Source organism: Rhodococcus sp. IEGM 1354 (genome assembly GCF_030056855.1).
Classification (GTDB): Bacteria; Actinomycetota; Actinomycetes; order Mycobacteriales; family Mycobacteriaceae; genus Rhodococcoides.
In genome coordinates this window covers 1-57,077 of the sequence record NZ_JASHKT010000005.1, presented here as the reverse complement: position 1 = coordinate 57,077, position 57,077 = coordinate 1, and the positions used below count along the sequence as shown (strand labels likewise).

The following is a 57,077-nucleotide window of genomic DNA, read 5'->3' as shown; positions in this document are numbered from 1 at the left end:
AACTGAGCATGCAGTTCGCCACACACGAAACCGAACGCGCCGGCGACGTGCTCGAGGCCTACGAGCGGTTGATCCTCGACGCCATGTACGGCGACCACACGCTCTTCACCACTGCCGAGGGTATCGAACGGCTGTGGCAGGTGTCGGAGCCGTTGCTTGCCGATCCACCGCCGGTGCGCCTGTACGCACCGGGATCGTGGGGCCCCAACTCCATCCATCAGCTCATCGCGCCGCATGCGTGGCGGCTGCCGTTCGAGCGACAATGGAGAGAGAAGAAGTAGGGGCGTGAGCGGAAACAGGGGAGAGCGTTCAGTTGTTCCAGCCGCGGTCCTTGCGCATCTGATCTCGTAGCGCGCCCTGAACCGCTTGGGAGAGCCACGAGTTCAGAGACACCCCGCTGTTGTTCGCTGCGTCTTCGGCTCGTTCCTTGATCTGCTCGACGAGTCGGAGCGTGACGCGTCGTACCTCGCCCGAGACATCGTCCATGGTCGGATACTCCTCGGCGACAGCCTCTTTCGGCTCGCCGTCGTGGTCCGATGTCGAGTCGTGGCGTCGAACGTCTGCGTGTGCCTGCCCACCGTCCAAGCGGACGACCACGGTCAGCTCGTCCAGTTCGTTCGACACCTCGGCCGCGAAGTCCGACAAGGCGGTCAGCAGCATCAACCGCGCCGACGCTTCCGCGGTCTTGCCGAGGGCCTCGGCTGTCTGCCGGGTGTGTTCGTCGCCCAAGGCCGCCGCGGCCATCAAGTCGGTGCGCAGAGTGGCGGTGTACTTGCTGAGTTCCATGATGTCAGTGTGACGTCAGAGCTGACGTCAGTCAAGGTGCATCATGATGTCAGCGCGACGTCATGAAGACATCTGTGGTGGCGTCGTGCGCGGCAGGGTGTGGTCGACGCCGTTTAGGGTTGGGCGGTGTCGTCAGAAATCAAAGGTCGAGCTGCGCCTCGAACAGTCGCGCTGAACGTGCAGTTGGTGGCTCGAACCGAGTTCGTGCCACCCGCCGACATTCCGTGGGAGACCGACGCCGACGGTGGGCAGGCGTTGGTGGAATTCGCCGGCAGAGCGTGCTATCAGAGTTGGTCGAAACCGAACCCTCGCACTGCGACCAATGCGTCGTACCTACGTCATCTGCTCGACGTCGGACACCTGTCCGTGCTCGAGCACGCGAGCGTGAGCTTCTACATCACCGGCATCTCTCGGTCGTGCACACACGAGTTGATTCGGCATCGACATTTCTCGTATTCACAGTTGTCGCAGCGCTTCGTGCCCGAGCACGATGCCAACGTGGTGCTTCCGCCGGCCGTGGAGGGCGACCCCGAGCTCGAGGCCCTGTTCGCATCGGCGACGGAGGCGAGTCGAGCGGCGTACAGCGAGTTGCTCGCCGCGCTCGACGGCAAACTGGAGTCGGTCACCAACGCTGCCTTGCGTGGCAAGCAGGCACGACAGGCGGCTCGTTCGGTTCTGCCGAACGCCACCGAAACTCGTGTGGTGGTGAGTGGGAACTATCGCGCATGGCGGCATTTCGTGTCGATGCGGGCCTCGGAGCACGCGGACGTCGAAATTCGACGCGTCGCCGTCGAATGTCTGCGTAAGCTCGTGAACGTGGCGCCCGACGTGTTCGGCGACTTCGAGATCACGACTCTGCCGGACGGAACGGAAGTCGCACGCAGCCCCTTCGTCACCGAGGTCTAGGAATCGCGTTCGAGGCTCGAACGGACCGGCGCGGACCACCGGTGTCAGCGGGGAGTCCCGCTGCGTAGGAGTGGGTAAAGCACCGGGTAATCTGCTGCCATGACCTACGGTGACGCCGCTCCTTCCGTTGCGCCTGTGTTCGGTACGGTGCTCACCGCAATGGTGACCCCGTTCACGGCCGACGGGAAGTTGGATATCGACGCAGGCGTTCGGCTCGCGCATCATCTCGTCGAACAGGGAAACGACGGGCTGGTGCTGGCCGGGACAACGGGTGAGTCGCCCACCACCACCGAGAACGAGAAGCTCGAACTGTTGCGTGCCGTGATCGCGGCCGTCGGACATCGGGCTCGGATCATCGCCGGGGCCGGAAGCAACGACACCGCGCACAGCGTCGAACTCGCCCGTGATGCCGCTCGCGCCGGTGCGCACGGCCTGCTCGTGGTCACCCCGTACTACTCCAGGCCGCCGCAAGCGGGCCTCTACGCCCACTTCACTGCGGTCGCCAGCGCGACCGATCTGCCTGTGATGCTGTACGACATTCCGCCTCGATCGGTCGTTCCCATCGAGACCGAGACACTGCGTCGGCTCGCCGAGCACCCCCGCATCCTTGCCGTCAAGGATGCCAAGGGCGATCTCAACGCCGGTGCCGAACTGATCGCATCGACCGGTCTGCAGTTCTACTCCGGAGACGACCCACTGAACCTGCCCTGGCTCTCCGTCGGTGCCACCGGGTTCGTCAGCGTCATCGGGCACCTCGTTCCGGCCCGTCTGCGCGAACTGCACACCGCATTCATGATGGGTGACATCGCCCGCGCCCAAGCGATCAACGTCAGCCTCATCCCGGTCATCCGTTCGGTGGCACGCCTCGGCGGCGTCAGCGCATCGAAGGCAGGCCTGCGCCTCATCGGACTCGATGTCGGCGAACCACGACTTCCCCAGGTGCCACCGAGCATCGATCACATCGAATTGCTCGCAGCCGAGCTGCGGGCGGCAGGAGTTCTTGTATGACACGACCCAACAGATCGCGCGGACGCGCAACCCGAAACGCCGGACCGCCGTCCGAGCGGCCGGCTGCGAAGCAGGGCCAACCTTCTGGTGCCCGCCAGGGCAAGCCGATGGTGCAGAATTCCGCTCGGACGCAGCGTCCCGACAAGCGTCGTGAGTTCGACCCGACAGAGCGTCTCGGCACACCGCCGAAGGCCCCGTTCAAGGGCCTCCGAGTGGTCGCTCTGGGCGGAATCGGCGAGATCGGTCGCAACATGACCGTCTTCGAGCATCAGGGCAAGATGCTGATCATCGACTGTGGCGTCCTGTTCCCCGAGGACCAGCAGCCGGGTGTCGACCTGATCCTGCCCGACTTCCGGCACATCGAGAACCGCATGGCCGACGTCGAGGCCGTGGTTCTGACACACGGTCACGAGGACCACATCGGCGCTATCCCGTTCCTGCTGCGCCTGCGTCCCGACCTGCCCGTCGTCGGATCCAAGTTCACCCTCGCGCTGGTTGCGGCCAAGTGCCGTGAGCACCGGCTGCGGCCGAACCTCGTCGAGGTGATCGAGGGCCAGCACACGCAGCACGGGCCGTTCGACTGCGAGTACTTCGCCGTCAACCACTCCATTCCCGACGCCCTTGCAATCGCCATCAGGACCGATGCCGGTCTGGTGCTGCACACCGGAGACATCAAGCTCGATCAGTTGCCGCTCGACGGGCGCCTCACCGACCTGGCCGGTTTCTCACGGCTCGGTGACGAGGGAGTGGACCTGTTTCTGGTCGACTCCACCAATGCCGAGGTGCCCGGATTCGTCACGCCGGAACGGGAGATCGGCGGTGTACTCGACACCGTCATCGGCAAAGCGAAGCAGCGCGTCATCGTCGCGTCGTTCGCCAGTCACGTGCACCGCATTCAGCAGGTCATCGACGTGGCCGAGCGATACAACCGTCGGGTGGCGTTCGTCGGTCGTTCGATGGTGCGCAACATGCAGATCGCCCAGGATCTGGGCTACCTGCGGGTGCCCGACGGACTCGAGGTCACTGTCGATACCGCCGCGACACTCCCGGACGACCGGTTGGTGCTCATCTCCACCGGCTCGCAGGGCGAACCACTGTCGGCGCTCTCGCGCATGGCCCGCGGCGAGCACCGTCAGATCAACGTCAAGGCCAACGATCTCGTGGTGTTGGCGTCGTCGCTGATTCCGGGCAACGAAAACTCCGTGTTCGCGGTGGTCAACGGCCTCGCCAAGCGTGGCGCGACCGTCGTGACGCAGCAGAACGCGAAGGTCCACGTCTCCGGTCACGCATCGGCAGGCGAATTGCTGTACCTCTACAACGCAGTCCGGCCTACCAACGCTATGCCGGTGCACGGCGAGTGGCGTCACCTGCGGGCCAACGCGGCGCTGGCGAAGGCGACCGGTGTGTCCGAGGACCGGATCGTGCTCGCCGAGGACGGCGTCGTTGTCGACATGGTCGACGGGCTCGCCGAGATCGTCGGGCAGGTCCCGGTCGGTCACGTGTACGTGGACGGCTTGTCGGTCGGCGATGTCGGAGATTCGACGCTGTCGGATCGTCTCGTGCTCGGCGAGGGCGGCTTCATCGCGATCAGCGTTGCCGTCGATTCGGCCACCGGCCGTGCAGTGACCGCACCCGAGGTGTCCGGTCGCGGCTTCTCCGACGACCCGGCGGCCCTGAAGGAAGCCGGGCAACTCGTGGAGGCCGAACTGCAGCGGCTGGCCTCGGACGGTGTGTCCGATACCCACCGGATCGCTCAGGCCGTCCGCCGCGTCGTGGGCCGATGGGTAGCGGACAAGTACCGGCGCAAGCCGATGATCGTTCCGACGATCATCGCGGTCAAGCCACAACCGCAGTCCTAGAGTTCAGACGAGCAGTCGCCAGAGGCCGATGAGGCCGAGGACGACGATGGCACCGCGCAGGGCCGCCGGCGACAGCCGGCGGCCGTAGCGTGCTCCCACCGCTCCGCCGATGAGGGAGCCGACCGCGATCAGACCGGCGGCCTGCCAGCTGATGTCGTCGAACCGAAAGATCGTGAAAGCAACTGCTGCAACGATATTGACGACGAGCGAGAGCAAGTTCTTGGCAGCGTTCATGCGCTGCATCGTTTCGGGGAGCAGCGCGCCCATCACTCCGATGAGCAGGATTCCTTGTGCTGCAGTGAAATAGCCGCCGTAGATGCCGACCAGCAGAGTACCGACGGTGACCAGCGCCATGCGGCCGCGGCCGATGTGGCCGGCCGCCTTACCTGCCGCCTCGGACCGACGTTTGGCCCAGGCCTGGATCTTCGGTTGTGCGACAACGAGAATCAACGCACCGATGAGCAACACCGGAACGACAGAGGCGAATACCTTCTCGGGCAGATGCAACAGCAGCCACGCGCCACCGAGTGCGCCGAAGAACGATGCAGGAAGCTGCCAACGCAGTCGGTGCCATTGCCCGCGAAGTTCCCGGCGATACCCCCAGGTGCCCGAGACGCTTCCCGCCACCAGTCCGATGGCGTTGGACATCGTGGCGACAACCGGGGGATAGCCGAACGCGACCAGGGTGGGGAACGTGATCAACGTGCCCGAACCGACGACGGCGTTGATTGCACCGGCCCCGAGGCCGGCGAGCAAGATGACGAGAATTTCCGATACCGGCACTGTTGGGAGGTTACCCAGACGAAGGAGTAGGTCTCGCGGCAGGATGCCGCTCATACGATGTAGCCGTAGCCTGGAGCAGGTGAGCCTTGCCCAGGATGAACGTTCCCAGCTTGTTCGGACCCTTCTCGACGTCGGCCCCGATGCCCCGACACTGTGCGGTGAGTGGACCGCTGCCGATCTGGCCGCGCACCTCGTCGTTCGTGAACGGCGACTCGATGCGTCGCCGGGTATCTTTCTCGGCCCCCTGTCCGGATACACGGAGCGGGTTCAGCGTTCCGTCGCGAATCGACCGTTCGCGTCGGTGGTCGAGGACGTTCGCACCGGGCCGCCGATGTGGTCGCCGTTCGCCCTGCTGGATCCGCTGATCAACCTCGGCGAGATGTTCGTCCATCACGAGGATCTTCGCCGCGCGGAAGGAAAGTGGACCCGGCGGGTTCTGCCCAGCGCGGTCGAGTCCCGACTGTGGCCCCAGGTTCGGTTCATCGGACGAGCAGGGCACCGCTCGGCATCGGTTCCGGTCCATGTTCGCACCCCGGACGGCCGACGGGCCACCTTCAAGGGTGGCTCGGGCCCGGGTGTGACAGTAGTGGGGGAGCCCTCCGAACTCCTTCTCTATGCGTTCGGTCGGGACGAGGTAGAGGTCGTGTACGAGGGTTCGGCGAACGATGTCGCCGCGGTGAAGGCGCTCGACCTGAGTTTCTGACGCACATCCCCTCGCTGTTACTGGTGTTGCGGATGGTTTCGACGGGGCTGTTGCGACTAGCCTGGGGGCATGGCAGGAAAGACCAGCACCTCCACCGCCAGGGCCGGATCCAGCGGATCCGGCTCCTCGCGCGCGTCCGGCACCTCTCGCAAGTCCGGTACCGGCCGCACGGCTCGAACCGTCACGACACCCAAGAAGCCCACCGCACCGCGCAACCCGGCGACCACGCGGGCGAGCGCATCGTCTCGCGGTAAGGCGCCCGCGCGAGGTGCCGCGTCGCGGCGACCCCCCGCAAAGAAGAAGTCCCGCGGTGCGCTGGACGCGATCGGTCGCGGAATCGCGTCCACGTGGTCGATGGCGGCTCGGGGTGTCGGTGCCACGACACGCACCGTCAGCAAGGCCGCGGACATCGAGCACGGTCACCGTCGTGACGGAATCGCCCTTGGGCTCATCGCCGTCAGCGTCGTCGTCGCCGCAAGCGTGTGGCTCAGTGCCGGCGGCCCGGTGGGTGATTGGATCGAGGTAGGGATCCGTGCCGTCATCGGCGACGCCGGCTACGTCGCACCTGTGCTGGGGGTAGCGATCGCCGTCGTGCTGATGCGTTCGGAGCCTCGCCCGGAAGTCAGACCACGCCTGGTTCTGGGTTCGATACTGCTGGGCTTGCCCATTCTCGGGCTGTGGCACATGGCGGCGGGGTCACCGACCGACGCGGCCGGTAGGTCCGAAGGAGCGGGCTTCGTCGGCTACGTTGCCGGCGGCCCCATCGCCGACGGCCTGACGGTGTGGCTCGCCGTGCCGTTGCTGCTGCTCGCCGGCCTGTTCGGCGTGCTGCTGCTCACCGGAACCACGGTACGAGACGTACCGGACCGGCTGCGCGCACTGTTCGGCACCGACAGTCGAGGCGACGAATACGACGACTACGACCCGGCGGACTTCGGTTCGGAATTCGGCGACGAGGGCTACGGAGACTACGACTCGAACCTCGACGCCGACGGATACCCGGTGCACGGCACCACCGACCCGTACGACAACTACCCGACCGAGGAGTACATCCCGGTCGTCAAGCCACCACGTGCTCGCAAGACCCCTGCTCCGGCACCGGAGGCCCCCACCGAGGTCATGACGCCTGCCGCGGCCGCGCCGGTCCCGGTGCCCGAGCCTGCCGCGCCCCCGCGGCCGAAGCCCAAGCCGATCGTCAAGGCCGCCGAACCCAAGCCCGCTGCCGACGACGACAAGATCGTCGTCGATCGCGTCGTCGACGGCGACTACACGCTCCCGTCGTTGTCGCTGCTCATCGACGGCGATCCGCCCAAGACGCGCAGCCAGGCGAACGACGCGATGATCGAGGCCATCTCCGAGGTACTCGAGCAGTTCAAGATCGACGCTGCGGTCACCGGATTCACCCGCGGACCGACGGTCACCCGCTACGAGGTGGAGCTCGGACCCGGCGTCAAGGTCGAGAAGATCACTGCGCTGGCCCGCAATATCGCCTACGCGGTCGCGACCGACAACGTGCGATTGCTCGCCCCGATCCCCGGCAAGTCCGCGGTCGGTATCGAGGTGCCGAACTCGGATCGCGAGATGGTCCGCCTGGCCGATGTGCTGACCGCTCCGTCGACCCGCAAGGATCACCACCCTCTCGTGATCGGCCTCGGCAAGGACATCGAAGGCGATTTCGTCAGTGCCAACCTGGCGAAGATGCCGCACCTGCTCGTGGCGGGATCCACCGGTTCGGGTAAATCGAGCTTCGTGAACTCGATGCTCGTGTCGCTGCTGGCACGTGCGACACCCGACGAGGTCCGAATGATCTTGATCGACCCGAAGATGGTGGAGCTGACGCCCTACGAGGGCATTCCGCACCTCATCACCCCGATCATCACGCAGCCGAAGAAAGCTGCTGCGGCGCTGGCCTGGCTCGTCGAGGAGATGGAGCAGCGCTACCAGGACATGCAGATCAACAAGGTCCGCCACATCGACGACTTCAACAAGAAGGTGCGGTCCGGCGAGATCACCGCGCCGTTGGGCAGCGAGCGCGTCTACCGGCCGTACCCCTACATCCTTGCCATCGTCGACGAGCTTGCCGACCTGATGATGACCGCTCCTCGCGACGTCGAGGAAGCGATTGTGCGCATCACCCAGAAGGCGCGCGCCGCAGGTATCCACCTGGTACTCGCCACGCAGCGTCCGTCCGTCGACGTCGTCACCGGTCTGATCAAGACGAACGTGCCCTCACGTCTGGCATTCGCCACGTCGTCGTTGACCGACTCGCGAGTCATCCTCGATCAGCCCGGAGCCGAAAAACTGATCGGCATGGGCGACGCGCTGTTCCTGCCGATGGGTGCGGGCAAGCCGACGCGTCTGCAGGGTGCGTTCATCACGGACGAGGAAATCTCGGCCGTCGTCGACTTCGCCAAGAATCAGGCCGAGCCCGAGTACAACGACACCGTCACCGCCGCGAAGGTCTCGGACAAGAAGGACGTCGACCCCGACATCGGTGACGACCTCGACGTGCTGCTGCAGGCCGTCGAGCTCGTCGTCACCAGCCAGTTCGGCTCGACGTCGATGCTGCAACGCAAGCTACGCGTCGGATTCGCCAAGGCAGGACGACTGATGGACCTCATGGAGAACCGCGGCGTCGTGGGTCCGAGCGAGGGATCGAAAGCCCGCGAGGTACTCGTCAAACCCGACGAACTCGACGGATTGCTGTGGTCCATCAAGGGTGGGGACCCGGACGAGCAGCCGGCGTCCGAGGAGTTCTGACGGGCCCTGCACCTGCGTGAATGGACCATTGCAGCCGTCTGGGCGGTGCAATGGTCCATTCACGGGAACGGGTGGGCAAGCAGACTCAGGCCGTGAACGCGCCCATCACCGGTGTCCATTCGCGGAAGTCGGCCGACTCGATGAGGTTCTCGACGGCGAACGGATCCTGCGCGAACAGTGATTCCACGGATGCAGCGTCGGTGCCCTCGACGAGCAGCAGAGCGCCGCTGTCGTCGGCGAACGGGCCACTGGAGACGAGCGTCTTCTTCTCCAACAAGTCGGCCAGCCACGCCCGGTGTGCCGCGCGATGGGTGTCGCGGCCCGCGGTGGTCGTGGGGGAGTACGTGTAGGTGACGGCGATCAAGGGCATGGAGCTCACTTCCGGATTCGAGGGGTGTCCGGAGAATTCTGTCAGAGCGAAAGCAGCATGCGCGTGTTGCCCAATGTGTTCGGCTTGACGTAGCTCAAGTCGAGGAACTCTGCGACGCCGGTGTCGTAGGACCGGCACATTTCCGCGTAGACCTCGGCAGTGACGGGCGTTCCCTCGATCTCGGAGAACCCGTGCCGGGCGAAGAAATCCACCTCGAAGGTCAACACGAACACCTTCTGCAGCGCCAGCTCGCGTGCCACCTCGATGAGTTTGGCAACGATCAGATGACCGGCTCCGTGCCCCTTGGCTGCGGGGTCGACCGCCACCGTGCGTACCTCACCCAGGTCCGCCCAGAGCACGTGCAGTGCTCCGCATCCGATGACCTCACCAGCGCGTTCGGCAATCCAGAATTCCTGCACTGCCTCGTACAGCGTCACCAGGTTCTTCTCGAGCAGGATTCGACCCGCGTAGATGTCGATCAGCCGCTTGATCTCGGGAATGTCGGAGGTTCGGGCTCGACGCACGACCAGGGTGGCGTCGCCGACGGACTTGCCGTCCACGGTGTCGAAATACTCGTCGGATTCGGGATCGGCGGTGTCGCGACTCGCCCGATTCGGCCCAGAAGTCATGTGGTGAACAGTAGTCACCGATGCAACCGATAAACTTTCCGTGTGTCGTTCAGCGAGCAGTGTCCCCGTCACGACGGGTCGGTGCTGCGCGAACGCCGACATGCCATCGAATGCCCGGTCCGCGACCGAAGAGGGTGTTCGTGACCGGGCCGACAGTGCCGGGCCGCGGTGTCCCGCCCGGCGGTGCTTCGCGCAGTGCAGGGCTGCCGCACGGTAACGCTGCTCCGGGCGGATCGGACGCCGTCCCGCTGCTCAACATCGCCAATGTGCTGACCGTGCTGCGCATCGCTCTGGTGCCCGTTTTCCTTGCGGCGCTCTTCGTCGGAGACGGTCAGGACACCTCGTGGCGGTTGGCGGCGACGGCGATCTTCGCCGCAGCGGCCATCACGGACCGGATCGACGGCCAACTCGCCCGCAAGTACGGACTCGTCACCGATTTCGGGAAGATGGCCGACCCCATCGCCGACAAGGCGCTGATCGGTGCCGCCCTCGTCGGACTGTCGATGCTGGGCGATCTGTCCTGGTGGGTGACGGCGATCATCGGGGTACGCGAGATAGGCATCACCGCGGTTCGTTTCGCTGTCATTCGTCACGGGGTCATTCCGGCCGGTCGTGGCGGCAAGGTCAAGACGCTGGTTCAGACTTTCGCGATCGGCGTGTACCTGTGTCCGCTGCCCAGCGCAGTCGATCCGGTGGCGATGGCGCTGATGGCGCTTGCGGTTCTGCTGACCGTGTACACCGGTATGGACTACGTGGTCCAGGCAATTCGGCTGCGCCGGGGTGTGTCCTCGGTGTGAGTGCATTCGACAAGCGACCACGAGGCGATGCGGGAAGTTACAGTTCTGACAGCCGTGTCGGAGCCCCTTCGGCGCGTGTCGGAGGCGACGGACATATAGGGTCGGGAACCAATCGGACCGGCTGGGACGTTGACCCTACGACGGCTTCGAACGAACGATACGAACGTGGTCGTCTCGACGGCACAGTCGTCGGCATCAGCACCAACGAGGAGGAGCGAGATGGCGCTGCTATTGCGTGAAGCACTCGGCGACAGTTTGCGGCGTACTCGCGTCGCACAGAGCCGCACCCTGCGTGAAGTCTCCAACACCGCGCGCGTGAGCCTCGGCTACCTCTCCGAGGTGGAACGTGGCCGCAAGGAAGCGTCGAGCGAACTTCTCGCTGCGATCTGCGATGCCCTGGCCGTGCCTCTTTCCGATGTGATGAGCGACGTGAGCGTCACGCTGTCGGATGCATCCACTGCCGCTGTGCGTTCCGACGAATCGGCTGTGGCCACCCGCATCGACGGTGATACGCGGGTCGTGATCCCGGCACCTGCTGCCAGAGCTCTTGCCGCCGCCTAAGATCGAACGAGTAGCCGATGTCGGCTGCCGGCCCCACCGAGTCACCCGTACTTCACTGCACTGACAGGTTCATTTCGGTCACTGCGAGAGCAGCCGACCCGCACGCGGCCACCGCGGCGCAACAGATGGAGGCAGGACCACCCCATGGCTAATCCTTTCGTCAAGGCCTGGAAATACATGATGGCCCTCTTCAATTCCAAGATCGACGAGAAGGCCGACCCGAAGGTTCAGATTCAGCAGGCGATCGAAGACGCGCAGCGGCAGCACCAGGCGCTGTCTCAGCAGGCGGCGTCCGTCATCGGCAATCAGCGTCAGCTCGAAATGAAGCTCAGCAGGCAGCTGGACGAGGTCGAGAAGCTCAACGCCAACGCGCGTCAGGCCGTGACGCTGGCCGATCAGGCCGCTACTGCAGGTGACGTCGAGAAAGCCACCCAGTACACCAACGCGGCCGAGGCGTTCGCGGCCCAGCTCGTGACCGCAGAGCAGAGCGTCGAGGATCTCAAGGTTCTGCACGACCAGTCTCTGCAGGCCGCCACGCAGGCCAAGAAGGCAGTCGAGCAGAACGCCATGGCCCTGCAGTCCAAGGTCGCCGAGCGCACCAAACTGCTCAGCCAGCTCGAGCAGGCGAAGATGCAGGAGAAGGTCAGCGAATCGCTGCGCTCGATGGACAGCACGTTGTCGGCACCTGGGAACACCCCCAGTCTCGATGCGGTACGCGACAAGATCGAGCGTCGTTACGCAGACGCGCTCGGTTCCGCCGAGCTCGCTCAGAACTCGGTGTCCGGACGCATGCTCGAGGTTCAGCAGGCATCTGTGCAGATGGCCGGTCACAGCCGGCTCGAGCAGATTCGTGCCTCCATGGCCGGTGACTCCCTGCCCACGGGTAATTCCGCCGCCAAGCCGTCGATCGCCAAGGCCCCGGACGCAACGCCCGAGCCGCCAGCACAGGCGTGATCGACCGAACGCGAAGTTCGTTCGAGTAGACAGTAGTTCCGACACATGAGCAACAAGAATCACGAACCCGGCCGGTCGCGTAAGCGGCCGGCCGTTTCGCTGGACAGGGAGACGGTCACAGCCGCCGTTGCCGAATCCGGAGCGGTGGTCCGGTCACTGGCCGAGACAGCGCGAGCCGCAGGAACCTCACTGCTCGATGCCGCCGGCCGTCGCAAGGACCCACGTGCCAAGCACCTGAAGAAGATTCGACGGGCTCGACGGCGAAGTATCAGATTCGGGGCCGCGTCGACGACCACTGCGGTCGGTACTGCGGGGATAGCTGCGTTGTCGGCACCGGAATGGACTCTGTTCGTCGGTGGTGGTTCTGCCGCGCTCCTGGCTGTTCCTGCAGTGTTCGCATTGGGTCGTTTGCGGCGACTGCGAGGTCAACCGGTTCCGGTGGGACTGCCCGGCAGGCGTTCGCTACCGCAGCGCGGATCTGCCGCATTCGAGCCGATGTCACGATTGGCGGGCGCAGAGCAGAGTCTGTTCGAGCTGCTCGGAATTCTGGCGCGATCGGGCACCATCGCCGCCGAAGACGTCGAAGAGATGATCGGCGTTGCCTCGGATGCGGTGAGGGGCTTGGAAGGTGTTGCCGTCGACATTGCGGCCCTCGAACGTGCGGGAGCGGTAAGCGCATCGACACGCACGCATCTACGGCCCGGAATCGAGGCTGCGGCAAGCGATCTCGCTTCCGGAGTGGATCAGTACGAGGATCTCGTCGCCGCTGCAGTCCGGATGACCGGACCGGCCGGGTCCACGTCGAAGAACGTGGTGGAATCACATCGCCGAGAATTGTTGTCTGCCACCGATCGACTGCAGGGGTGGGCCGACGCGCTCACCGAACTCGACGAAATCCGGTCACGACACCGGTGAGAAGATCAGGGTTCACCCCGATGTGTTCGCCGTGATCGGCTGCCAGTATCGACATAACGCGATACGACCCGGTGCGCGTCATACGGTAGGAGCCGTTCATGTTCTGGAAAATTCTCGGATTCATCGTCCTCGTCTGGATCGCACTTGCCTTGCTGGGCAGCATCATCAAGGGCTTGTTCTGGTTGGTCGTGGCCGGGGCGATCGTCTTCGGGCTGGTGTGGCTCTACAAGGCCATCTCCTCCGGGCACGACCGTTCGTCGCTCGAATACTGACTGCAGGCCGCGTTACGTGCGCAGTGCAGAATCCGCTCCGACGAACACTCGCAACGCGCGCGGCACGCATTCGACCGTGACGGGCAATTCGGCGATGCGTTCGCCGTCTGCGTACGCCACCATGTCGTCGCAGCGTACGGTCACGTTCCGGGCGCTGTAGACCTCGACCTCCGGAAGGTCGACGTGGGCACCCCGATACAACGTCGGCGACAGCGCAAGTAGCCGCGTTCGACTCACATCCCGCACCACAGTGACGGCGAACAGCCCGTCGTCCACTTGTGCGGTCGGGCAGATGGCCATGCCGCCGCCGTAGCTGCTGCCGTTTCCGACGGCGACGAGAACGGCATCCAGGTGCAGCTCGGCGTCGTCCAATTCTATTGTGTACGAGAGCGTTCGGAGAGCAGCCAACTGCAGTACCATGGCCGCGTTGTACCGCAGCGGACCGGCAAGCCACTGCAGGCGGCCGGCGCGCTCGGTGACGAGTGAATCGAAGCCGCTCGACAGGACCGTACCGAACCAACGTGTCCCGACCCTACCGAGATCTATCGACCTCACGACTCCGTCGACCACGAGATCCGCTGCGCGGGTGGGATCGTCGAGGGGGACCCCGAGCGTCCGGGCCAAATCGTTGCCTGTGCCCGCAGGAATCAGGCCGAGCGGAGTGTCGGTTCCCGCCATCACCTGTAGCGCGAGATTGACGACCCCGTCGCCGCCCACGGCAACGACGGCATCCGTTCCGCACCCGATGGCTCGCTTCAACAACTCCAGCGCATCACCCGCCGTCCGGCCCTCGACGGTCGAGACGTCGAGTTCGCGCTCGCGCAGGCGTGCCACGGCGCGCCGCGACGCGTGGACGGCGCGACCACCGCCGGCCGTCGGATTGGTCAGTACGGTCACCGATCGCGTCATGCAGGCTCGAATTCTTCGGTCACTCGATCAGCTTGCCAGGGTCGACGTTTCCTGCGCAGGTCGGCGGCGTGATCGGCACTCGGCAAGGTAAGCCGAAGGATACGGTCGGACGGGCTGACGGCGACTGTGCAACATGGTGTCGCTGTTACTGTGAGGTATAGTAACGATACGAAATGTTTCCGAGTGAAGTACTTTACTTCCGGCCGTTGTGCGAAGGGTGATCTGTGATCGAGCAGCAGGTGTCGAACCCCGCCTCGGTCGAGCCCTCCCCGGGCGCAGCACCCGAGAAGTCGGTGGAGGACACCGTTCTCGACGCCGCACGCTCGTGCATCCTCGAACGAGGAGTCAAGCGCACAACACTCGCCGAGATCGCACGGCGCGCCAAAGTCAGCAGGCCCACGGTGTACCGGCGCTGGGCCGATACCCGAGCAGTGGTGTCGAGCCTGCTCACCCGTGAGATCGCTGCGCTGATTCCGGACTTCGACGCCGCCGCGTCCGGACGCGAGCAGATCGTCGTGGCTGTGATTCAGGCCGGCGATCGAATCAGGCAGCACCCGTTGTTCGTCAAGATTCTGCGGTCCGACTCGGACGTGCTCGCGACTTACATTCTGCACCGCCTCGGTACCAGTCAATCGTTGATCATCGATGCGGTGGCGCGTCTTGTCGAAGCGGGACAACGTGATTCGTCGATCCGCGACGGGGATCCGAATACCCTGGCGACGCTCGTTCTGCTCATGGTCCAGTCCGCCGTCCAGTCCGCCGAGATGGTGTCCGAACGGGTTCCGGGTGGCGAGGTGGTACGTCAGATGGCGGACGCCGTCGACGCCTACCTTCGCCCCCAGCACGCCTGACCGTCGGCTCCGCTGCCCGGCACGATCGGTGATCGTCCAGTGCGGCGATGTGGCACGCTGGGCGCGTGCGAGTAGCAGTGGTGGCCGGCCCGGACCCAGGACATGCGTTTCCCGCTATCGCGTTGTCGCTGTTGTTCAGGCGGGCGGGTGACGATCCGGTCCTGTTCACCGGAAGCCGGTGGGTCGGCGACGCCAGAGCGGCCGGTCTCCGCACGCTGGAACTCGGTGGCCTGCTACCGCGACCGGAGGACGACGATCTCGATGCCGGGCAGCGAATTCATTCGCGCGCAGCCTTTGTCGCGACAGAACTGTTGCCGGACCTCGAGCGCGAGAACGTGGATCTGGTGGTGTCCGATATTCTCACTGCCGGAGGCGGAATGGCCGCCGAGCAACTGGGAATTCCCTGGGTCGAGCTCTCGCCCCACCCTTTGTATTCGCCATCGAAGGGGTTGCCGCCCATCGGAAGTGGGCTCGCGCCCGGTCGCGGTGTCAGAGGGCGTCTTCGCGATACGGTGATGCGCGCGTTGACGGCGCGCTCGATCGCGCAGGGACGTACTCAACGCTCCCTCGCCAGGACGAGTATCGGGCTACCTGCCCGGGATCCGGGCCCGAGTGCTCGACTTATTGCCACCATTCCCGCGTTGGAGGTAGAGCGTCCCGACTGGCCCGAGGACGCGCACGTGATCGGTCCGTTGCTGTGGGAGCCGACCGACGACCTACTCGAGCTGCCCGACGGCGAATCACCGTTGGTGATGGTTGCCCCGTCGACGGCGTTCACCGGTGCCGAGGGAATGCTCGAGATGGCACTGAAAGGGTTGGACGGCACAGGGGTTCGGGTAGTGGCGTCGGTTCTCGACGGGGCTCCCGACGTATTGCCGAACTGGGCGAATGCGGGCCTCGGTCGGCAGGACGAACTTCTGCGTCACGCCGATGTGGTGGTGTGCGGGGGTGGCCATGGCATGTTGGCCAAAGCGCTCATGCACGGAGTTCCGGTGGTGACCGTGCCCGGTGGCGGTGATCAGTGGGAGCTGGCGAATCGGGCTGCGCGGCAGGGGAGTGCCATTATCGTGCGACCCCCTACGGCAACTTCGATTGCCGGCGCGGTGGCCGACGTTCTGGCCGATCCGGGATTCGCCAGGGCTGCAGCCGTGGCCGCGGCCGGCGCGACGTCGGTCGGGGATCCGGTGGAGGTATGTCACGAGGTCCTCGCCCGCAGCGGGCGAGGGACGGGACGTTAGGGTTGACGATGTGCGTCTGACCGAATTTCGTGAACTGCTCACCGAGGAGTTCGGCTCCGTTCGTGGCAATTCCCTGCTGGCCGATCATGTGCTGTCCGGGATCGGACGAACCGGGGCTCAGGCCATCGAGGAGGGCGTCGACCCGAGGGAAGTATGGCGCTCGATCTGCTACGAGTTCGACGTTCCGAAAGAACGCTGGTAGCTCAGTAGTTCGGATCGAGTTTGCTCGGCGTGTCGAACGTCGTGGTAGTTGACTCGAACACGTGTTCCCCTATGCTGGTGTCAACGGTTGCTGAGCGGTCCAGAGAAACTTCTTGTCGGTACCCCGTTCTAGCGTTACCGACGACAAAGCTGATCGACACGACACAGCTGAACGACACGACACAGGGAGCTCACGATGGCTGCATACGATCGCGACAAAGCGCTCGATCTCGCACTCGCGCAGATCGACAAGAACTTCGGCAAGGGTTCGGTGATGCGCCTCGGTGACGAGGTCCGCCAGCCCATCGCCGTCATCCCTACGGGATCGATCGCGCTCGACGTGGCACTCGGCATCGGAGGGTTGCCGCGTGGACGTGTCATCGAGGTCTACGGCCCGGAGTCCTCGGGTAAGACCACCGTAGCCTTGCATGCCGTGGCCAGTGCTCAGCGGGCCGGCGGCATCGCCGCCTTCATCGACGCGGAGCACGCATTGGATCCGGACTACGCGAAGAAGCTCGGTGTCGACACCGATGCACTGCTGGTCTCGCAGCCCGATACCGGTGAGCAAGCCCTCGAAATCGCCGACATGCTGATCCGTTCGGGTGCGCTCGACATTCTCGTGATCGACTCGGTGGCGGCTCTCGTACCGCGCGCCGAGATCGAAGGCGAGATGGGCGACAGTCACGTGGGTCTGCAGGCTCGTCTGATGAGCCAGGCGCTGCGTAAGATCACCGGCGCGATGAGCAATTCCGGCACCACCGTCATCTTTATCAACCAGTTGCGCGAGAAGATCGGCGTCATGTTCGGCTCTCCCGAAACCACCACCGGTGGTAAGGCATTGAAGTTCTACGCCTCGGTTCGCCTCGACATCCGCCGCATCGAAACCCTGAAGGACGGAACCGACGCCATCGGTAACCGCACTCGGGTCAAGGTCGTCAAGAACAAGGTCGCGCCGCCGTTCAAGCAGGCCGAGTTCGACATCATCTACGGCAAGGGCATCAGCCGCGAGGGCTCGTTGATCGACATGGGCGTCGAGCACGGCTTCATTCGTAAGTCGGGTTCCTGGTTCACCTACGAAGGTGACCAGCTCGGCCAGGGCAAGGAGAATGCCCGCAAGTTCATGCTCGAGAACCCCGATGTGCGGGACGAGATCGAGAAGAAGATCATGGAGAAGCTGCAGATCGGCGCGGACGTCACAGCGGAGGATCCCGCAGCCGCTCCGGTCGACTTCTAACCCGTTGCTGCTGTGCAGCAGCGAGACGACGGCGGCGGCACCGAAGCGCAGGCGAAAGATGTCTGCCTCCGGTTGCTGACCGACCGAGCGCGCAGTAGGCACGAACTCGAAACGAATCTTGCCAAAAAGGGATTCACCGCCGAGATCGCGGACGCAGTTCTCGACCGTCTCGAAAAAGCGAAGCTCGTCGACGACGAATCTTTTGCGCAACAGTGGGTTCAATCCCGGCACAAATACTCGGGCAAGGGCAAACGCGCACTGAGCATGGAGTTACGGAACAAAGGCGTCAGCAACGAGTTGGCTGTGAACGCCCTCGATCTGATCGATTCCGAAGACGAACGGCAACGTGCTGCGGAGTTGGTGCGCAAGAGATTCCGAACGCTACATCTGCCGGATCCGGACGGGCCCGACGCGCGAGCCGAACGTGACAAAGTAGTGCGCAAGTTGGTCGGGATGCTGGCCCGCCGCGGCTATTCGCAGGGAATGGCATTCGCCGTGGTCAAGGAACAACTCGATCGCGCAGGAGCCGACACCGAAGACTTCGACGGCCCAGATTCGATGTGATCGTCCACCTCGAGTAGGAGCCGTCGAGAAACAGTATGGCCCGCAACACCATCGGTGTTGCGGGCCATACTTGTTCAGGATTTTCGAATGTTTCGGCCGAAGCGCGATCAGGCCGCCTGACCGCCGTCGAGAGCCGGAACCACTTCGGTCGCGCCGGCCTTGCGCTTACGAGAACGCAGACGCCGCTCGACCACGGTGGCCAGTTTCGTCAATGCCGAGTTGATGATGATCATGATGACGGCGACGATGATCAGCGACGGAAGGTAGTTGCTGTAGAACGCGCCGACCTGCTGACCGGAACGGACGACTTCGACGTACCCGATGATGTATCCCAGCGCCGAGTCCTTCAGTGCCACCACCATCTGCGAGATGATGGCGGGCAGCATCGCGGTCACGGCCTGGGGGAGCAGTACCAGGGTCATGACCTGGCTCTTGCGCATGCCCAGCGCCGAGGCGGCTTCGCGCTGACCCTTCGGCAGTGAATTGACTCCGGCACGTACGATCTCGGCGATCACCGATCCGTTGTACAGAGTCAGGCCGGTGACCACCGCGGCCAACGCCAGGTACTTGACCTTGAAGACCTCGTAATCGGCGTACACCGCGTACAGGAAGATCATCAGGATCAGCACGGGGACCGCACGGAACAATTCGACGATCGCACCGCTGACGATCCGTACAGCACGGTGATCCGAGAGGCGGCCGATGCCGAGGACGGCACCGAGAATCAGGGCGAACACGATCGACAATGCCGCCGCGACCAGAGTTCCCTGAATACCGGGCAGCAGATACGTCGTCCACGTTGTCGATTCGAGGAACGGATCCCACTTCTCGGCGGTGAGCTGCCCCTTCGAGTCGAGGGCACGGTAGATCAAAAATGCGATTCCGAGCGAGATCACCGCGACGACGACAGTCAGAATGCGGTATCGCAGTACCGCTTTCGGTCCGGGAACGTCGTACAGAACTGCTACTGCATCACTCATCATGACACCGCCAATCGCTTGCTGATGTAACCGAACAGCAACCCGGTCGGGAGCGTCAAGATCATGAAGACGAGCGCGAAGATTCCGCCGACGACGAAGATCGCGGCCTCGTTCTCGATCATGTTCTTCATCAGGAACGACGCCTCGGCGACGCCGATGACCGATGCGATGGTCGTGTTCTTCGTCAATGCGATCACGACGCTTCCCAGCGGGCCGACCACCGCGCGGAACGCCTGAGGAAGAACGACGATCGAGATGTTCTGGGTGAACGTCATTCCCAACGAGCGGCCAGCTTCGGCCTGCCCGACCGGGACGGTGTTGATGCCCGATCGCAGTGACTCGGCCACGAACGACGCGGTGTAGATGCTCAGCCCGAGGATTGCCAATCGAAAGTTGTTGTCGTCGAGTGAGGTCGGTGAGGACTCCGACGCCAGAGAAACGCCCATTGTCTGATACAGCCCGAACGAGGTGAACAGAATGATCAGGGTCAATGGGGTGTTACGAAAGATGGTGACGTACGTCGCCGCAATTCCGCGCGCAATCGGGATGGGTGACACGCGCATCGCGGCGATGATCGTTCCGATGACCAATGCACCGACGAGGGAAGCCAACGTCAGGTAGATGGTCGAGAGGAACGCGTCGATCAGTTGATCGCCGTACTTGCTCAATAGGTTCACGGTGCTTGTTGATCCTCACGGCTCGGCGAGATCGAGCCGTCGTGTCCCGCCCGCGACGAGCGGGACACGACGGCGTGGTCGATCAGTAGCAGTCGATCAGTAACGGTCGACGGTGGGCGGGCTCGGCAGCGGGTAGCCCGACGCGCCGACCGTGTCGTTGAATGCCTGCTCCCAGGCACCGCTGGTCACCATCTCTTCGATGGCGTCGTTGATCTTGTTGCGTCCGTCGGTGTCGTCCTTGTTCAGGCCGATGCCGTAGTTCTCCGTGGTGAAGGGCTCACCGACCACCTTGAACTGACCGGGGGACTGAGCGGCGTAACCGGCGAGGATGATGTCGTCGGTGGTGACGGCGTCCACGGTGCCGTTGCGCAGTGCTTCGACGCAGGCGGAGTAGGTGTCGAACGGCTGAAGCTGGACTCCCGGGTACTCGTCGGCGATGTTCTGTGCCGGGGTGGAACCGGTGACCGAGCACAGCTTCTTGCCCTCGAGTGAATCGGGACCGGTGATGTCGGTGTTGTCCTGCTTCACCAGGAGCGACTGACCTGCTACGAAGTACGGTCCGGCGAAGCCGACCTTCTCCTTGCGGGTGTCCGTGATGGAGTAGGTGGCGACGATGTAGTCGACCTCACCGTTCTGGATCAGCGTCTCGCGCTGCGCGGACGGGGATTCCTTGAATTCGATGTTCGCCTCGTCGACACCGAGCTTGTCTGCGACGTACTTGGCCACCTCGACGTCGAAGCCGCTGAACGAGCCGTCCGGATTGCGGAGGCCGAGGCCCGGCTGGTCGAACTTGATTCCGACGATGAGGCTGCCGTTCTCGGCGCTGCTCGAGATGGTGCGCGCTTCTTCGCCGCCGCCACAGGCGGTGGCGACGATGGACAGAGCGGCGATGGCGACACCGAGGCGAAGCGGTCGGGTGATTCTCACAGTGAATGTCCTTCGGATAGGTCTTGTGTGCGGGGACGAGCGGTGAATCTGATCAGTGACCGAGGATCTTGCCGAGGAAGTCCTTGGCGCGTTCGGACTTCGGGGACTTGAAGAAGGTTTCGGGATCGGTGTCCTCGACGACGGCACCGTCGGCCATGAAGATGACTCGGTCGCCTGCCTTGCGGGCGAAGCCCATCTCGTGGGTGACGACGAGCATGGTCATGCCCTCCTTGGCCAGCGAGGTCATGACGTCGAGTACCTCGTTGACCATCTCCGGATCCAGGGCCGAGGTGGGCTCGTCGAAGAGCATCACCTTGGGGTTCATGGCGAGTGAGCGGGCGATGGCCACGCGCTGTTGCTGACCTCCCGACAGCTGAGCCGGGTACTTGTCTGCCTGGTTGGCGATGCCCACGCGTTCGAGCAGAGCCAGTGCGCTCTTCTCGGCCTCGTCCTTCTTGAGCTTTCTCACCTTCATCGGTGCCAGCATGACGTTCTGCAGGATGGTCTTGTGTGCGAAGAGGTTGAACGACTGGAAGACCATGCCGACATCCGCACGCAGTGCAGCGAGGGCCTTGCCCTCGGCGGGGAGTAGATCCCCGTCGACCTCGATGGCACCGGAATCGATCGGCTCCAACCGGTTGATCGTCCGGCACAGCGTCGACTTACCGGATCCGGACGGACCCACGACGATGACGACCTGGCCGGCCGGCACTTCGAGATTGATGTCTTTGAGTACGTGCAGATCACCGAAGTGCTTGTCGACGGATTTGAGCGAGATCATCGAAGGGGCGCCCGGCGGTGGTGTCGCTGCCGGGGCGTCGGTGGCGTGCGTCATAGGTGGAAACCCTATGCGTAGTTTCCTCGCCGACCGGCGTTTTCGCCCGCAGTCTTCGATTATGTAATGGAAACTTTACTGTCGGCTCGCATAGCGCCTGCACAGTCCGCGGAGGGCCCCGTGACCCCGGCGTGTCCGCCCGTGCGATGGACGTACCCTGAAGAGGTGCAAACGAGTGTTTTTTCGACCGTGGACGTGACCGATCGCGGGAGCGTCGACCCCGAGACGGCCAGTGCCCCATCGGCGGCAGGTGCCCGCAGCTACGAGGTGCGCACACACGGCTGCCAGATGAACGTTCACGATTCCGAACGCCTGTCCGGGCTGCTCGAAGAGGCTGGTTACGTGCCCGCCGACGCCGGTACCGACGCAGATCTCGTGGTGTTCAACACGTGCGCTGTACGCGAGAACGCGGACAACAAGCTGTACGGAAACCTCGGCATGCTCCGGCCCGCGAAGACGCGAAACCCCAATATGCAGATTGCCGTCGGCGGTTGCCTGGCGCAGAAGGACCGCAACACCGTCGTGGACAGGGCTCCGTGGGTGGACGTGGTCTTCGGTACGCACAACATCGGGTCGCTGCCGGTACTGCTCGAGCGCGCCCGGCACAACGAGCAGGCTCAGGTCGAGATACTCGAGTCTCTCGACGCCTTCCCGTCCACCCTGCCGGCCAAGCGGGAGTCCGCGTACGCCGGCTGGGTATCGATTTCGGTGGGCTGCAACAACACTTGCACTTTCTGCATCGTTCCGGCGCTGCGCGGCAAGGAGATCGACCGCAGGCCGGGCGACATCCTCGCCGAGGTACAGGCTTTGGTGGACCAGGGCGTGCTCGAGGTGACGCTGCTGGGGCAGAACGTCAACGCCTACGGTGCCTCGTTTGCCGACCCCGATCTACCTCGCGACCGCGGGGCGTTCGCCGCGCTGCTGACCGCGTGCGGATCCATCGAAGGACTCGAGCGAGTGCGGTTCACGTCTCCGCATCCGGCCGAGTTCACCGACGACGTCATCGAGGCGATGGCATCGACCCCGAACATCTGTCCCACTCTGCACATGCCGCTGCAGTCCGGCTCGGACCGAATCCTCAAGGCGATGCGCAGGTCCTATCGACAGACGAAGTTCATGGGCATCATCGACAAGGTTCGCGCGGCCATGCCGCACGCGGCCATCACCACCGACATCATCGTCGGCTTCCCCGGCGAGACCGAAGAAGATTTCGAGCAGACGCTCGAGGTGGTGCGGCGCGCGAAGTTCGCCAACGCGTACACCTTCCAGTACTCCAAGCGCCCGGGCACCCCGGCAGCCGACATGCCCGATCAGGTACCGAAAGAGGTTGTACAGGAACGGTATCTGCGGTTGATCGCGTTGCAGGAGGAGATCGTCCTGGCCGCGAATCAGGCCCTGATCGGCACCGAGGTCGAATTGCTCGTCGCCACCGGTGAGGGGCGCAAGAACAACGCAACTCATCGGATGAGCGGACGCGCCAGGGACGGCCGACTGGTGCACTTCGCCGTCGACGCCGAGCGGGCGGGCGACATTCGCCCGGGCGACGTCGTCACGACGACCCTGACCGCCGCGGCCCCGTACCACCTGATCGCCGACGCCGGAGTGCTGACGCACCGACGGACCGCGGCAGGCGACGCCCACGAACGCGGCATCATGCCGAAGACGGCCCCGATCGGGGTCGGTCTCGGACTTCCCTCGATCGGTGCCCCGGCACCGCTTCCGGTTCAGACAGGATGCACCGTATGACAGACACAGATGGACCCGATCGCGTCGTACCCTCGCGAACCGCCGAGGAACTCGGACGAACCGAGCGAGCGGTGATGACCGAGCTGGATCCGGGAGCGCGAGCCATGGTGGTGGCCGGTCTCGTGCTGGTCCTGTTGGTCACGTTCGCGTTGCCGCACACCGGATCGGCCACAGGATTCGACGTGCTGACGGGCAGCGACGCAGCGGTCGCGGAATCGATTGCCCTGCCGTCGCGCGTTTTCGTCGTGCTGGTGCTGACGTTCGGTGTGGTGATGTCGGTGCTCGCGCTGGTCACCCGCGTCTGGGCGCTGGCCTGGGCCGCCCTCGCCGGGTGCGCGGTGTCGTCGGTGTACGGGATGCTCTCGATCTGGACGCGGCAGACCGTTCCGGACAACCTGCAAGGCGGCGGACCGGGAATCGGTCTCGTCATCGCGTGGATCGCGGTGATGGTGTTGACGTTCCACTGGCTCAAAGCGGTCTGGAACAAGACCAACTCTCAGCTCGCCGCACAAGAACAGCGCCGCATCGCAGCGGCGTCGGGTGAGCAGAAGCTGCGCCTGTGGGACGGCCACTCGAACCCCTGAGTCCGTGTGGCCGCCCGCACCCCAGGTCACAGCTCGTCGACGGCACTCTCCGCGGCATCGGCCCATTCACGCCACTGCTGGGCCTGAGCACGCGCCCGCTCGGCATCCTTGGTCTTGCCTGCCGCCGTCGCCTTGGCAGCTTGATCCTCGAACTGGGCCACTCGCTCACGGAACTGGGCCGCGCGGGCAACCGCCTCGGGATCGGACCGACGCCACTGAGACTCCACGGCGTCGTGGACGGACTTCTCGATCGCCCGGAGCTTGCCTTCGAGTTCCTGCATCTTCTCGCGCGGAACCTTCCCGATGGCATCCCACTTGTCCTGCAGATCACGCAACGCCGCACGAGCAGCGTCGAGGTCTTTGCTCGGATCGATATGTGTCTTCGCCAACAACGCTTCCTTGGCCTCGGCGTTGGCCTCGAACTCCGCGTCGCGCTCCGACGCCGCGGCATTGCGCGCCGCGAAGAACACGTCCTGAGCGGCCTTGAAGTTCTTCCACAACGCGTCATCGGCGTCCCGCGGAGCTCGGCCCGACGCTTTCCACTCCACCAGCAGGTCACGGAATGCCGCTGCAGTGGGACCCCAATCGGTGGATGAGGACAACGCCTTGGCGCGCTCGACCAGCTCCTCCTTGCGGGTCTTGGCTGCTCCTCTCTCCCGATCGAGATCGGCGAAATGCGCCCCACGCCGTCGGTTGAAGTTCTCCCGGGCTTTCGAGTACCGCTTCCACAGCGCATCGTCGATCTTTCGATCCACCCCGCGGATCGTCTTCCATTCGTCCAGAATCTCGCGCAACCGATCCCCGGCATGCTTCCACTGCGTCGATTCGCTGCCGATCTGCTCGGCCTCGGCGGCGAGGGCTTCCTTGCGAGCAGTGTGCTCGGCGCGTTCGAGCTCTTTCTCCTGCTTGGCGACGGCCGCTGCTGCGTCGGAATGCTCGACGACGGCGTGGAGTCGGCGAGCCAGCAGATCGAGGTCGCCGATCACCGCAGCCGTCGGCAGGCTCTCCAGCAGTGCAGAGGCGGCGGCCTTGGTTTTCTTGGCATCGCCGGTCCCCGACGTCAGTCGGGCCTCGAGCAGTCCGACCTCGGTGGCCAGATCGTCGTAGCGCCGCCCGAAATGTGCGAGGCCCTCGGCTGCGTCGCCCGCTTGCCAGGATCCGACCTGACGTTCGCCGTCCGAGGTGGTCACCCACGCAGTGCCGTCGTCGTCTACTCGGCCGTACTTGCTCGGATCGCTCGCCGGCGCGACCGCCGGGACGACGGTGGGCACATGCGCGGCCGTCGGGTGTGGCTTGGCTGCAGACGATCCGCCGGGGCGGGGTGCGCCGGGACGAGGAGAAGCAGAACTCGGTCCGCCGGGCTTCGGCCCGCCGCCCGGTTTGGGGCCGCCGCCTGGCTTGGGTCCACCGGTCGGGGCTGTACCGGTCGCGTCAGCGCCGGGTTGGTCGGCGGGTGCAACCGACGACGGGGCGTCGGGGGTGGCGGGGGTACCGGCGTTCGGGTCGGTCATTGTTCCTCATCTCTGCCGCGCGTCACGGCTGCCTACGATCGCGATCTGGACACCATTGAACTCGGTGACGACCGATCGGACCATTGAAACAGCTCAGACGGTTCGAGGTGGACTCGTCCGGCCATGTCGCGTCACCGACTAGCGTGATACGTGTGTTCTGTGCCGCGGCCCTGGTGCCCTCTCCGCCGTTACTGGTCCCCGAACTGATGGGCCGGGCAGCCGCCGAGGCAACCGAGCTTCGGGCCGCTGCTGTCTCTGCCGTCGAGCAGCTGTCCTCGGTGGCCGACCGGTGGCTGGCGGTCGGAGTCGACGACGGCGAGGGGCGGTACGACGAGACGACGGTCGGCACCATGCGTGGGTACGGTGTCGATGTCGAGGTGCGGCTGTCCGGCTCGCCGGCACGGTCCGGGCCGGACCCCGAGTTGCCGCTGGCGGTTCTCCTCGCCGGCTGGCTGCGCGGTGCGGCGGCGGCCGACGGGGCCATCGAGGTCCGCACGGTACCCGCGGACGCGAGCGCGCAATGGTGCTCGCAGGCCGGGGAGGAACTGCGCCGCGAACTCGACGTGTCGGACGGCAGGTGGGGAGTGCTGGTGCTGGCAGACGGCGCGAACACCCTCACCCCGAAGGCACCGGGGTCGTTCGACTCGCGCGCCGCGGACGTGCAGCGTCACATCGATGATGCTCTCGCCACCGCCGACGTCGACGCCCTCACGGAGCTCGACGAGGACCTGTGCGCAGCCATCGGTGTTCGGGGCCGGCCGGCCTGGCAGATGCTCGCAGCACTCGCGGGAACCGACGCCGTGTCGACGACCGAGCTGTATCGGGGCGCACCGTTCGGTGTCGGATACTTCGTCGGAGTCTGGTCCCGTGGCTGACGGAACCGACGCGACTGCCGGGGATTCGGCCACGACACCGGTGGCGGTGATCGGACCGACTGCTGCAGGCAAGTCGGATCTGGCGCTGGACCTGGCCGAGGATCTGGGCGGGGAGATCGTCAACATCGACGCGATGCAGCAGTACCGGGGGATGGACATCGGTACCGCGAAACTGGCCGTATCGGAGCGCCGGGGCATCGCGCACCATCAGCTCGATGTGCTCGAGGTCACCGACATCGCGACGGTGGCGCGTTACCAATCGGCTGCCGTCGCCGACGTCGAGAACATCCGATCGCGTGGCCGTCGGCCGATCATCGTGGGCGGTTCGATGATGTACGTCCAATCTCTGCTCGACGAATGGGCCTTTCCCGCCACGGACCCGGTAGTCCGAGCCAAATGGGAGGCGGTGCTCGAACGCGACGGAGTCGACGCGATCCACCGAGCTCTCACGGAGGTCGATCCGGACGCTGCCGCGTCGATCCTCCCCACGGACGGACGGCGAATGGTGCGGGCCTTGGAAGTGGTCGAATTGACCGGTCGGCCGTTCGCGGCCTCGGCCCCCGTCATCGGTGAACCACGTTGGGGCACGGTGGTGCTCGGCGTCGATCGTGACACTGCGGAATTGGACGAGCGGATCGATCTGCGTACTCGGCGCATGTTCGATTCCGGGTTGCTCGACGAGGTGGAAGGACTGTTGGATCTGGGTCTGCGCGACGGGGTGACGGCCTCACGGGCGATCGGATACGCCCAGGTGCTCGATGTGCTGGCCGGGGAGTACGACATCGACCATGCTCGGGAGCGGACGTTCATCGGTACGAGGCGCTATGTGCGCCGCCAGCGATCGTGGTTCCGACGTGACGAACGAGTGCGGTGGCTCGACGGCGCATCGCCCACCCTGCGGTCGGATGCGCTGTCCGCGATCGAACTCGCGTAGGTCGGTCCCCGTAGACTCGCCGACATGGAATTCGCCAAGGGCCACGGAACGCAGAACGATTTCGTCGTGCTGCCGGATCCCGGTGCCGAGCTCGAACTCACCAGGTCGGCGGTCGCGGTGCTGTGTGATCGACGGCAGGGGATCGGTGCCGACGGGATACTGCGCGTCGCGCGCGCCGGGGTGCTGCGTGACGCGGGTGTGCTCGATCGAATCCCGGCCGGTGTCGAAGCCGACGACTGGTTCATGGACTACCGCAACGGTGACGGCACCATCGCCGAGATGTGCGGAAACGGGGTCCGAGTCTTCGCGCACTACCTGCGAGTCCACGATCTCGAGCAACGCGACCAGTTCGTGGTCGGCTCTCGCGCAGGCGCACGTGCGGTGACGGTGCATTCGTACGACGAAACCGATGCCGATGTGACCGTGGCCATGGGCGATGTCACCCTGCTGGGTTCGAGCTCGACGACCCTGGCCGGTGCAGCGTACGAGGGGATCGGCGTCGATGTGGGGAATCCGCATCTGGCCTGCGTCGATCCCACGCTGAACCGCACCGGGTTGCAAGCGCTGGACTTCACGGCTCCGCCGAGTCTCGATTCAGAGTTCTTTCCCCACGGTGCGAACGTCGAGATTCTGACCCGGCTCGACGACGGCGCAGTCGAGATGCGCGTCTTCGAACGCGGCGTCGGAGAGACACGCTCGTGTGGCACCGGAACCGTCGCGGCGGCCGCTGCCGCGCTCAGTTACGAGGGGCTCGAGACCGGAGACGTGAGTGTCGGTGTGCTCGGCGGCCGGGTCCGGGTGGCCATCGACCACGTCGGTGCCACCCTGCGCGGACCGTCGGTACTGCTCGCCCGGGGAGAGGTCGACGACCGTTGGTTCGCCGGTCGGTCCTGACCGGCGAACCGGCTCTGAGCGAAACCCGCGTGCACACGCTGGGCTTTTCGTGGATCATGGGGGTTGTATGACGAACTCACATGAAACATCTCCTGCGGGCGAACCGGTCGACCATGATGCCGACGGTTCACCCGATACCGAATCTGCATGGACCCGCGAGGAGTCCGACGCATGGTCGAGGCGGCTGGCGCGCTCACCCCTCGACGACGACTCCCCGTCCTCGGGCGATATGCAACTCGAGGAGCGCACCGCGCTGCGCCGAGTCGCCGGACTGTCGACCGAGCTCGCCGACGTCACCGAGGTCGAGTACCGGCAGTTGCGCCTCGAACGCGTCGTACTGGTCGGAGTATGGACCACCGGTACCGCGGCACAGGCCGAATCCAGCATGACCGAACTGGCCGCGCTCGCCGAGACTGCAGGCTCCGAAGTACTCGAGGCGCTGATGCAGCGTCGGGACAAACCCGATGCGGCAACCTACATCGGCTCGGGTAAGGCCAAGGAATTGCGCGACATCGTGCTCGCGACCGGGGCCGATACCGTGATCTGCGACGGCGAACTGACGCCCGCCCAGCTCAATGCGCTGGAAAAGGTCGTCAAGGTCAAGGTGATCGATCGAACCGCACTGATCCTCGACATCTTCGCGCAGCACGCGACGTCACGAGAAGGCAAGGCACAGGTCGCCTTCGCCCAGATGGAATACATGTTGCCCAGGCTCCGCGGCTGGGGTGAATCCATGTCGCGTCAGGCCGGTGGACGCGCCGGTAGCAACGGCGGCGTGGGTCTTCGTGGACCGGGTGAGACGAAGATCGAGACCGATCGCCGACGCATACGTGAGCGCATGGCCAAGCTCCGCCGTGAGATCAAAGGCATGAAGCAGGCACGCGACACCAAACGCGAGCAGCGGCTCAGTGGCACGGTGCCGTCGATCGCGATCGTCGGATACACCAATGCGGGCAAGTCGAGTCTGTTGAACGCGCTGACCGGTTCCGGTGTGCTGGTTCAGAATGCGCTGTTCGCGACCCTCGATCCGACGACGCGTAAGTCGACGCTCGAAGACGGCCGCGCGATCGTGCTCACCGATACCGTCGGATTCGTCCGGCACCTGCCGACCCAGCTGGTCGAGGCCTTCCGCTCCACGCTGGAGGAAGTGACCGACGCCGACCTGCTGCTGCACGTGGTCGACGGCTCCGATCCGCTTCCGATCGATCAGATCAAAGCAGTACGCGAAGTGATCACCGAGGTGGTCCGCGAGCAGGACGCGAAGATGCCACCGGAGTTGTTGGTGGTCAACAAGATCGATGCCGCAGATCCGGTCCAGCTGACGCAGTTGCGTGGCCTGCTCGACGGCGCACGATTCGTCTCGGCCAAGACCGGTGAAGGCATCGATGCACTGCGGGATCACCTCGGCGACATTCTGTCCGAGCCCGATGTGTTGGTCGACGTCCTCGTCCCGTACACCCGCGGCGATCTGGTCGCCCGGATCCACACCGACGGCCGAATAGTGCAGTCGACACACGAGGCGGACGGCACACGCGTCGAAGCCCGTGTGCCGCAATCACTTGCGGCCGCCCTCGTCGAGTTCACCGCGACCGTACCCAGCGCCTGAGTTCGGTGAATCCGCGCGCAGTGGTGCGTGGTGGTGCCGCGGCTGCGCTCGGCACGGCGATCGTGCTGACCTGTGCATCGACTGCCCTGGCCGCGCCGGTCGACGTTGTGACCTACTGTCTACCAACCGATCCCGGACTCGAAGAGCTGTCCGGTGCGACGGTGCTCGACGGCACCGTGTACGGGATCGGCGACAGCGGTGCCGATGATCGGGTGGCGGTGCTCGACGCGAACTGTGCGGTGCAGCGCTGGATCGATGTTCCCGTCGACCCGTACGACGTGGAGGACATGGCGTCGTACGACGGCTCACTGTGGTTGGCCGACATCGGCGACAATCAGTTGCGCCGCGACACTGTGGCACTGACGCGAATGGACCCGACGACGGGCGAGGGCGAACTGCACCGGCTCACGTACCCCGATGGCGCACACGACGCCGAGACACTGCTCATCGAACCCGGCGGTCGGCCGGTGATCGTCACCAAGGAACTCTCGGGTGTCAGCGGGGTGTACGTCCCTGCCGGAGACGAATCCGTCACCGATCTGAGCAGTCCGGGCCCGACGCCGCTGCGCAAGGTCGGTGAGATGGCTTTTACGGCCACCGGTACGGCCGGTGGGCCGCCGTTCGTGGTCGGCTCGATCCTGGCGACCGGGGGAGCGGTGAGTGCAGACGGATCGACCGCCGTGGTGCGCACGTACACCGATGCGTATGTGTTCCTTCCGCCCGACGGGGACGTCGCGTCGGCGCTGGTCGACCCCACCTCACCCCGAGCCGTCCTCGCGCTACCGGCTCAGCCGCAGGGCGAGGCGGTGGCGTTCCTGGGCGACGGTTCCGTTCTGCTCGCGTCGGAAGCCGGGTTCGGACCGACCGACGGAACGCTGCCGCCCATTCTGAAGATCCCGAACGTGACCTCGGTGGAGCTGTCGACACCATCGTCCGCCTCGGCTGCGCCGGCGTCGCCGACCCGTGATCCTGCGGTTCCCGCACAGACGACGACAGCGACGGACTCGGAATGGGAATTCCGAGCTGCCGTCGCTGCCGGGGTGGTGCTGATCGCCGGAGCGGTGGGATTCACCGTCCGGCGATCGATGCGCTCTGGTTAGGCGTCCAGATCTGATTCGACGAGTGCGACCACCTTGTCGAGAGTTGCCTGGTCGTCACTGGTGACGGTGACTTCGGTGCCCTTGGTGGCACCGAGTGTCATGATCATCAGGGCCGAACCTGCATCCACCGGCTCCGAGTCGGCCACTGCGAGGGTGACGTCCACGCCGGCTTCGGCGACGGCGTCGGCGATCAGTGCTGCGGGACGAGCGTGCAGACCGATCGAGGATCCGACGGCGACTGTGGTGCTGGGCATGAGCTGCTCCTTCGTAGTGGGTTCGTTGCGATCGTATCGAGTGTCAGACGGTGGCGAGTGCCGGGTCGAGTTCGGCGTCCGTCGGTGCGTTCTTGCCCTTGATGAACTGCTTGGCGGAGACCACCAGGAATGCGGAGACGATGGTGCCCACGGCCAGCGAGACGATGAACCACAGGATGTTTCCGATGGCGAAGAACACGAAGATCCCGCCGTGGGGCGCGCTGAGGGTGACGTTGAAGGCCATGATCATGGCACCGGTGACTGCGCCGCCGGCCATCATCGAGGGGATGACGCGGAACGGATCGGCCGCGGCAAACGGAATTGCGCCCTCGGAGATGAATGCTGCTCCGAGGAACCATGCAGCCTTACCGTTCTCGCGCTCTGCCTCGGTGAACAGACGCGAGCGAACGGTGGAGGCCAGTGCCATGGCCAGTGGCGGCACCATTCCGGCCGCCATGACCGCTGCCATGATGCGCAGTGATGCGGTGTCGGTGACCGACAGGCCTGCGGTTGCGAAGGCGTAGGCCGCCTTGTTGACCGGTCCGCCGAGGTCGAAGCACATCATCAGGCCGAGAATGATGCCGAGGATGATGACCGAGGAACCGCTGAGTCCGTTGAGCCAGTCGGTCAGTCCACTGGTGATCGCGGCGAGCGGCTTGCCGAGCAGCAGGAACATGATCGCGCCGACGATGAGGGTGGCGAACAGCGGGATGATGACGACGGGCATCAGGCCACGCAGTACTGAGGGGATCTTCCACTTGCTGATCCACAGTGCGACGAAGCCGGCGATCAGACCACCGACGAGACCGCCGATGAAGCCTGCACCCACCAGCACGGCCACCGCTCCGGCGGTGAATCCTGGTGCCAGACCTGGCCTGTCGGCGATGGCATAGGAAATGTAACCGGCCAGCGCGGGCACCAGGAAGCTGAAGGACAGCGCGCCGATCTGGAACAGCACGGCACCGAGGTAGGCGGCGATTCCGCCGTCGGGCAGCGAAGTGATGGAGTTGTTGACGACGATGTCCTCGGCGACATCCTTGATCTCGTACCCGCCGAGCAGGAAGCCGAGGGCGATCAGCAGACCACCGGCGGCGACGAACGGAATCATGTAGCTGACGCCGGTCAGCAGGATCTGACGCAGTCGAGTGCCCCAGCCGAGTTCACCGGCAGAGTCGGTGGAGCCGGCAGCGACGGCGGTGCCGCCGACGCGGGCAGCATCCGGGTTGAGAGCCGCGCGGAGCGCTTCGGTGACCATGACGTCGGGCTCGTTGATGGCGCGCTTGACGCCGGAGGAGATGACGGGCTTACCGGCAAATCGTTCGCGGCCCTTGACGCCCACGTCGGTGGCGAAGATGACGGCCTCGGCACCGGCGATGAGTGCGGGATCGAGGGGCGTGCTGCCGCTCGAGCCCTGAGTCTCCACGTGCACTGTCACGCCGGCGCGCTCGCCTGCGGCGACGAGCGAATCCGCAGCCATGTAGGTGTGCGCAATTCCGGTGGGGCACGCGGTGATTGCCACGATGTGCTTGGGCGAGGCGGTCGTTGCCGTCTCGGTAGTGGCTGCGGGCGCACTGTGCTTCGCGGTGTCGACCGGCGCAGCTGCGGCGGTTGCTGCAACCGGCTTGGCGGCCGGGTTGATGACGCCGTCGACCAGCGAGACGATCTCGGTGGGCGAGGACGCGTTGCGTAGTGAGGTGACGAACTCGGGCTTGACCAGCGCACGGGCCAGGCTCGAGAGCAGCTTCATGTGGGCCGAACCGGCACCGGCCGGTGCAGCGATGAGGAAGACGAGGTCGGCGGGGCCGTCGGGGGCACCGAAGTCGACCTTGGGGTTCAGGCGTGCGAAGCCGAGCGAGGCGCTCGTGACCGCCTCGGAACGGCAGTGCGGAATTGCGATGCCGCCGGGCAGGCCGGTGGCCGACTGAGCTTCGCGAGCCAGTGCTGCGTCGCGCAGGGCGTCGGTGTCGGTTGCGCGACCCGCGTCTGCCAGAACGCCTGCGAGGCGTTCGATGACGGCAGCTTTGGATTCGCCCAGATCGGCGTCGAGGAGGATCAGATCCTCGGCGATGATCGGCTGATCTTCGGTGGGGCTGGACATGGGGGCTCCTAGAGACGGTTCGAGGAAGGGGAGAGCGTGGACGGGGTGACGGACGTGGAGATGTCGAGCGCGCGAACCGTTACCGAAGTCGGATGGGTCTGCTCGGGCAGGGGAAGCGTGGTGCCTGGAAGTGCGGTGGCTGCCGTTCCGTAGGCGACGGCGCGGCGAAGTTTGTCTGCGGCGGAACAGTTTTCGACGTCGGCGAGAATGTAGCCGGCCAGTGAGGAGTCTCCTGCGCCGACAGTGCTGACGGCGGTGATCGGAGGTGGGCTGGCGTACCAGGCACCGCCCTGGGTGACCAGTACTGCTCCGGCGCTGCCGAGGGTCGCGAGTACGGCGCCCACTCCTCGACCGAGGAGAATGGTTGCTGCGGCGACGGCGGCCGACGGATCACCCTGTGCCGCCGCGCTTTCCAGTTCCTCGGAATCGTACCCGGTGAGTTGGGCGAGTTCCTCCGAATTGGGCTTGATCAGGTCGGGCGCCGATTCCGGAAATCGATCCGCGAGAGCGAGCAGCGGCTCGTCGGAGGTGTCCACCGCAACTTTGGTCGTGGTGGCGCGTAGTGCGACGACCAGTTCTGCGTACCAATCGACGGGCAGGCCGGGAGGAAGCGAACCCGACAGCACCACCCACTCGGCATCGACAGCGAGCGTGAGAACCCGGTCTCGCAGTTCGGCGCGCGTCTGCTCCGACACCGTGGCACCCGGCTCGTTGATCTTGGTCGTCGTGCCGCCGATCTCGCTGACGGTGATGTTGGTGCGCGCCGGTCCGGACGTCGGCACTGCCGAGTATCGAACGCCTTTGGCGGACATCGCGTCGAGTAGTGGATCGCCGACGTTGGCCGGGAGTACGGCCAGCGCCTCGACGCCCGATCCGCTGATGACACGAGCGACGTTGACGCCCTTGCCGCCCGGGTCGACGGCCGAGGACGACGCCCGGTGCACGCCGCCGCGGGTCAGGGGTGTTTCGAGCGCGACCGTGCGGTCCATGCTCGGATTGGCCGTGAGTGTGACCATCATGCGATCACCACCTCGATTCCTTTGTTGCTGAGTTGTTTACGGTCTTCGTTCGAGATGTCGCTGTCGGTGACGATGACGTCGATGGTGTCCACTCGGGCGAAACTCACCAGGTGCTCGCGGCCGATCTTGGACGAATCTGCGAGCACGACAACATGATTTGCGGCCTCGACCATCGCGCGCTTGACCGCGGCCTCGTCGCTGTCGGGGGTGGACAGTCCGTGCCCGACGCTGATGGCATTGGTGCCGATGAACGCGACGTCCACCCGTAGCCATTCGAGGACCCGCAGAGCTTCGTCGCCGACGGCCGCCTGAGTGGTTCCGCGTACACGTCCGCCGAGCAATCGGAGGCTGATGCTCGGCATGGTGGCAGCTCGAGCGGCGATCGGAACGGAGTTGGTGACCATGGTGAGTTCGCGATCGTGCGGTAGCAGCCCCGCCAGGCGGCCGGTGGTGGTGCCCGCATCGAAGACGGCGCTGCCGCCGACGGGCGGAAGGAACGACAAGGCAGCAGCTGCGATCGCGTCCTTCTGGTCTGCGCGGGTGAATTCCCGCTCCGAAACGCCCGGCTCGAGTGTGGTCAGCGCCGAGGCGGGTACTGCTCCACCGTGGACACGACGGACGACTCCCATTCGGTCGAGAGTGGCGAGGTCGCGCCGCACGGTCTCTGTGGTGACGCCGTACGCGGCGGAAAGTTCGTTGACGGAGACGCGGCCGTGTGTACTGATCAGTTCGGCAATCGCGTGTTGTCGTTCTTCGGCGTACACCTGCGTCTCCCTCCCGGTTGATGTTGCTTTATGTTGTTTTACGCCCGTGTGTGTTGACATGTCAAGGCTTTGGAGTAATCTCGGTCACAACACAGGTAAGCAATTGAGTGCGCCACAGCTCGCAGAACAGATGCGATGACCTTTTGTTCACGCAGGATCCGAGGAGGACCACATGACGGGATCGGTTAGCACCGCTTCGACCGGACACGCAGACACGACAGTCGATGCTGCCGGAACCGGAGCAGCGCAGACGACACTGCGCGGGACGCCCGTCGTGCCCGGTGTCGGATACGGTCCCGTCATTCGCCCCGGTGCCCGTCCGTCCATCCCCGCCGATACCGGCGAGGTGGCCGAGGCCGATCGGGAGTCCGAGAAGGCTGTGTTCGATGCAGCGGCGAACGCCGTCGCCACTCGATTGCGCGGACGCGCGGAGCTGGCGACGGGAGCCGCTTCGGAGGTTCTGTCGGCCAACGCCGCGATGGCAACCGACCGCGGATGGCTCGGTGCCGCTCGCGCCTCGATCGCCAAGGGCAGTTCTGCCGTCACCGCAACCGCTGCTGCCACCGAGAAATTCGCCGCCATGTTCACCCAGCTCGGTGGCCTGATGGCCGAGCGAGTGACCGACCTACGCGACATCCGCGACCGCGTCATCGCTGAGATCCTGGGTGTTCCCGAGCCCGGAGTTCCTGTGCCGGCCGAACCGTCGATCCTGTTCGCCGACGACCTTGCCCCGGCCGACACCGCAGGCCTCGACCCCACTCTGATAGTCGGACTGGCGACCTCGCTCGGAGGTCCGACCAGCCACACCGCAATCATTGCCCGCCAGCTCGGCATTCCGTGCATCGTCGCCGTGGCCGGCCTCGACGACATCGCCGCAGGTACGAATGCATCCGTCGACGGAACCAGCGGCCGTATCGACCTCGAACCCGACGCCGACTCGGCCCGCGCTGCGGTGGTCTCCGCCCGTGACGAACTCGACCGAGTGTCCCAGTGGGCCGGTCCCGGTACCACCGCCGACGGCCATGCGGTCGACATCCTCGCCAACGTTCAGGACGGTGCCGGTGCCCGCGCAGCGCGGTCGAGCGCAGCCGACGGGGTGGGGTTGTTCCGCACCGAACTGTGCTTTCTGGACCGCGATTCCGAACCGACCGTGGACGAGCAGGCCGAGATCTACGGCCAGGTCCTCGACGCGTTCGCAGGCAAGAAGGTCGTCGTCCGCACCCTCGACGCCGGTTCGGACAAGCCGCTGAGGTTCGCCACCCATCCCGACGAGGCCAACCCGGCCCTGGGCATTCGTGGCATTCGCATCGCCGAAGCCGACCGCGGCATTCTGTACCGCCAGCTCGACGGCATCGCCGCGGCAGCGAAGGCGACCGAGTCCTCGCCGTGGGTGATGGCACCGATGATCGCCACCGCTCAGGAAGCACAGGACTTCGCCGCGGATGTGCGCGAACGCGGACTGACCCCGGGCGTTATGATCGAGATTCCCGCTGCCGCTCTGCTCGCCGAGCACATCCTCGAGCACGTCGACTTTCTGTCCATCGGTACCAACGACCTGGCTCAGTACACGATGGCCGCCGACAGGATGTCGGCGCAGCTGGCCGGTCTGACCGATCCGTGGCAACCGGCCGTGCTCGCACTGGTGGCGCACACGGCGGCGGCCGGCGCGAAGGTGGGCAAACCCGTCGGTGTCTGCGGCGAGGCCGCCGCCGACCCGCTGCTGGCCTGTGTGCTGGTAGGACTGGGCATCACGTCGTTGTCCGCGGCCTCGGCCGCCGTCGCCCACGTCGGTTCCAAGTTGGCGACCGTGACCCTCGATCAGTGCAAGGCCGCTGCTGCCGCTGCACTGAAGACCGACAGCACCGCTGCTGCCCGTGAGGCAGTGAGCGCGATCCTGGGCTGACGCAATAGTCTCTTCCCATCATGAGAACTATGGGTTGGACGCTGCACGGGAACGGACGAACCGTCGAGGCCGGAGCCGTGGTCGCACCGGACGAACGCTTGTCGTGGCCACGAACTGTCGGCATCGGGATGCAGCACGTCGTCGCAATGTTCGGGGCCACACTGTTGGTTCCGACCATCACCGGGTTCCCGGTCTCGACGACGCTGCTGTTCTCGGGCATCGGTACCGCACTGTTCCTGATCATCACGCGCGGGCGGGTACCGAGCTACCTCGGGTCGTCGTTCGCCTTCCTGGCCCCGCTCGGTGCAACCGCGGCCGACGGTCCGGCCGCGCAGCTCGGTGCCGTTCTTTGTGTGGGCGTCGTGCTGGCCGTGATCGGCTTCGTCGTGAAGTTCGCCGGAGCGCGGGTGCTCGACGCAGCGATGCCGCCCGTCGTCACCGGTGCGGTGGTCGTGTTGATCGGGCTCAATCTGGCCCCTGCCGCGACGACCTCGTTCGAAGCGCAACCGCTCGTCGCGGCCGTCACCCTGGTGGCGATTCTCCTCGCGACGGCAGTCGGTCCCGGACTGGTGGGCCGACTCGGGATCCTGCTCGGTGTCGTGGTGGGCTGGGTATTCGCCGCCGTCACCGGCGGTATCGCGCAACCACGACTCGACGCTCTGAGCGCCGCGAGCTGGGTCGGGCTACCCGAGTTCCGTGGCCCGTCGTTCGAGCTGTCGGTGATTCTGGTAGCGCTGCCGGTGGTGATCGTCCTCGTCGCCGAGAACGTCGGACACGTCAAGGCAGTCGCAGCGATGACCGGAAAGAACCTCGACGACGTGGCCGGTGATGCCCTGATCGCCGATGGGTTGGCGACCACCCTGGCCGGGGCTGCTGGTGGATCGGGAACCACCACATACGCCGAGAACATCGGAGTGATGGCCGCGACCCGCGTGTACTCGACCGCCGCGTACTGGGTTGCCGCGATCACCGCGATCGTGTTGGCGTTCTCGCCCAAGTTCGGTGCGCTGATCTTCACCGTCCCGGACGGTGTCATCGGTGGAGCGACACTCGTGCTCTACGGGCTCATCGGACTGCTCGGCGTTCGAATCTGGACCGATGCCAAGGTGGATTTCACCGATCCGGTGAACCTCACCGTCGTCGCAGCAGCACTCGTCGCCGGAATCGGCGACCTGACGCTCTCCGTCGGATCGGTCGAACTCGGTGGTATCGCGTGGGGATCGCTGGGCATACTCGTCGGATACCCGATCGTCTCGGCGTTGGCCCGAGGGAGAACGACTCGACGACGCTAGCAGGGGCGGTCACGGATCGCGCACGTTTTGGTCATCGACCCCCGGTGCACCGCGAACGTACTGTTGAACCGTGACGTCAGTCGCACCGACGACCGCGCTGTGACACCCCTTTCTCGCGGTCGACGACGGTGCGCACCGAACAAGGAGACCCGCGTGGAACGCACACTTTTCGAGCCCGAGCACGAGCTGTTCCGGGAGTCGTACCGGAAGTTTCTCGAACAGCACGTAGCGCCGAATCATGCGAAGTGGGAAGAGCAGAACCTCGTCGACCGCGACGTGTGGGTCGAGGCCGGGAAGCAGGGCTTCCTCGGAACTGCTGCTCCCGAGGAATTCGGCGGCGGCGGAGTCAAGGACTTCCGCTACAACGCCATCGTCACCGAGGAGACCACCCGCGGCGGCTACAGCGGCATCGGCTTCACCCTGCACAACGACGTCGTCGCGCCGTACTTCATCGAGTTGGCCAACGACGAGCAGAAGCAGCGCTGGCTTCCCGGATTCTGCTCGGGTGAGCTGATCAGCGCGATCGCCATGACCGAGCCGGGCACCGGCAGCGACCTGCAGGGCATCAAGACCAAGGCCGTTCGGGACGGCGACGACTGGGTGCTCAACGGCTCGAAGACGTTCATCACCAACGGCATCAACGCCGATCTGGTGATCGTCGTGGCGTGCACCGATCCCGAGAAGGGGGCCCAGGGCTTCTCATTGCTGGTCGTCGAACGGGGCATGCCCGGTTTCGAGCGTGGCCGCAACCTCGACAAGATCGGCATGAAGGCCCAGGACACCGCTGAGCTCAGCTTCACCGACGTTCGGGTTCCCGCCGCCAACCTGCTCGGCGAAGAAGGCATGGGCTTCATCTACCTGATGCAGAACTTGCCCCAGGAGCGGCTCTCGATTGCCGTCGTTGCCGCTGCAGCCATGGAATCGGCACTGGAGATGACCATTCAGTACTGCCGTGACCGCAAGGCATTCGGTAAGTCGATCGGAAAGTTCCAGAACACGCGATTCGTGTTGGCGGAACTCGCTACCGAAACCACCGCCACCCGCATCATGGTCGACAAATTCATCGAACTGCTCAACGACGGCAAGTTGACCGTGCAGGAAGCTGCCATGGCCAAGTGGTGGACCACCGAGAACCAGGTCAAGCTCATCGACCGATGCCTTCAGCTGCACGGTGGGTACGGCTACATGAAGGAGTACCCGATCGCCAAGGCGTACATGGATTCTCGGGTACAGACCATCTACGGCGGCACCACGGAGATCATGAAGGAGATCATCGGTCGCGGACTGAATCTCTGATTCTGCCGATCGTTCAGGACCGACGAGAAGGGCCGCAGCATCTGTGCTGCGGCCCTTCTTCGTTGTGTCCGAACAGAGTTCAGAGCTTGCGCATCACGGTGACGACCTTGCCGAGAATGGCAGCATTGTTGCCCGGGATCGGCTCGAACAGTGGGTTGTGCGGCATGAGCCACACCTCACCCTTGGAACGCTTGAACGTCTTGACCGTGGCCTCACCCTCGATCATCGCCGCGACGATGTCGCCGTTGTCGGCCACGGACTGTTGACGCACGACGACCCAGTCGCCGTCGCAGATCGCCGCGTCGATCATGGACTCGCCGACGACCTTGAGCAAGAACAACGATCCCTGACCGACCAACTCGCGGGGGAGTGGGAACACGTCCTCGACGGCTTCCTCGGCCAGAATCGGACCACCCGCGGCGATCCGCCCCAGAACGGGAACGAACGTGGGAGTCGGCAACCGGTCCTGATCCTCGGACGAGCCGTCGACCGCGGCGGCAGCTTGATCGGCCTGCACCTCGTCGAGTCCGCGAACGTCGACCGCGCGGGGGCGGTTGGCGTCGCGCCGCAGAAATCCCTTCCGCTCCAGGGTGCGCAACTGATGGGCGACGGACGACGTCGACGTCAGGCCCACGGCATCGCCGATCTCTCGAATGCTGGGTGGGTATCCGCGCTCGGTGACCGATGCCCGGATGACCTCCAACACCTTCCGCTGGCGCTCGGTGAGCCCCGCGCTGATGTCGGTGCCCACCTCCATGGCCTTCGGGGTAGGCTCGGCGGCCGGCTTTCCGGCCGCGGCCTTGCCGACCGTCGAGGATCCGGCTCGCGTGGAACCAGCTTTCGTGGAACCCGTCGTACTGGAACCGGTGATGGACCTCGTCGAGGTCTCGTCCTTCATGCTGTCGGCCTCCTGCTGATGCGGCTGGATTCGGTCTACGCGGTATCGATCCACGCGGACTGGAGTTGATGTTGTCGACTCGTGTGGCGTGTGGTTTCTGACACGAATCTAGCGTGTATCAGCTGTTGAATCAAACATCTGTTCGACTCGTGTCGCGTTTTCTACAGACTTTGTCGGAGGCGCGTGATAGAACTTCGAACAAGCGTCCATCGAACGCCTGATCGAACAATCGATCCAACGAGCGAAGACGAGGTTCCGATGACCATCACCACCGATCGTCCCACCACTGCCGGTTTGCGTTCGCGATCCGGTGTCGTCGAGCGTCGTCGGCGCTCGCGGCCCGTGCTGCAGAACCACGCGCGTCGGACGCAGAACGGCCCGTGCTTGCCTGTGGTGGACGAGTCCTGGACCGACGTCACCGATCGCGAGATGGCGGATCGAGACTTCGACGACACCTCGGCCCATTTCGCGAGCCAGACCGTGCGCCCACGCTCTCTCGTTCTGTGGATGTTGGCTGTGGTCGTCGTGGCCGGCGGTCTGATCGGCATCGCGAATCTGAGCGCGACCACACCCGACGCGGCCACTCAGCCCGCCGGCGCGGTCATGGTTCACGACGGAGCGCTCGTCGAGTACGCACCCAGCAGATGACCACCGGCACCATGGTGCCCAGCGTGGCTGAGTATCCTCGAAGACTGCCCCGACGCGCACGTTCGTCGTCGGAGTATCGGCTACGACGGAGGCTCCCTCATGCATTGCCCGTTCTGCAGGCACCCCGACTCACGCGTGGTGGATTCGCGTGAGATGGACGAGGGTCAGGCAATACGGCGACGCCGGTCCTGCCCCGAGTGCGGTCGACGCTTCACCACCGTGGAGGCTGCCGTGCTCGCCGTCGTGAAACGCAGTGGTGTGACCGAGCCGTTCAGTCGGGAGAAGGTCGTCAAAGGAGTTCGTCGCGCCTGCCAGGGCAGAGACGTCGACAACGACGCGCTGAACCTGCTGGCTCAGCAAGTCGAAGACAATATTCGCGCGGCCGGTTCGGCCGAGATTCCCAGCAACGAAGTGGGCCTGGCCATTCTCGGACCGCTACGCGATCTCGACGAAGTGGCCTACCTTCGTTTCGCGTCGGTCTACCGCTCGTTCAGTTCGGCCGAGGACTTCGAGAAGGAAATTCACGAACTCCGCAAACATCGAGAGTCCGCCGACGTCGAGTGAACCGCGGGCCGATCAGCGAGACTGATCGGCGATCGCCTTCTCGATGCGCTTCTCCGATACCGGATACGCGGTACGAATTCCCTGCGCGAACAGCCCCACCCGCAGCTCCTCGATCATCCAGAACAGCTCCTGCACACCCGGGCTGCTCTTCCTGCTCTCCGGAAGCGAATCCAACAGCCGCCCGTACGAGCCGTACACCCGGTCGAGAACGTCCATCGCCGCAGCGTCGCGGCCCGCGCTGCTCGGCAGCGTGGACAGTCGCTTCGTCGCCGCAGCGAGATAGCGTGGCAGATCGGCCAACCGTCGAGAACCGAATTCGGTGACGAAACCGCGAAAGATCAAGCCGTCGAGCTGTTCTCGGACATCGTCGGCCGGCTCACCCGATGCGCTCTGCAACTGGGCCGACAGAGCCAACGCGGCCGTCAGGACCGGTCGAACCAGAGCGAGAACAGCAGCTGTACGCCGCGAAACCTCTGCGTCCACCAGTGCCCGGAGCTTGTCGAACTCGGCCGGATCGCGAACCGGTCCGCCGTGCGCGTCCATCGCTTCTTCCACAGCGAGCGCACGGCATTCCTCGAGCAGCGCATCGACGCCGCCGTACGGGTTCTGGCCGAGCGCAAGACGTTCGGCGGTCGGCAGCCCGGCCAACAGCGCCTTCGTTCCCTTCGGTGCCGTGGCGAGCAGCAGAGTCCGGGTGCCCGCGCGCATGGCTGCTCGTTGCTGGGCGGGGGTACTGAGCACTCGCACCGCCACGCCCGAACCCTCGGGCACCAACGCCGGGTACCCGGTGACCTTCTGTCCGCCCACGTCTCGGGTGACCGTGGGTTCCAAGCGGCCCAACGTGCCCGAGGTCCACGCCAGCGTCGGGGCGCGCTCTGCGTCACCGACCGCACGTGCGACCTGACGGCCGACCTCACCGGCAAGACCGGCGCGCAACGCAGTCAGATCCTTGTTGCTGCCGAGCACGGTCCCGGACGGGTCGACCGCGGCGAACGTCATTCGCAGGTGATCGGGTAGCGCCGCAGTGTCGAAGTCCTTCGCGGTGATGTGGCACTGTGCGGCCCGTGAGAGTTCTCGGGCCAGAGCCGTCACGAGTGTTTCGGCCCGCGGTCTCATCACTGCCAACGCTGCCGCAGCGAAGTCCGGAGCCGGAACCACATTGCGTCGCAATGCCTTCGGTAGAGTCTTGATCAAGGCCGTGACGAGCTCGGCGCGCATCCCAGGCACCAGCCAGTCGAAGCCGACCGGCTGTACCTGAGCGAGCAGTGCGATGGGAATCCGCGCGGTGACGCCGTCAGCGGCGGTGCCGGGCTCGAATTGATACGTCAGCGGAAATTGGATCTCACCCTGTCGCCACGCGTCCGGGTATGCACCTGTCAGTACCGACGCGGCGTCCGAGTTGACGACGGTGTCCGTAGTGAAGTCGAGCAGGGACGGATCTTGCCGGCGGGCCTTCTTCCACCAGGTGTCGAAGTGTCGCGCAGACACGGCTTCCGGGGCGATGCGGGCGTCGTAGAAATCGAACAGTGCGTCGTCGTCGACGACGATGTCCCGCCGCCGAGCGCGATGTTCGAGCTCGCCGACGTCGTCGAGCAGAGCCCTGTTCTTGTGAAAGAACCCGTGCTGGGTCTTCCATTCGCCCTGGACCAGTGCATGCCTGATGAAGAGCTCGCGAGACGCCTCGGGATCGATGCGGTGATAGTTGACCGGGCGCTGCGTCACCAACGGGATGCCGTACAACGTCACCCGTTCGTAGGCCAGCGCCGATTCCCGTTTGATCGACCAGTGTGGTTCGGAATACGTGCGCTTCACCAGATGCGGTGCCAACCGTTCGGCCCATTCCGGTTCTATGCGGGCGGCCATGCGGCCCCACAGCCGTCCGGTCTCGACCAGTTCTGCAGCCATGACCCAGCGCGGTGGCTTCTTGAACAGACCTGACCCGGGGAAGATCGCGAAATGTGCTCCGCGGGCACCCAGGAACTCACGCTTGTCGCCCTCTTTGAGGCCGACGTGCGAGAGCAGGCCGGACAGCAGGGACTGATGCAATGCGTTCTCGCTCGACTCTGCGTCGGGCACTGTCCATCCGAGGCCGCGAGTGATCTGGCGGAGCTGTCCGTGCAGGTCCTGCCATTCGCGGATCCGCAGGTAGTGCAGGAACTCGGTGCGGCACATGCGTCGAAACTGGTTGGAAGACAGCTCGTCTCGCTGCTGCCGCAGGTACTTCCACAGCTGCACGTGCGCCAGGAAGTCCGAATTCTCGACGGCGAAACGGGCGTGCTTCTCGTCTGCAGCCTGTTGGTGCTCGGCGGGACGCTCGCGCACGTCCTGAATCGACAACGCCGCCACCACCACCAGCGCGTCACGAAGCGATCCGTTGCCGTTGGCCTCGACCAACATTCGTGCCATTCGAGGATCGACAGGAAGGGCGGACAGTTCGCGGCCGATCGGGGTGAGCTCGGCAGTGCCGTCCTTGGTGGCCGGCTTCAGTGCTCCGAGTTCTTCCAGCAAGCCGATACCGTCGCGGATGCTGCGTGGATCCGGCGGCTCGACGAAGGGAAACGCGTCGATCTTGCCCAATCCGAGCGCGGTCATCTGCAGAATGACCGAGGCCAGATTGGTGCGCAGAATTTCGGGCTCGGTGAACTGCGGACGAGACTCGAAATCCTCCTCCGAGTACAACCGGATACAGATCCCGTCGGCGACGCGTCCGCAGCGACCCGCCCGCTGGCGCGCAGACGCCTGTGAAATCGGTTCGATGGGCAGCCGCTGCACTTTGGTGCGCAACGAGTATCGCGAGATGCGCGCGGTGCCCGGGTCCACGACGTAGCGGATGCCGGGGACCGTCAGCGACGTTTCCGCGACGTTCGTCGACAGCACGACCCGGCGCCCCGAGTGCGGTGAGAACACCCGATGCTGTTCGGCGGCGGAGAGTCTGGCGTACAGCGGCACGATCTCGGTGTTGCGGAGATTGCGATCGGCCAACGCGTCCGCGGTATCGCGAATCTCGCGTTCACCGGACAGGAACACCAAGATGTCGCCGTCGCCCTCGGCCATCAGCTCGTCGACGGCCTGGCAGGTGGCATCGACGGGATCGAGGTCGATGGTCGTTTCTCCCGCGTCGACCGTCAGGGGTCGATACCGCATCTCGACCGGGAACGTACGACCGGATACCTCGATGATCGGTGCTGCGACCCCGTCGCGTGCGAAGTGTTGCGCGAACCGCTCCGGATCGATGGTCGCCGACGTGATGACGATCTTGAGATCGGGTCGCCGGGGGAGCAGTTGCGCGAGGTATCCCAGGATGAAGTCGATGTTCAGGCTGCGCTCGTGCGCCTCGTCGATGATGAGGGTGTCGTACTGGCGGAGCAGTCGGTCGCGTTGGATCTCGGCCAGCAGAATGCCGTCGGTCATCAACTTGACGAGGGTCGAATCCGAGGACTGATCGGTGAATCGAACCTTGTAGCCGATCGATTCGCCCAGTGGTTGACCCACCTCCTCGGCGATGCGCTCGGCAACGGTGCGCGCCGCCAGCCTCCGGGGCTGCGTGTGCCCGATCGAGCCGCGGATTCCGCGACCGAGTTCGAGACAGATCTTGGGAATCTGGGTGGTCTTGCCGGACCCGGTTTCACCGGCGACGATGACGACCTGGTGGGCCGCGATCGCTGCGGCGATGTCGTCCTTGCGCGCGCTGACGGGCAACGCCTGCGGATATTCGAGGGTGGGCACTGCCGCCTGGCGTGTGGAGATGACGGCTTCTGCGCGAGCTACGTCGCGTTCGAGGGCGGCGACGGCGTCCTCGGTGCGGGCCTTGTCGAGACGTCGTCGGAGCCGGTTCTCGTCGCGGATGGTGAGCTGTGCAACACGTGCGGCGAGTGCTCGTCGATCACCGGACGAATTCGAGGTAGACATACTCGTACCAGGATATCCGTTACTCGGTACCCGACCGAACTCCGTCCGGCAGCGAACCGATGCACTCGCCGAATTCGACGTGACTACTGTGTAGCGCATGTCTTCCGACCTGGATCCAGCCGCCTCCACACACACCTCCGCGCTGTGGCACGGCTTCGCCGACATGGGCAACGTCACCGCCAATGGGCCGTTCGTCGTCTCGCGAGGCGAGGGTGCGTACATCTTCGACAACGAGGGCAACCGGTACCTCGACGCCACCGCCGGCCTGTGGTTCACCAACGTCGGTCACGGCCGCCGCGAGATCGCCGACGCCGTTGCCGCGCAGCTGAGCTCGATTGCCCACTACTCGAATTTCGGCGACTTCGTGCCCGAGACCACGCTGGCACTGGCCGATCGGCTCGCCGCCATCGCACCGGTGCCGGGCAGCAAGATCTTCTTCACCTCGGGTGGATCGGACTCCATCGACACCGCCGCGAAGCTTGCGCGCCGCTACTGGGTCGAAATGGGACAGCCGTCCAAGAAGATCATCGTCGGACGGCAGAAGGCGTACCACGGCATGCACGTCGCCGGCACCGCGCTGGCCGGTATCCCGGTCAACAAGGAGCACTACGGCGAGCTGATGCCCGACGCCAGGACGGTGGCGTGGGACGACGCGAAATCGCTTCTTGCGCTGATCGAAGAGGTCGGAGCCGAGAACGTCGCAGCCTTCTTCTGTGAACCGGTGATCGGAGCGGGTGGAATCTACTTGCCGCCCGAGGGCTACCTGCGCGAGGTGCGGCAGATCTGCCGCGACAACGACGTGCTGTTCGTCGCCGACGAAGTGGTGACCGGATTCGGCCGTATCGGCGGTAGTTGGTTCGCCTCCACCCGCTTCGAGCTCGAACCCGACCTGATGACGACCGCCAAGGGGTTGACGTCGGGCTACGTCCCGATGGGTGCCGTGTTCATCGCTCCGAAGATCGCCGAACCGTTCTTCGCAGGCGGAGTCTGGTGGCGTCACGGCTACACCTACGGTGGCCACGCAGGTGCCGCCGCCGCAGCGATGGCCAATCTCGACATCATCGAGCGCGAGGACCTGCTGAGTCACTCCAAGCGCATCGAAGCCGCACTGCACACCCACCTCGCGCCCCTGGCCGACCACGATCGGGTCGCGGAAGTCCGCAGCGGCATCGGCGCTGTCGCTGCCGTTCAGCTCGCCGACCCGGCGGAGGCATTACCGTTCGTGAAAACGTTGAGAGCTCATGGTGTTTCGGGCCGCGCGGCCGGACAGGGTGCAATGCAGATCTCGCCGGCGTTCGTCATGACCGACGCCGAGATCGAGGATATGGCCTCGCGCATCCTCAGTGCGCTCGGCTGAACCGGAGTCTGCTCAACAGCTGCTTCCCCCGCGAGAGCGGGGGAGCAGGTTCGGGTTCCGGCTCAGCGGAGATTGCGGCGAACCGCCGGTGCAGCTGATCGCGCACTTCGTCGGGCGCATACGCGCGCCGCTTGCGCTCGGACCGCACCACCAACGCCCCGGTGGCCGCAACCCCGGCCATCCCGGCGAGACCGAGAGCTTTCCAGACGTTCATGCGGCAACCGTACCGCCACGAGATCTAGGGTTGGTCCATGAATCCGTCGCGAATCAGCCTCGATACCGCTGTGGATGCCACCAGAACCGGCGACATCTGGATCTTCCGTGGCCATTCTTCGGCGGACCGCGCAATTCAGGCTCTGACGAACAGCCCGGTCAATCACGTCGGTATGGCCGTCGTTCTGGACGACCTGCCGCCGCTGATGTGGCATGCAGAGCTCGGAAAGTCGTTGCAGGACATGTGGACCGGAAACTTCCAGCGTGGAGTGCAGCTGCACGACCTACGCGCTGCCGTCACGCACTGGGCCCAGCGGTATCAACAGCGTTGTTGGCTGCGGCAATTGGACGGATACGCCGGTCGTTCCCCAGGCTCCACTCCGGCCGTGACGAAGGAGCAGGAAGACGCGCTGCTTCGCACCATCGCGCGGATGGACGGAACGGCTTTTCCGACCACCGCGGCGCTCGCCGGTCGGTGGTTCCGTGGACGCGTGCCGGCGCTCCGGAGGAACGCGCAGGAGAGCGCTGCGCTCGAAACCGCGTACTGCGCCGAAGTTGTTGCGATGACCTACGACTCGATGGGTCTGTTGACGGGAAACAAGAAAGCCAACTGGTTCGATCCAGGAAAGTTCTGGAGCGGCGACCGTCTGCCACTGGCGGAAGGGGTGCGTCTGGGTGAGGAAATCGAAGTGGACGTGCCCGTCACACCGTGATCGAGTCGTCGTCGACGCTTCTGCCCCCGAGCTCCACCCACCCGTCCTCGTCGACGGTGGTCCACAGCTCAGACCCCGCACCCTGGACGATGTTCAGGCCCCGACCGAGCTCGGCAGTGAGCCGGACGGCGGCAGCACCTGTTGCCTCGTCCTCGGCGATTCCCATCATCGGCGCGAACATGCGCGAGCACAATTCGGCGCGCTGCTCGTCGGTCCAGGCCCAGACATAGTGGTGGCCACTGTCGTAAGCGTTCGGATCTGCCGCTGCCACCTCGGCTGCGTCGTGGACCTGATGAAACGTGAACTGCGGAGTCCACACGGCGCGTGCACGCACCCAGGTGAGCTCGCCGTCGTAGCGGATGTCGAGCGTGGCAGCGGGGACGGTGAGCGTCTGCACCGAGTGTCCGCTGTTGCGAAGCCACCACGACAATCCGACCGTCGGATGTCCGGCGAACGGGAGCTGCGTCGCCGGGGTGTAGATCGTGGCCGACGCGGTACCGGGTGACGAGCGATCGACAAAGACCGTCTCGCTGAAACCCAACCGGGTGGCAACATCCTGCCTGTCGCTCTCACCGACAGCGCGCGCGTCGACGATGCCCAGTGGATTGCCGAACCTGCCGTCGGCATCGGTGAACACTCGGACGACGGACACTTCGATAGCCATGCGGGGACGTTACCAATACGTCGTCGAGGCGTCACGATCGACGACGAACGGGGACCCGCCGCAGCGGATCCCCGTGTCGACCTGTCCAGCGAAACCTCAGACGGAGGCACCGTCGAGTACGCGGCCGGCCTCGACGGCCTGAGCGACACCCGCGACGATCGATGCGGCGCGAATAGCCTCGAAGATCTTCTCGCGGTCGACGCCCTCGGCGCGCAGAGTCTTCTCGTGCGCCTCGAGGCAGTGGTTGCATCCGTTGACGGCCGAGACCGCAAGCGACCACAGCTCGAAATCGGCTTTCTCGACGCCAGGGTTGCCGATGATGTTCATACGCAAGCCGGCGCGTAGATCGTCGTACTTTCCGTCCAGGTAGCCCTTGGTGCGGTAGAAGACGTTGTTCATGCCCATGATCGACGCGGCACCCAGAGCGGCGTTGTACGCCTCGGCCGACAACGAGTCGGCGGCGTCCTCGGCGATTTCCTTCAACGTGGTCGCGGACTTCGACGCGGCGGCCACCGAAAGCAATGTGCCCCAAAGCTGTTGCTCGTTGAGCACGGTGGACCGCACGATCGAACCGAGGTTGAGCTTCAGGTCCTTCGCGTATTCGGGGACGGCGTTCTTCAAATTGTCGATCGACATGTCAGACGCTCGCCGTCAGTAGTTCGCCGGCGTCGATGGTGGGATCGCCCTTCTTCCAATTGCAGGCACACAGCTCGTCGGACTGCAGTGCGTCCAGTACTCGAAGAACCTCGTCCACGTTTCGACCGACCGATCCGGCGGTGACCGAGACGAACTGGATCTCGTTGTTCGGGTCCACGATGAAGGTGGCCCGGTCGGCGACGCCGTCGGCATTGAGAACACCGGTGGCAGCGGCCAATTCGCGCTTGAGATCCGAGAGCATCGGGAAGGGGAGCGTCTTGAGCTCGTCGTGCTGCGCGCGCCACTGGAAGTGCACGAATTCGTTGTCGACGGAGGCACCGAGGACCTGCGCGTCACGATCTTCGAACTCGTCGTTGAGCTTGCCGAATGCTGCGATCTCGGTGGGGCACACGAACGTGAAGTCCTTGGGCCAGAAGAAGACGATGCGCCACTTTCCGGCGTGGTCGTCGCTGGTGACGCTGGTGAAGTAGTCGTCGGGCTGCTGCGCGTTCACCTTGGACAGGTCGCCGCCGATGACGGCGGTGAGATTGTATGCGGGGAACTGGTCGCCGATTGTCAACAGTGCCATGTGGTCTCCTCGTGTCGAAATGATCGCGTCGGTTCCGTCGGGAAGCGGTTCGGCTCGGCGGCGACCGTGCAGCCGCACGAGCTCGACCGACTTGGACGAGTGTGCCAAAAATGGCCCGAAAGGTAAACGTGACGAGTGGCACTGGACCGACAGACGTATCCGATCGGAGCTGTCGGCCGCCGCCGCATCTGCGCCGCGCGCTATCGCCACTTCGAAACGGCAGCAACGCAATTGATCCCGGCGCCGTATCGAGCCGTGGAGCACCTGGAACCTGTCCGATCAACCGTGTGCACAGAGCTTGCCGTCCTCGTCGTACCGCCCGATCGTGTACTCGGCGGACGCACCGCGACCGTTGCCGCGCAGCGCAATTCGGTTCGAGAGCGCGCGCAACGGGTTGCTGATGACCGAGTTCGCCGCGCTGGCAATCCTTCTCGCGCACGAGGCGCACGCATCAGCCGGGCGTGACAACGATCTCGTCGAACACGATTTCTCCGGCCGCGTCGGACTCGGCGAGGTCGATGACGGCATCGAGTGACCAGCCGTGGTCGCCGTCCGGATCTTCGAGTACTTGGCGAACCGTCGTGGATTCGGCACCGACGTTCAGGGTGAACAGCGCCGGCCCGCGAGCCGAGGGGCCGGTGCCGATGAACCCGTACTCGGCGAAGAACGGCTCCAATTCCTCCTCCCAGTCCGGCCCGTCGTCCAGGTCGTCGAGCGCGTTCCACTGACGGCGCGCCGCCAGATCGACCCTCCGAAAGATCGCGTTGCGGGCCAGGATTCGGAAAGCCCGCGGATTCGCCGAGATCGGACGCGGCGCATCGGACCCGTACGCCTCGACGAGGGCTTCCGGTTCGGCACCGGGATCGGTCAGGTTCTCCCACTCGTCGAGCAGGCTGGAATCGACTTGCCTAACCAGCTCGCCCAGCCACTCGGTGATGTCCTGCACCTCCTCGGTGCGCGATTCCGGCGGAACCGTCTGGCGCAGAGTGCGGTACGCGTCGGCCAGGTATCGCAGCACCAGGCCCTCCGAGCGCATGAGGCCGTAGTGACTGATCAGCTCCGCGAAGGTCATCGCGCGCTCGACCATGTCGCGGACGACGGACTTGGGCGACAGGCCCACCTCGGAGAGCCACGGGTGAGACCCGCGGTAGATCTCGAAGGCCGGAACGAGTAGTTCGGCAAGGGGTTTCGGCCAGGTGACCTCTTCGAGGAGTTCCATCCGCTCGTCGTACTCGATGCCGTCGGCCTTCATCTGGGCCACCGCTTCGCCGCGTGCGGCATGTTGCTGCGCCATCAACACCTGGCGAGGATCGTCGAGCGTCGACTCGATGATCGACACCACGTCGAGCGCGTGGGTGGGGGAGTCGACGTCGAGCAACTCGAACGAGGCCACCGCGAACGTCGACAACGGCTGATTGAGCGCGAAGTCCGGCTGCAGGTCCACCGTCAGCCTGGCATGGCGACCGTCCGCGTCCGGCTCGTCCAACTGTTCGACGATTCCGGCCTCCACCAGGCCGCGGTACAGCGACAGGGCCCGCAGGATGTGCTTGCGCTGAGCCGGCCGGGTCTCGTGGTTGTCCTCGAGCAGATGACGCATCGCATGGAAGCAATTGCCCGGTCGCGCAATCACATTGAGCAACATGGCATTGCTGACCGAGAACCGGGAAGTCAACGGCTCCGGGCTCGCCGCGATGATCCGCTCGAACGTCGGCTCGCCCCACGAGACGAACCCGTCGGGTGCCCGCTTGCGCTGTACCCGCTTGAGCTTCTTCGGGTCGTCACCGGCTTTGGCCACGAGTCGCGCATTCTCGATGTCGTGCTCGGGTGCCTCGACCACGACGGTACCGAGGGTGTCGTACCCCGCGCGGCCCGCGCGTCCCGCGATCTGATGGAACTCACGCGCCCGAAGTTTGCGTGTTCTGATGCCGTCGTACTTGGTGAGTCCGGTGAACAGCACGGTCCTGATGGGAACGTTGATCCCCACACCCAACGTATCGGTTCCGCAGATCACCTTCAGCAGACCGTCCTGCGCCAGTTTCTCCACCAGCCTGCGGTACTTGGGGAGCATGCCCGCGTGATGCACCCCGATACCGTGACGAACCAGTCTGGACAGCGTCGACCCGAAGCCGGTGGTGAAGCGGAAATTGCCGATGGCCTCGGCTATCGCGGCCTTCTCCTGCTTGGACGCGACGTTGATGCTCGTCAGGGCCTGAGCGCGTTCGAGTGCCGCTGCCTGCGTGAAGTGCACGACGTACACCGGCGCCAGGTGCGTCTGCACCAGCTCCTCGATCGTTTCGCCGATCGGGGTGGTGACATAAGAGAACATCAACGGGACAGGCCGCTCGGTACCGGAGACGACGGTGGTCGTGCGGCCGGTACGTCGGGTCAGATCGTCGCGGAAGAACGAGACGTCTCCCAACGTCGCCGACATGAGCAGGAACTGGGCGTTCGGCAGTTCGATCAGAGGTACCTGCCAGGCCCACCCCCGGTCCGGCTCGGAGTAGTAGTGGAACTCGTCCATGATCACTTGGCCGATGTCGGAGTCTGCACCCTGCCGCAGTGCCAGGTTGGCGACGATCTCGGCAGTGGCGCAGATGATGGGCGCACCGGAATTGACCGACGCGTCGCCGGTCATCATGCCTACGTTTTGCGCTCCGAAGATCTCGCACAGGGCGAAGAACTTCTCGCTGACGAGCGCCTTGATCGGCGCGGTGTAGAAACTGCGGATGCCTGCGGCCATGGCCGCGAAGTGGGCACCGATGGCGACCATGGACTTTCCGGAACCGGTCGGCGTGGCCAGGATGACATTGGATCCCGACACCAGCTCGATCAGCGCCTCTTCCTGCGCGGGATACAGCGTCAGGCCCCGGTCCGCGGCCCAGGTGGTGAACGTGTCGAACAGGACGTCCGGGTCCACGCCGTCGGAGGTGGCGGCGGAAACGTCGGGTATCAGTTCGGTGAGGAGCACCTCTACAGGCTATGTGTCGGTGACGGCGGTTCCCGAATCGACACCGAACGCCTGCGACGGAGGCGTCAGGTCGCACTCCGCTCGTCCGAGCCCATGGCCCCGAGCACGGCCATCCTGGTGCTCGAGCTGCCGCTGATCATGTCCTCGCCCACGCCGGTGATGAGCAGGTTGCGCCAGCGCACCTCGTCGAAACTGAGCGAGGGAGTCGAGTCGATGAAGTCCTCGAGGACCTGAAGGAAGCGCATCGGATCGTCGCGAAACGGGAAGTGTCCGGAATTGACGAACACTTCCAGCTTCGAACCGGGCATGGCGGAATGAGCCAGCCGGGCGTGGGCCACCGGGATCACCGAGTCCTGCTCACCCCACACCAGCAGCACCGGCAAATTTTCGGTGAGATAACAGCGGTCCAGCATCGTGACCACCTGGCCACGCCAGTCCACGACGGCACGCAACGTCCGTAGGTAGGCCTCGTACGTCGTCGGCGCAGGCAGTTCGCTCAGCACCCGGATCAGATCGGGGGTGTCGTGCAGCATCGACCCCGGTCGCAGTGGGGAGCTGTGCAGTTTGCTCAACAGGCCGCCGGCCAGCTTGACCGCCGGTATCGCGCCCGGCAAACGCAGCAGCTTCACCGCCTCGGAGAGGAACGGCATCGACGCCAGTCGCAGAAGGGGGTGCACGTCCTTGGTCACTCCGCCCGAGGACACCAACGCGAGGCGATCGACCATGTGCGGGAACTGATAGGCGAACTGCATCGCCACCCCGCCGCCGAGCGAGTGGCCCACCACGGTGACGTGCTCGATGCCCAGGACGGACAACAGATCGCGCATACCGTTGGCGTACGCGGCAACGGAGTAGTCGGCCCGCGGTTTGTCGGAGCGGCCGTGGCCGAGGAGATCGGGGGCGATGACCGTGTAACTCTTGGCGAGGTGCGGGATCACCTCGTTCCACGTCTCGGAATTGTCACCGATCCCGTGGATCAGCAGCAGTACAGGGCCTTCACCGGCCATGCGGAAGGCCCGCCGATAGCCGTGAATGGTCCGAAAGATCAGCCTCGGTTCCTCGTCGGGAACCGGCCGGAGCTTACGACTGCGCGGAGTAGTGGACATTCGCGCCTCCTGATTCCCTGGTGCGCCGACGTAGGGCGCAGTGCGGCGCCGCTGCACACGAGAGCGCAGCAACACAGACGACGGTTGTGTGTTGCTACGACTCTCGCACGAGATCGCGCTCAGGGCAGAGCATCGGGCGTATTGCGGGTTACAGGTATGTTGCGATCCGCCGGGGCTGTCGCAAATGACCAGATCCCGTCGATTTCGCTGTGACCAGCTCCACAATTACCGAGGTGCCTGACCGTCCCCGTCGTCGAGGCCGGCCTGCTCGGCCAGGAACCGCTCGAACTCGGCACCCAGTTCGTCGCCGCTGGGGAGCGGCTCGTCACTGGCCAACAGCGTCGACTGTTGTTCCTGCGCGGCGACATACGTGTCGTACTGGCGCTCGAGCGCCTGTACGACCGACTGCACTTCCTCGTTTCCGGTGATGTGCTCGTTGACCTGCTCTCGGACGCGAGCCGCGGCCTCGCCCAACGCCGCCAGCGGCAGATCGAGCTCGGCGGCCTCACCGACGTTCTCGAGCAGTGTTTCCGCAGCCCCCGGGTAGTCCGTCTGCGCGAGGTAGTGCGGGACGTGTACCGAGAACCCCATCGATTCGTGGCCGTGCTGTGCCATCCGTAGTTCGAGCAAAGACGACGCACTACCGGGCACCTGCAGCTCGCCTGCCCAGCTGTTGCCTTCCTTGACCAACGCCCTGTCGCTTGCGTGCGCGGTCACGCCGAGCGGGCGCGTGTGCGGAATGGCCATCGGGATGGAGCCGAGACCAATCGTGCGCCGCACTCCGAGCTGCTCGGCAAGGAGGCGCACTGCCGTCGTGAACTTCTCCCATCGCAGATCTGGCTCCATGCCTGCGAGAAGAAGGAAGGGGGTCCCGACGTTGTCCTTGACGGCATACAGGTTGAGCTCGGGAGCGTCGTAATCCGAGAAATGATCGGACTTGAACGTCATGGTGGGCCGACGAGACCGGTAGTCGATCAACTCGTCGACATCGAAAGACGCCACCAGCTCGGTTTCGAGACTCTCCCGCAGATGGGTCGTCGCCAGCTTCACGGCATGCCCGGCGTCGGAGAATCCTTCCAGCCCGTGCACGAGCACAGGCCCGACTCCGTCGTTCGAAAAAATCTGCGGTGCCGGAAATTCCAGCTCGTACATCTTCGACTGTTCGGTCATGGCCGGGCCCCTTTCGGATCGACTCGTCGATGCCTCGACGCGAGCATCGGGTCAGAATACGCGGACCGTCGGCTCGAGCCGCATACACGCCGACGTCGATCATGGTGAATCACTACCCGACAGAACAACCGCGGAACCGTCGTTCATTCCCGATGGGCGATTCGCTTCCCGGGTCGACGCATCAGCGGTCGAAATGTGCCAGGGCGCGGATCTTGTTGGTGACGTCCAGCGCGGCGACCTTGTATGCCTCGGACAACGTCGGGTAGTTGAAGACGGCATCGACCAGATAGTCGACGGTGCCGCCGCATCCCATGACGGCCTGACCGATGTGCACCAGATCCGTGGCTCCCGATCCGAAGATGTGCACGCCGAGAATCGAACGGTCCTCGGTGGAGACGAGCAGCTTGAGCATCCCGTACGAGTCCCCGGCGATCTGGCCACGGGCAAGTTCGCGGTATCGCGACACACCCACCTCGTACGGAATGGATCCCTTCGTCAGATCCACCTCGGTCGCGCCGACGTACGAGACCTCGGGGATGGAGTAGATGCCGATCGGTTGGACATCGGTGAGCTGCGCGCTCGGCTCCCCGAACGCGTGATAGGCCGCCAACCTGCCCTGATCCATCGACGTCGCCGCCAGCGCCGGAAACCCGATGACGTCGCCGACGGCATAGATGTGGTCCACCTTGGTCTGAAAATGCTCGTCGACGAAGATGCGCCCACGGGCGTCGGCTTCGAGGCCCGCGTTCTCGAGTTCGAGGGCCGTGGTCAACCCCTGGCGACCCGCCGAGTACATCACCGTCTCCGCCGGGATGCGTTTGCCGCTGGCAAGGGTCGTCACCGTGCCGTTCGGCCCGACGTCCACCGCCGTGACTGCTTCACCGAAGCGGAACGTCACCGCGAGATCGCGGAGGTGGAACTGCAGGGATTCGATGATCTCGCGATCGCAGAAGTCGAGCATCGAATCGCGTTTCTCGACGACGGTCACCTTGGTGCCCAGGGCGGCGAACATCGAGGCGTACTCGATCCCGATCACGCCGGCACCCACGACGACCATCGACGCCGGGATGAACTCCAAGTTCAGAATGCCGTCGGAGTCCAGCACCCGGTAGTCGTCGAATGCGACGTCGGCGGGTCGCGCCGGAGCGGTGCCGGTGGCGATCACCACGTTGGCGGCCGAGACCGTGATGCGCTCGCCCCGGGCCTCGTCCTCGACGACGATGGTGTGTGCATCCAGAAACTTACCGACACCGGTGATCAGCTCGATGCGGTTGCGGAGCAGTTGCGAGCGCACCACCTCGATCTCTTTGCCGATCACGTGCTGGGTTCGGGCCAGCAGGTCGGCGGGAGTGATGTCGGCCTTGACGCGATAGCTGGCGCCGTACAGCTCTCTCTGATTCATCCCCGTCAGATAGAGAACGGCTTCCCGAAGTGTCTTGGACGGAATGGTTCCGGTGTTGACGCACACGCCGCCGAGCATGTGGCCCTTCTCCACGAGCGCCACTCGCTTGCCGAGCTTCGCGGCGGCGATCGCGGCCTTCTGGCCGCCGGGACCCGAGCCGATGACCACCAGGTCGTATTCCATGGGTGCAGACATCGTTCATAGGTACCGCTCGCACGAGAAGACTGTGTGCCCGCTCGGTCACGGGCGTGTGAATTCCGCGGCTCGTTCCACCGAACGAATGCAGATGTCGCCACGTGAGGATGCGTTGTGCGAGGCTGAACCGAGCACGCAACACACGATTTTCAGTGGAGGAATACATGCCGCAGCAGGTCCGCGCCGTCGTTGCCAAGAGCAAGGGCGAGCCCGTCTCGATCGAGACGATCACCATTCCCGATCCCGGCCCGAACGATGTCGTGGTCACCATCGCCGCGTGCGGGGTGTGTCATACCGATCTGCATTACCGCGAGGGCGGTATCAACGACGAGTTCCCGTTCCTGCTCGGCCACGAAGCCGCGGGCACCGTCGAAGCGATCGGTGACGCCGTGACTCATGTCGAGGTCGGCGACTTCGTGGTGCTGAACTGGCGGGCGGTGTGCGGGGAAT

General features: G+C 65.0%; 55 protein-coding genes (1 of these 55 running past the window's edge). 31 read left to right on the top strand and 24 right to left on the bottom strand.

Features of this window, described 5'->3' with window-relative positions:
- A protein-coding gene (zwf, locus tag QM588_RS12375; protein WP_283313662.1) for a glucose-6-phosphate dehydrogenase crosses the window boundary here: on the top strand, positions 1-281 show its 3' portion. The gene continues 1,174 nt to the left of window position 1, outside the view; the window shows 281 of its 1,455 coding nt (coding positions 1,175-1,455); its start codon lies off the left edge, out of view; its stop codon occupies positions 279-281.
- A gap of 28 nt (positions 282-309) precedes the next feature.
- On the opposite strand, the gene QM588_RS12370 is transcribed toward zwf, so the two are convergent.
- Positions 310-786 carry a hypothetical protein gene (locus tag QM588_RS12370; RefSeq protein WP_032400606.1) on the bottom strand — a complete coding sequence of 159 codons (477 nt, stop codon included), beginning with the start codon at positions 784-786 and terminating at the stop codon, positions 310-312.
- 126 nt (positions 787-912) lie between these two features.
- Here QM588_RS12370 and thyX point away from each other — a divergent pair, with 126 nt between their 5' ends.
- The 3 genes from thyX (at position 913) to QM588_RS12355 (ending at position 4,559) form a co-directional block, all read left to right on the top strand.
- On the top strand, positions 913-1,692 hold the full coding sequence (thyX, locus tag QM588_RS12365) for an FAD-dependent thymidylate synthase (protein ID WP_230593475.1): 780 nt from the start codon (positions 913-915) through the stop codon (positions 1,690-1,692).
- Positions 1,693-1,791: 99 nt separating this feature from the next.
- A complete protein-coding gene (dapA, locus tag QM588_RS12360; protein WP_008716948.1) occupies positions 1,792-2,700 on the top strand; it encodes a 4-hydroxy-tetrahydrodipicolinate synthase in 909 nt (302 codons plus the stop codon).
- 107 nt (positions 2,701-2,807) lie between these two features.
- Positions 2,808-4,559 (top strand): ribonuclease J, encoded by a 1,752-nt coding sequence (locus QM588_RS12355; protein WP_371832547.1) that lies wholly within the window; start codon positions 2,808-2,810, stop codon positions 4,557-4,559.
- Between the two features lie 3 nt (positions 4,560-4,562).
- Here the strand turns inward: QM588_RS12355 and QM588_RS12350 are convergent, their stop codons facing one another.
- Positions 4,563-5,342 carry a sulfite exporter TauE/SafE family protein gene (locus QM588_RS12350; RefSeq protein WP_283313657.1) on the bottom strand — a complete coding sequence of 260 codons (780 nt, stop codon included), beginning with the start codon at positions 5,340-5,342 and terminating at the stop codon, positions 4,563-4,565.
- Between the two features lie 79 nt (positions 5,343-5,421).
- Between QM588_RS12350 and QM588_RS12345 the strand changes: the two genes are divergently transcribed.
- Entirely contained in the window at positions 5,422-6,045 is a 624-nt protein-coding gene (locus tag QM588_RS12345) for a TIGR03085 family metal-binding protein (protein ID WP_032400608.1), read from the top strand.
- A 69-nt stretch (positions 6,046-6,114) separates the two neighbouring features.
- Entirely contained in the window at positions 6,115-8,805 is a 2,691-nt protein-coding gene (locus tag QM588_RS12340) for a DNA translocase FtsK (protein ID WP_283313655.1), read from the top strand.
- An 85-nt stretch (positions 8,806-8,890) separates the two neighbouring features.
- Here QM588_RS12340 and QM588_RS12335 read toward each other — a convergent pair whose 3' ends face one another.
- Together QM588_RS12335 and QM588_RS12330 are read right to left on the bottom strand one after the other, a co-directional pair.
- Positions 8,891-9,175 carry a YciI family protein gene (locus QM588_RS12335; protein ID WP_283314126.1) on the bottom strand — a complete coding sequence of 95 codons (285 nt, stop codon included), beginning with the start codon at positions 9,173-9,175 and terminating at the stop codon, positions 8,891-8,893.
- Positions 9,176-9,216: 41 nt separating this feature from the next.
- The gene (locus QM588_RS12330) at positions 9,217-9,804 is read right to left on the bottom strand and encodes an amino-acid N-acetyltransferase (protein WP_283313653.1); all 588 of its coding nucleotides are present in this window, start codon (positions 9,802-9,804) and stop codon (positions 9,217-9,219) included.
- A gap of 203 nt (positions 9,805-10,007) precedes the next feature.
- Between QM588_RS12330 and pgsA the strand changes: the two genes are divergently transcribed.
- The 5 genes from pgsA to QM588_RS12305 all read left to right on the top strand — a co-directional run bounded on the left by pgsA (position 10,008) and on the right by QM588_RS12305 (position 13,303).
- Complete coding sequence (gene pgsA, locus QM588_RS12325; protein ID WP_283314124.1) at positions 10,008-10,601, top strand: CDP-diacylglycerol--glycerol-3-phosphate 3-phosphatidyltransferase; 594 nt, start codon at positions 10,008-10,010, stop codon at positions 10,599-10,601.
- A gap of 219 nt (positions 10,602-10,820) precedes the next feature.
- Positions 10,821-11,162, top strand: coding sequence for a helix-turn-helix domain-containing protein (locus QM588_RS12320; RefSeq protein ID WP_032407083.1), 342 nt, complete (start codon positions 10,821-10,823; stop codon positions 11,160-11,162).
- Between the two features lie 144 nt (positions 11,163-11,306).
- Entirely contained in the window at positions 11,307-12,116 is an 810-nt protein-coding gene (locus QM588_RS12315; RefSeq protein WP_027496827.1) for a PspA/IM30 family protein, read from the top strand.
- Between the two features lie 45 nt (positions 12,117-12,161).
- Positions 12,162-13,031 carry a phage shock envelope stress response protein PspM gene (pspM, locus tag QM588_RS12310; RefSeq protein WP_283313650.1) on the top strand — a complete coding sequence of 290 codons (870 nt, stop codon included), beginning with the start codon at positions 12,162-12,164 and terminating at the stop codon, positions 13,029-13,031.
- 98 nt (positions 13,032-13,129) lie between these two features.
- Positions 13,130-13,303: a hypothetical protein gene (locus QM588_RS12305; protein ID WP_283313647.1), complete on the top strand. Its 174-nt coding sequence runs from the start codon at positions 13,130-13,132 to the stop codon at positions 13,301-13,303.
- Positions 13,304-13,315: 12 nt separating this feature from the next.
- Here the strand turns inward: QM588_RS12305 and QM588_RS12300 are convergent, their stop codons facing one another.
- On the bottom strand, positions 13,316-14,212 hold the full coding sequence (locus tag QM588_RS12300) for a diacylglycerol kinase (protein ID WP_283313646.1): 897 nt from the start codon (positions 14,210-14,212) through the stop codon (positions 13,316-13,318).
- A gap of 239 nt (positions 14,213-14,451) precedes the next feature.
- On the opposite strand from QM588_RS12300, the gene QM588_RS12295 reads away from it, so the two are divergent.
- From QM588_RS12295 to QM588_RS12275, 5 genes are all read left to right on the top strand, one after another.
- Positions 14,452-15,063, top strand: coding sequence for a TetR/AcrR family transcriptional regulator (locus QM588_RS12295; protein WP_442972919.1), 612 nt, complete (start codon positions 14,452-14,454; stop codon positions 15,061-15,063).
- A gap of 65 nt (positions 15,064-15,128) precedes the next feature.
- The gene (locus QM588_RS12290; RefSeq protein WP_283313642.1) at positions 15,129-16,301 is read left to right on the top strand and encodes a glycosyltransferase; all 1,173 of its coding nucleotides are present in this window, start codon (positions 15,129-15,131) and stop codon (positions 16,299-16,301) included.
- 10 nt (positions 16,302-16,311) lie between these two features.
- A complete protein-coding gene (locus tag QM588_RS12285) occupies positions 16,312-16,503 on the top strand; it encodes a DUF3046 domain-containing protein (protein ID WP_206490592.1) in 192 nt (63 codons plus the stop codon).
- 195 nt (positions 16,504-16,698) lie between these two features.
- Entirely contained in the window at positions 16,699-17,736 is a 1,038-nt protein-coding gene (recA, locus tag QM588_RS12280; RefSeq protein WP_037189523.1) for a recombinase RecA, read from the top strand.
- A gap of 12 nt (positions 17,737-17,748) precedes the next feature.
- Positions 17,749-18,300 carry a regulatory protein RecX gene (locus QM588_RS12275; RefSeq protein ID WP_283313640.1) on the top strand — a complete coding sequence of 184 codons (552 nt, stop codon included), beginning with the start codon at positions 17,749-17,751 and terminating at the stop codon, positions 18,298-18,300.
- Positions 18,301-18,407: 107 nt separating this feature from the next.
- On the opposite strand, the gene QM588_RS12270 is transcribed toward QM588_RS12275, so the two are convergent.
- The 4 genes from QM588_RS12270 to QM588_RS12255 all read right to left on the bottom strand — a co-directional run bounded on the left by QM588_RS12270 (position 18,408) and on the right by QM588_RS12255 (position 21,665).
- Positions 18,408-19,280 (bottom strand): amino acid ABC transporter permease, encoded by an 873-nt coding sequence (locus QM588_RS12270; RefSeq protein ID WP_283313638.1) that lies wholly within the window; start codon positions 19,278-19,280, stop codon positions 18,408-18,410.
- The gene (locus QM588_RS12265) at positions 19,280-19,957 is read right to left on the bottom strand and encodes an amino acid ABC transporter permease (protein ID WP_283313636.1); all 678 of its coding nucleotides are present in this window, start codon (positions 19,955-19,957) and stop codon (positions 19,280-19,282) included. The genes QM588_RS12270 and QM588_RS12265 overlap by 1 nt, the downstream gene beginning before the upstream one ends.
- Before the next feature lie 96 nt (positions 19,958-20,053).
- On the bottom strand, positions 20,054-20,884 hold the full coding sequence (locus QM588_RS12260) for a glutamate ABC transporter substrate-binding protein (protein ID WP_283313635.1): 831 nt from the start codon (positions 20,882-20,884) through the stop codon (positions 20,054-20,056).
- Positions 20,885-20,936: 52 nt separating this feature from the next.
- Positions 20,937-21,665, bottom strand: coding sequence for an amino acid ABC transporter ATP-binding protein (locus QM588_RS12255; protein WP_174557262.1), 729 nt, complete (start codon positions 21,663-21,665; stop codon positions 20,937-20,939).
- Between the two features lie 249 nt (positions 21,666-21,914).
- Here QM588_RS12255 and miaB point away from each other — a divergent pair, with 249 nt between their 5' ends.
- Together miaB and QM588_RS12245 are read left to right on the top strand one after the other, a co-directional pair.
- The gene (miaB, locus tag QM588_RS12250; protein WP_072692104.1) at positions 21,915-23,465 is read left to right on the top strand and encodes a tRNA (N6-isopentenyl adenosine(37)-C2)-methylthiotransferase MiaB; all 1,551 of its coding nucleotides are present in this window, start codon (positions 21,915-21,917) and stop codon (positions 23,463-23,465) included.
- A complete protein-coding gene (locus tag QM588_RS12245) occupies positions 23,462-24,049 on the top strand; it encodes an Rv2732c family membrane protein (RefSeq protein ID WP_032366619.1) in 588 nt (195 codons plus the stop codon). The genes miaB and QM588_RS12245 overlap by 4 nt, the downstream gene beginning before the upstream one ends.
- Positions 24,050-24,075: 26 nt before the next feature.
- Here the strand turns inward: QM588_RS12245 and QM588_RS12240 are convergent, their stop codons facing one another.
- Positions 24,076-25,560: a DUF349 domain-containing protein gene (locus QM588_RS12240; RefSeq protein WP_283313631.1), complete on the bottom strand. Its 1,485-nt coding sequence runs from the start codon at positions 25,558-25,560 to the stop codon at positions 24,076-24,078.
- 152 nt (positions 25,561-25,712) lie between these two features.
- On the opposite strand from QM588_RS12240, the gene QM588_RS12235 reads away from it, so the two are divergent.
- The 5 genes from QM588_RS12235 (at position 25,713) to QM588_RS12215 (ending at position 30,969) form a co-directional block, all read left to right on the top strand.
- Entirely contained in the window at positions 25,713-26,435 is a 723-nt protein-coding gene (locus QM588_RS12235; protein WP_283313630.1) for a class III extradiol dioxygenase subunit B-like domain-containing protein, read from the top strand.
- Positions 26,428-27,369, top strand: a complete 942-nt coding sequence (gene miaA, locus QM588_RS12230) for a tRNA (adenosine(37)-N6)-dimethylallyltransferase MiaA (protein WP_283313629.1) — start codon at positions 26,428-26,430, stop codon at positions 27,367-27,369. The genes QM588_RS12235 and miaA overlap by 8 nt, the downstream gene beginning before the upstream one ends.
- A 24-nt stretch (positions 27,370-27,393) precedes the next feature.
- On the top strand, positions 27,394-28,263 hold the full coding sequence (gene dapF / locus QM588_RS12225; RefSeq protein WP_283313628.1) for a diaminopimelate epimerase: 870 nt from the start codon (positions 27,394-27,396) through the stop codon (positions 28,261-28,263).
- Positions 28,264-28,330: 67 nt separating this feature from the next.
- Positions 28,331-29,869, top strand: coding sequence for a GTPase HflX (gene hflX / locus QM588_RS12220; protein ID WP_283313627.1), 1,539 nt, complete (start codon positions 28,331-28,333; stop codon positions 29,867-29,869).
- A gap of 5 nt (positions 29,870-29,874) precedes the next feature.
- Entirely contained in the window at positions 29,875-30,969 is a 1,095-nt protein-coding gene (locus QM588_RS12215) for a hypothetical protein (protein ID WP_283313626.1), read from the top strand.
- Here the strand turns inward: QM588_RS12215 and QM588_RS12210 are convergent.
- Genes QM588_RS12210 through QM588_RS12195 form a run of 4 tightly spaced genes read right to left on the bottom strand, consistent with a single transcriptional unit; the run spans position 30,966 to position 35,104 of the window.
- Entirely contained in the window at positions 30,966-31,223 is a 258-nt protein-coding gene (locus tag QM588_RS12210; protein ID WP_283313625.1) for an HPr family phosphocarrier protein, read from the bottom strand. The genes QM588_RS12215 and QM588_RS12210 overlap by 4 nt on opposite strands.
- A gap of 43 nt (positions 31,224-31,266) precedes the next feature.
- Complete coding sequence (locus tag QM588_RS12205; protein ID WP_283313624.1) at positions 31,267-33,321, bottom strand: PTS fructose transporter subunit IIABC; 2,055 nt, start codon at positions 33,319-33,321, stop codon at positions 31,267-31,269.
- Between the two features lie 8 nt (positions 33,322-33,329).
- The gene (locus QM588_RS12200; RefSeq protein ID WP_283313623.1) at positions 33,330-34,340 is read right to left on the bottom strand and encodes a 1-phosphofructokinase family hexose kinase; all 1,011 of its coding nucleotides are present in this window, start codon (positions 34,338-34,340) and stop codon (positions 33,330-33,332) included.
- Entirely contained in the window at positions 34,337-35,104 is a 768-nt protein-coding gene (locus tag QM588_RS12195) for a DeoR/GlpR family DNA-binding transcription regulator (RefSeq protein ID WP_283313622.1), read from the bottom strand. Before QM588_RS12195 ends, QM588_RS12200 begins: the two co-directional genes overlap by 4 nt.
- 172 nt (positions 35,105-35,276) lie before the next feature.
- Between QM588_RS12195 and ptsP the strand changes: the two genes are divergently transcribed.
- From ptsP to QM588_RS12180, 3 genes are all read left to right on the top strand, one after another.
- Positions 35,277-37,007 carry a phosphoenolpyruvate--protein phosphotransferase gene (ptsP, locus tag QM588_RS12190; RefSeq protein WP_283313621.1) on the top strand — a complete coding sequence of 577 codons (1,731 nt, stop codon included), beginning with the start codon at positions 35,277-35,279 and terminating at the stop codon, positions 37,005-37,007.
- Positions 37,008-37,027: 20 nt separating this feature from the next.
- Complete coding sequence (locus QM588_RS12185) at positions 37,028-38,299, top strand: uracil-xanthine permease family protein (protein ID WP_283313619.1); 1,272 nt, start codon at positions 37,028-37,030, stop codon at positions 38,297-38,299.
- A 153-nt stretch (positions 38,300-38,452) separates the two neighbouring features.
- Entirely contained in the window at positions 38,453-39,595 is a 1,143-nt protein-coding gene (locus QM588_RS12180) for an acyl-CoA dehydrogenase family protein (RefSeq protein WP_283313617.1), read from the top strand.
- A 79-nt stretch (positions 39,596-39,674) separates the two neighbouring features.
- Here the strand turns inward: QM588_RS12180 and lexA are convergent, their stop codons facing one another.
- Positions 39,675-40,352: a transcriptional repressor LexA gene (lexA, locus tag QM588_RS12175; protein WP_283314121.1), complete on the bottom strand. Its 678-nt coding sequence runs from the start codon at positions 40,350-40,352 to the stop codon at positions 39,675-39,677.
- Positions 40,353-40,751: 399 nt separating this feature from the next.
- On the opposite strand from lexA, the gene QM588_RS12170 reads away from it, so the two are divergent.
- Together QM588_RS12170 and nrdR are read left to right on the top strand one after the other, a co-directional pair.
- On the top strand, positions 40,752-41,141 hold the full coding sequence (locus tag QM588_RS12170) for a hypothetical protein (protein WP_032372564.1): 390 nt from the start codon (positions 40,752-40,754) through the stop codon (positions 41,139-41,141).
- A gap of 99 nt (positions 41,142-41,240) precedes the next feature.
- Entirely contained in the window at positions 41,241-41,705 is a 465-nt protein-coding gene (gene nrdR, locus QM588_RS12165; RefSeq protein WP_027496857.1) for a transcriptional regulator NrdR, read from the top strand.
- 12 nt (positions 41,706-41,717) lie between these two features.
- Here nrdR and hrpA read toward each other — a convergent pair whose 3' ends face one another.
- Entirely contained in the window at positions 41,718-45,614 is a 3,897-nt protein-coding gene (gene hrpA, locus QM588_RS12160) for an ATP-dependent RNA helicase HrpA (RefSeq protein ID WP_283313613.1), read from the bottom strand.
- Between the two features lie 97 nt (positions 45,615-45,711).
- On the opposite strand from hrpA, the gene QM588_RS12155 reads away from it, so the two are divergent.
- Positions 45,712-46,971: an aminotransferase family protein gene (locus QM588_RS12155; protein WP_283313610.1), complete on the top strand. Its 1,260-nt coding sequence runs from the start codon at positions 45,712-45,714 to the stop codon at positions 46,969-46,971.
- Here QM588_RS12155 and QM588_RS12150 read toward each other — a convergent pair.
- Positions 46,955-47,185 carry a hypothetical protein gene (locus QM588_RS12150; RefSeq protein ID WP_027496860.1) on the bottom strand — a complete coding sequence of 77 codons (231 nt, stop codon included), beginning with the start codon at positions 47,183-47,185 and terminating at the stop codon, positions 46,955-46,957. The genes QM588_RS12155 and QM588_RS12150 overlap by 17 nt on opposite strands.
- A 37-nt stretch (positions 47,186-47,222) precedes the next feature.
- Between QM588_RS12150 and QM588_RS12145 the strand changes: the two genes are divergently transcribed.
- On the top strand, positions 47,223-47,897 hold the full coding sequence (locus QM588_RS12145; RefSeq protein ID WP_283313607.1) for a hypothetical protein: 675 nt from the start codon (positions 47,223-47,225) through the stop codon (positions 47,895-47,897).
- On the opposite strand, the gene QM588_RS12140 is transcribed toward QM588_RS12145, so the two are convergent.
- The 7 genes from QM588_RS12140 to sthA form a co-directional block, all read right to left on the bottom strand.
- Positions 47,887-48,561, bottom strand: coding sequence for a PhzF family phenazine biosynthesis protein (locus QM588_RS12140; RefSeq protein WP_283313605.1), 675 nt, complete (start codon positions 48,559-48,561; stop codon positions 47,887-47,889). The genes QM588_RS12145 and QM588_RS12140 overlap by 11 nt on opposite strands.
- A gap of 96 nt (positions 48,562-48,657) precedes the next feature.
- Complete coding sequence (locus QM588_RS12135) at positions 48,658-49,197, bottom strand: carboxymuconolactone decarboxylase family protein (protein ID WP_283313604.1); 540 nt, start codon at positions 49,195-49,197, stop codon at positions 48,658-48,660.
- Between the two features lies 1 nt (position 49,198).
- Entirely contained in the window at positions 49,199-49,786 is a 588-nt protein-coding gene (locus QM588_RS12130; RefSeq protein ID WP_283313602.1) for a peroxiredoxin, read from the bottom strand.
- Between the two features lie 451 nt (positions 49,787-50,237).
- Positions 50,238-52,754, bottom strand: a complete 2,517-nt coding sequence (locus QM588_RS12125; RefSeq protein WP_283313601.1) for a DEAD/DEAH box helicase — start codon at positions 52,752-52,754, stop codon at positions 50,238-50,240.
- 65 nt (positions 52,755-52,819) lie between these two features.
- Positions 52,820-53,860, bottom strand: coding sequence for an alpha/beta fold hydrolase (locus QM588_RS12120; protein WP_283313600.1), 1,041 nt, complete (start codon positions 53,858-53,860; stop codon positions 52,820-52,822).
- 225 nt (positions 53,861-54,085) lie between these two features.
- Positions 54,086-55,030: a proteasome assembly chaperone family protein gene (locus QM588_RS12115; protein WP_027496868.1), complete on the bottom strand. Its 945-nt coding sequence runs from the start codon at positions 55,028-55,030 to the stop codon at positions 54,086-54,088.
- A gap of 181 nt (positions 55,031-55,211) precedes the next feature.
- A complete protein-coding gene (gene sthA, locus QM588_RS12110) occupies positions 55,212-56,627 on the bottom strand; it encodes a Si-specific NAD(P)(+) transhydrogenase (protein ID WP_283313597.1) in 1,416 nt (471 codons plus the stop codon).
- A gap of 164 nt (positions 56,628-56,791) precedes the next feature.
- Here sthA and QM588_RS12105 point away from each other — a divergent pair.
- Positions 56,792-57,077, top strand: a 286-nt coding sequence (locus QM588_RS12105; RefSeq protein WP_283313595.1) for an alcohol dehydrogenase catalytic domain-containing protein, incomplete at its 3' end; no start/stop codon positions are given.

What these genes read in the sequence shown, in the direction of transcription:
- QM588_RS12370 (WP_032400606.1), bottom strand. Translation starts at nt 786, where the DNA reads ATGGAACTCAGCAAGTACACCGCCACTCTGCGCACCGACTTGATGGCC.
- dapA (WP_008716948.1), top strand. Translation starts at nt 1,792, where the DNA reads ATGACCTACGGTGACGCCGCTCCTTCCGTTGCGCCTGTGTTCGGTACG.
- QM588_RS12355 (WP_371832547.1), top strand. Translation starts at nt 2,808, where the DNA reads ATGGTGCAGAATTCCGCTCGGACGCAGCGTCCCGACAAGCGTCGTGAG.
- QM588_RS12340 (WP_283313655.1), top strand. Translation starts at nt 6,115, where the DNA reads ATGGCAGGAAAGACCAGCACCTCCACCGCCAGGGCCGGATCCAGCGGA.
- QM588_RS12335 (WP_283314126.1), bottom strand. Translation starts at nt 9,175, where the DNA reads ATGCCCTTGATCGCCGTCACCTACACGTACTCCCCCACGACCACCGCG.
- QM588_RS12330 (WP_283313653.1), bottom strand. Translation starts at nt 9,804, where the DNA reads ATGACTTCTGGGCCGAATCGGGCGAGTCGCGACACCGCCGATCCCGAA.
- QM588_RS12320 (WP_032407083.1), top strand. Translation starts at nt 10,821, where the DNA reads ATGGCGCTGCTATTGCGTGAAGCACTCGGCGACAGTTTGCGGCGTACT.
- QM588_RS12315 (WP_027496827.1), top strand. Translation starts at nt 11,307, where the DNA reads ATGGCTAATCCTTTCGTCAAGGCCTGGAAATACATGATGGCCCTCTTC.
- pspM (WP_283313650.1), top strand. Translation starts at nt 12,162, where the DNA reads ATGAGCAACAAGAATCACGAACCCGGCCGGTCGCGTAAGCGGCCGGCC.
- QM588_RS12305 (WP_283313647.1), top strand. Translation starts at nt 13,130, where the DNA reads ATGTTCTGGAAAATTCTCGGATTCATCGTCCTCGTCTGGATCGCACTT.
- QM588_RS12300 (WP_283313646.1), bottom strand. Translation starts at nt 14,212, where the DNA reads ATGACGCGATCGGTGACCGTACTGACCAATCCGACGGCCGGCGGTGGT.
- recA (WP_037189523.1), top strand. Translation starts at nt 16,699, where the DNA reads ATGGCTGCATACGATCGCGACAAAGCGCTCGATCTCGCACTCGCGCAG.
- QM588_RS12270 (WP_283313638.1), bottom strand. Translation starts at nt 19,280, where the DNA reads ATGAGTGATGCAGTAGCAGTTCTGTACGACGTTCCCGGACCGAAAGCG.
- QM588_RS12255 (WP_174557262.1), bottom strand. Translation starts at nt 21,665, where the DNA reads ATGATCTCGCTCAAATCCGTCGACAAGCACTTCGGTGATCTGCACGTA.
- QM588_RS12245 (WP_032366619.1), top strand. Translation starts at nt 23,462, where the DNA reads ATGACAGACACAGATGGACCCGATCGCGTCGTACCCTCGCGAACCGCC.
- QM588_RS12240 (WP_283313631.1), bottom strand. Translation starts at nt 25,560, where the DNA reads ATGACCGACCCGAACGCCGGTACCCCCGCCACCCCCGACGCCCCGTCG.
- dapF (WP_283313628.1), top strand. Translation starts at nt 27,394, where the DNA reads ATGGAATTCGCCAAGGGCCACGGAACGCAGAACGATTTCGTCGTGCTG.
- hflX (WP_283313627.1), top strand. Translation starts at nt 28,331, where the DNA reads ATGACGAACTCACATGAAACATCTCCTGCGGGCGAACCGGTCGACCAT.
- QM588_RS12210 (WP_283313625.1), bottom strand. Translation starts at nt 31,223, where the DNA reads ATGCCCAGCACCACAGTCGCCGTCGGATCCTCGATCGGTCTGCACGCT.
- QM588_RS12205 (WP_283313624.1), bottom strand. Translation starts at nt 33,321, where the DNA reads ATGTCCAGCCCCACCGAAGATCAGCCGATCATCGCCGAGGATCTGATC.
- QM588_RS12200 (WP_283313623.1), bottom strand. Translation starts at nt 34,340, where the DNA reads ATGATGGTCACACTCACGGCCAATCCGAGCATGGACCGCACGGTCGCG.
- ptsP (WP_283313621.1), top strand. Translation starts at nt 35,277, where the DNA reads ATGACGGGATCGGTTAGCACCGCTTCGACCGGACACGCAGACACGACA.
- QM588_RS12185 (WP_283313619.1), top strand. Translation starts at nt 37,028, where the DNA reads ATGAGAACTATGGGTTGGACGCTGCACGGGAACGGACGAACCGTCGAG.
- lexA (WP_283314121.1), bottom strand. Translation starts at nt 40,352, where the DNA reads ATGGAGGTGGGCACCGACATCAGCGCGGGGCTCACCGAGCGCCAGCGG.
- QM588_RS12170 (WP_032372564.1), top strand. Translation starts at nt 40,752, where the DNA reads ATGACCATCACCACCGATCGTCCCACCACTGCCGGTTTGCGTTCGCGA.
- nrdR (WP_027496857.1), top strand. Translation starts at nt 41,241, where the DNA reads ATGCATTGCCCGTTCTGCAGGCACCCCGACTCACGCGTGGTGGATTCG.
- hrpA (WP_283313613.1), bottom strand. Translation starts at nt 45,614, where the DNA reads ATGTCTACCTCGAATTCGTCCGGTGATCGACGAGCACTCGCCGCACGT.
- QM588_RS12155 (WP_283313610.1), top strand. Translation starts at nt 45,712, where the DNA reads ATGTCTTCCGACCTGGATCCAGCCGCCTCCACACACACCTCCGCGCTG.
- QM588_RS12150 (WP_027496860.1), bottom strand. Translation starts at nt 47,185, where the DNA reads ATGAACGTCTGGAAAGCTCTCGGTCTCGCCGGGATGGCCGGGGTTGCG.
- QM588_RS12145 (WP_283313607.1), top strand. Translation starts at nt 47,223, where the DNA reads ATGAATCCGTCGCGAATCAGCCTCGATACCGCTGTGGATGCCACCAGA.
- QM588_RS12140 (WP_283313605.1), bottom strand. Translation starts at nt 48,561, where the DNA reads ATGGCTATCGAAGTGTCCGTCGTCCGAGTGTTCACCGATGCCGACGGC.
- QM588_RS12135 (WP_283313604.1), bottom strand. Translation starts at nt 49,197, where the DNA reads ATGTCGATCGACAATTTGAAGAACGCCGTCCCCGAATACGCGAAGGAC.
- QM588_RS12130 (WP_283313602.1), bottom strand. Translation starts at nt 49,786, where the DNA reads ATGGCACTGTTGACAATCGGCGACCAGTTCCCCGCATACAATCTCACC.
- QM588_RS12120 (WP_283313600.1), bottom strand. Translation starts at nt 53,860, where the DNA reads ATGTCCACTACTCCGCGCAGTCGTAAGCTCCGGCCGGTTCCCGACGAG.
- QM588_RS12115 (WP_027496868.1), bottom strand. Translation starts at nt 55,030, where the DNA reads ATGACCGAACAGTCGAAGATGTACGAGCTGGAATTTCCGGCACCGCAG.
- sthA (WP_283313597.1), bottom strand. Translation starts at nt 56,627, where the DNA reads ATGTCTGCACCCATGGAATACGACCTGGTGGTCATCGGCTCGGGTCCC.